The organism is Isoptericola sp. BMS4 (assembly GCF_011634835.1).
Classification (GTDB): Bacteria; Actinomycetota; Actinomycetes; order Actinomycetales; family Cellulomonadaceae; genus Isoptericola.
In genome coordinates this window covers 3,096,970-3,154,640 of sequence record NZ_SIRP01000001.1, presented here as the reverse complement: position 1 = coordinate 3,154,640, position 57,671 = coordinate 3,096,970, and the positions used below count along the sequence as shown (strand labels likewise).

The 57,671-nt window shown below is 72.3% G+C and carries 54 protein-coding genes, 1 tRNA gene and 1 pseudogene (1 of these 56 running past the window's edge); 37 read left to right on the top strand and 19 right to left on the bottom strand.

Going from position 1 to position 57,671, the window contains the following annotated elements:
• Together EYB28_RS14310 and EYB28_RS14305 are read right to left on the bottom strand one after the other, a co-directional pair.
• Positions 1–347 carry the 5' portion of a hemolysin family protein gene (locus EYB28_RS14310; RefSeq protein WP_166849155.1) on the bottom strand. It extends 667 nt beyond the left edge of the window, so the window shows 347 of its 1,014 coding nt (coding positions 1–347); it begins with the start codon at positions 345–347; its stop codon lies off the left edge, out of view.
• Positions 344–1,726 carry a hemolysin family protein gene (locus tag EYB28_RS14305; RefSeq protein ID WP_166849153.1) on the bottom strand — a complete coding sequence of 461 codons (1,383 nt, stop codon included), beginning with the start codon at positions 1,724–1,726 and terminating at the stop codon, positions 344–346. Before EYB28_RS14305 ends, EYB28_RS14310 begins: the two co-directional genes overlap by 4 nt.
• 240 nt (positions 1,727–1,966) lie before the next feature.
• On the opposite strand from EYB28_RS14305, the gene EYB28_RS14300 reads away from it, so the two are divergent.
• Together EYB28_RS14300 and EYB28_RS14295 are read left to right on the top strand one after the other, a co-directional pair.
• Positions 1,967–3,556 carry an AMP-binding protein gene (locus tag EYB28_RS14300; RefSeq protein WP_166849151.1) on the top strand — a complete coding sequence of 530 codons (1,590 nt, stop codon included), beginning with the start codon at positions 1,967–1,969 and terminating at the stop codon, positions 3,554–3,556.
• Between the two features lie 11 nt (positions 3,557–3,567).
• Positions 3,568–4,749, top strand: coding sequence for a D-alanine--D-alanine ligase family protein (locus EYB28_RS14295; protein ID WP_166849149.1), 1,182 nt, complete (start codon positions 3,568–3,570; stop codon positions 4,747–4,749).
• A 36-nt stretch (positions 4,750–4,785) separates the two neighbouring features.
• On the opposite strand, the gene EYB28_RS14290 is transcribed toward EYB28_RS14295, so the two are convergent.
• Positions 4,786–5,205: a VOC family protein gene (locus EYB28_RS14290; protein WP_166849147.1), complete on the bottom strand. Its 420-nt coding sequence runs from the start codon at positions 5,203–5,205 to the stop codon at positions 4,786–4,788.
• A gap of 55 nt (positions 5,206–5,260) precedes the next feature.
• Positions 5,261–5,743, bottom strand: coding sequence for a DUF3515 family protein (locus EYB28_RS14285; protein WP_240930569.1), 483 nt, complete (start codon positions 5,741–5,743; stop codon positions 5,261–5,263).
• A 52-nt stretch (positions 5,744–5,795) separates the two neighbouring features.
• Between EYB28_RS14285 and EYB28_RS14280 the strand changes: the two genes are divergently transcribed.
• Complete coding sequence (locus tag EYB28_RS14280; RefSeq protein ID WP_166849145.1) at positions 5,796–6,848, top strand: thiamine-phosphate kinase; 1,053 nt, start codon at positions 5,796–5,798, stop codon at positions 6,846–6,848.
• 21 nt (positions 6,849–6,869) lie between these two features.
• Here the strand turns inward: EYB28_RS14280 and EYB28_RS14275 are convergent, their stop codons facing one another.
• Both EYB28_RS14275 and rpmB read right to left on the bottom strand, forming a co-directional pair.
• A complete protein-coding gene (locus EYB28_RS14275) occupies positions 6,870–7,388 on the bottom strand; it encodes a GNAT family N-acetyltransferase (protein ID WP_166849143.1) in 519 nt (172 codons plus the stop codon).
• A gap of 268 nt (positions 7,389–7,656) precedes the next feature.
• Positions 7,657–7,848, bottom strand: a complete 192-nt coding sequence (gene rpmB / locus EYB28_RS14270) for a 50S ribosomal protein L28 (RefSeq protein ID WP_069984843.1) — start codon at positions 7,846–7,848, stop codon at positions 7,657–7,659.
• Between the two features lie 165 nt (positions 7,849–8,013).
• On the opposite strand from rpmB, the gene EYB28_RS14265 reads away from it, so the two are divergent.
• From EYB28_RS14265 to EYB28_RS14175, 18 genes are all read left to right on the top strand, one after another.
• Positions 8,014–9,801, top strand: a complete 1,788-nt coding sequence (locus tag EYB28_RS14265) for a DAK2 domain-containing protein (protein ID WP_240930568.1) — start codon at positions 8,014–8,016, stop codon at positions 9,799–9,801.
• Complete coding sequence (locus tag EYB28_RS14260; protein ID WP_240930567.1) at positions 9,798–12,053, top strand: ATP-dependent DNA helicase RecG; 2,256 nt, start codon at positions 9,798–9,800, stop codon at positions 12,051–12,053. The genes EYB28_RS14265 and EYB28_RS14260 overlap by 4 nt, the downstream gene beginning before the upstream one ends.
• A gap of 37 nt (positions 12,054–12,090) precedes the next feature.
• Positions 12,091–12,681 (top strand): 16S rRNA (guanine(966)-N(2))-methyltransferase RsmD, encoded by a 591-nt coding sequence (rsmD, locus tag EYB28_RS14255; RefSeq protein ID WP_166849139.1) that lies wholly within the window; start codon positions 12,091–12,093, stop codon positions 12,679–12,681.
• A gap of 74 nt (positions 12,682–12,755) precedes the next feature.
• Positions 12,756–13,253, top strand: coding sequence for a pantetheine-phosphate adenylyltransferase (gene coaD / locus EYB28_RS14250; RefSeq protein ID WP_166849136.1), 498 nt, complete (start codon positions 12,756–12,758; stop codon positions 13,251–13,253).
• Positions 13,254–13,264: 11 nt separating this feature from the next.
• Positions 13,265–13,846 (top strand): ATP synthase F0 subunit B, encoded by a 582-nt coding sequence (locus EYB28_RS14245; protein WP_166849134.1) that lies wholly within the window; start codon positions 13,265–13,267, stop codon positions 13,844–13,846.
• 184 nt (positions 13,847–14,030) lie between these two features.
• Positions 14,031–14,582, top strand: coding sequence for a DUF177 domain-containing protein (locus EYB28_RS14240; RefSeq protein ID WP_205710926.1), 552 nt, complete (start codon positions 14,031–14,033; stop codon positions 14,580–14,582).
• Between the two features lie 2 nt (positions 14,583–14,584).
• Positions 14,585–14,779, top strand: a complete 195-nt coding sequence (rpmF, locus tag EYB28_RS14235) for a 50S ribosomal protein L32 (RefSeq protein ID WP_166849132.1) — start codon at positions 14,585–14,587, stop codon at positions 14,777–14,779.
• Position 14,780: 1 nt separating this feature from the next.
• Positions 14,781–15,518, top strand: coding sequence for a ribonuclease III (gene rnc, locus EYB28_RS14230; protein WP_166849129.1), 738 nt, complete (start codon positions 14,781–14,783; stop codon positions 15,516–15,518).
• The gene (gene mutM, locus EYB28_RS14225; protein WP_166849126.1) at positions 15,511–16,410 is read left to right on the top strand and encodes a bifunctional DNA-formamidopyrimidine glycosylase/DNA-(apurinic or apyrimidinic site) lyase; all 900 of its coding nucleotides are present in this window, start codon (positions 15,511–15,513) and stop codon (positions 16,408–16,410) included. Before rnc ends, mutM begins: the two co-directional genes overlap by 8 nt.
• 212 nt (positions 16,411–16,622) lie before the next feature.
• Complete coding sequence (locus EYB28_RS20545) at positions 16,623–16,757, top strand: ATP-binding protein (RefSeq protein WP_304599262.1); 135 nt, start codon at positions 16,623–16,625, stop codon at positions 16,755–16,757.
• A 215-nt stretch (positions 16,758–16,972) separates the two neighbouring features.
• Positions 16,973–17,344, top strand: a complete 372-nt coding sequence (locus EYB28_RS14215) for a TIR domain-containing protein (protein WP_166849123.1) — start codon at positions 16,973–16,975, stop codon at positions 17,342–17,344.
• Between the two features lie 11 nt (positions 17,345–17,355).
• Positions 17,356–18,336: a caspase family protein gene (locus tag EYB28_RS14210; RefSeq protein ID WP_166849120.1), complete on the top strand. Its 981-nt coding sequence runs from the start codon at positions 17,356–17,358 to the stop codon at positions 18,334–18,336.
• A gap of 456 nt (positions 18,337–18,792) precedes the next feature.
• Positions 18,793–20,742, top strand: coding sequence for a class I SAM-dependent DNA methyltransferase (locus EYB28_RS14200; protein ID WP_166849114.1), 1,950 nt, complete (start codon positions 18,793–18,795; stop codon positions 20,740–20,742).
• Complete coding sequence (locus EYB28_RS14195) at positions 20,735–21,943, top strand: hypothetical protein (RefSeq protein ID WP_166849109.1); 1,209 nt, start codon at positions 20,735–20,737, stop codon at positions 21,941–21,943. The genes EYB28_RS14200 and EYB28_RS14195 overlap by 8 nt, the downstream gene beginning before the upstream one ends.
• A complete protein-coding gene (locus tag EYB28_RS14190; protein WP_166849106.1) occupies positions 21,940–25,056 on the top strand; it encodes a type I restriction endonuclease subunit R in 3,117 nt (1,038 codons plus the stop codon). Before EYB28_RS14195 ends, EYB28_RS14190 begins: the two co-directional genes overlap by 4 nt.
• On the top strand, positions 25,053–25,274 hold the full coding sequence (locus EYB28_RS14185) for a helix-turn-helix domain-containing protein (protein WP_166849103.1): 222 nt from the start codon (positions 25,053–25,055) through the stop codon (positions 25,272–25,274). The genes EYB28_RS14190 and EYB28_RS14185 overlap by 4 nt, the downstream gene beginning before the upstream one ends.
• Positions 25,271–29,005 (top strand): hypothetical protein, encoded by a 3,735-nt coding sequence (locus EYB28_RS14180; RefSeq protein ID WP_166849100.1) that lies wholly within the window; start codon positions 25,271–25,273, stop codon positions 29,003–29,005. Before EYB28_RS14185 ends, EYB28_RS14180 begins: the two co-directional genes overlap by 4 nt.
• 60 nt (positions 29,006–29,065) lie before the next feature.
• Positions 29,066–29,749: a hypothetical protein gene (locus tag EYB28_RS14175; protein WP_166849097.1), complete on the top strand. Its 684-nt coding sequence runs from the start codon at positions 29,066–29,068 to the stop codon at positions 29,747–29,749.
• 262 nt (positions 29,750–30,011) lie between these two features.
• On the opposite strand, the gene EYB28_RS14170 is transcribed toward EYB28_RS14175, so the two are convergent.
• Both EYB28_RS14170 and EYB28_RS14165 read right to left on the bottom strand, forming a co-directional pair.
• Positions 30,012–30,233: a helix-turn-helix domain-containing protein gene (locus tag EYB28_RS14170; RefSeq protein ID WP_166849094.1), complete on the bottom strand. Its 222-nt coding sequence runs from the start codon at positions 30,231–30,233 to the stop codon at positions 30,012–30,014.
• 46 nt (positions 30,234–30,279) lie between these two features.
• A complete protein-coding gene (locus tag EYB28_RS14165) occupies positions 30,280–30,561 on the bottom strand; it encodes a hypothetical protein (protein WP_166849091.1) in 282 nt (93 codons plus the stop codon).
• A gap of 326 nt (positions 30,562–30,887) precedes the next feature.
• On the opposite strand from EYB28_RS14165, the pseudogene EYB28_RS14160 reads away from it, so the two are divergent.
• Positions 30,888–31,046, top strand: a pseudogene (locus EYB28_RS14160) (zinc finger domain-containing protein); the annotation flags it as partial.
• A gap of 102 nt (positions 31,047–31,148) precedes the next feature.
• Here EYB28_RS14160 and EYB28_RS14155 read toward each other — a convergent pair.
• The 7 genes from EYB28_RS14155 to EYB28_RS14125 all read right to left on the bottom strand — a co-directional run bounded on the left by EYB28_RS14155 (position 31,149) and on the right by EYB28_RS14125 (position 40,023).
• On the bottom strand, positions 31,149–32,087 hold the full coding sequence (locus EYB28_RS14155; protein WP_166849088.1) for a phosphoglycerate dehydrogenase: 939 nt from the start codon (positions 32,085–32,087) through the stop codon (positions 31,149–31,151).
• Between the two features lie 47 nt (positions 32,088–32,134).
• The gene (locus tag EYB28_RS14150; protein WP_166849085.1) at positions 32,135–32,974 is read right to left on the bottom strand and encodes an ABC transporter permease subunit; all 840 of its coding nucleotides are present in this window, start codon (positions 32,972–32,974) and stop codon (positions 32,135–32,137) included.
• Entirely contained in the window at positions 32,971–33,894 is a 924-nt protein-coding gene (locus tag EYB28_RS14145; protein WP_166849082.1) for an ABC transporter ATP-binding protein, read from the bottom strand. The genes EYB28_RS14150 and EYB28_RS14145 overlap by 4 nt, the downstream gene beginning before the upstream one ends.
• Before the next feature lie 91 nt (positions 33,895–33,985).
• Complete coding sequence (gene cydC / locus EYB28_RS14140) at positions 33,986–35,740, bottom strand: thiol reductant ABC exporter subunit CydC (protein WP_166849079.1); 1,755 nt, start codon at positions 35,738–35,740, stop codon at positions 33,986–33,988.
• Positions 35,733–37,442 (bottom strand): thiol reductant ABC exporter subunit CydD, encoded by a 1,710-nt coding sequence (gene cydD, locus EYB28_RS14135; RefSeq protein ID WP_166849077.1) that lies wholly within the window; start codon positions 37,440–37,442, stop codon positions 35,733–35,735. Before cydD ends, cydC begins: the two co-directional genes overlap by 8 nt.
• A gap of 1 nt (position 37,443) precedes the next feature.
• Positions 37,444–38,493 (bottom strand): cytochrome d ubiquinol oxidase subunit II, encoded by a 1,050-nt coding sequence (gene cydB / locus EYB28_RS14130; RefSeq protein WP_166849074.1) that lies wholly within the window; start codon positions 38,491–38,493, stop codon positions 37,444–37,446.
• Positions 38,494–38,523: 30 nt separating this feature from the next.
• Positions 38,524–40,023, bottom strand: a complete 1,500-nt coding sequence (locus tag EYB28_RS14125; RefSeq protein WP_166849072.1) for a cytochrome ubiquinol oxidase subunit I — start codon at positions 40,021–40,023, stop codon at positions 38,524–38,526.
• Positions 40,024–40,605: 582 nt separating this feature from the next.
• On the opposite strand from EYB28_RS14125, the gene EYB28_RS14120 reads away from it, so the two are divergent.
• Complete coding sequence (locus EYB28_RS14120) at positions 40,606–43,998, top strand: Rne/Rng family ribonuclease (protein ID WP_240930566.1); 3,393 nt, start codon at positions 40,606–40,608, stop codon at positions 43,996–43,998.
• Between the two features lie 51 nt (positions 43,999–44,049).
• Here EYB28_RS14120 and EYB28_RS14115 read toward each other — a convergent pair whose 3' ends face one another.
• The gene (locus EYB28_RS14115; RefSeq protein ID WP_205710925.1) at positions 44,050–44,721 is read right to left on the bottom strand and encodes an alpha/beta fold hydrolase; all 672 of its coding nucleotides are present in this window, start codon (positions 44,719–44,721) and stop codon (positions 44,050–44,052) included.
• 32 nt (positions 44,722–44,753) lie between these two features.
• On the opposite strand from EYB28_RS14115, the gene EYB28_RS14110 reads away from it, so the two are divergent.
• Positions 44,754–45,371, top strand: a complete 618-nt coding sequence (locus EYB28_RS14110; RefSeq protein ID WP_166849070.1) for a thymidine kinase — start codon at positions 44,754–44,756, stop codon at positions 45,369–45,371.
• Here the strand turns inward: EYB28_RS14110 and EYB28_RS14105 are convergent.
• Positions 45,365–46,474, bottom strand: coding sequence for an acyl-CoA desaturase (locus EYB28_RS14105; RefSeq protein ID WP_166849067.1), 1,110 nt, complete (start codon positions 46,472–46,474; stop codon positions 45,365–45,367). The genes EYB28_RS14110 and EYB28_RS14105 overlap by 7 nt on opposite strands.
• 184 nt (positions 46,475–46,658) lie before the next feature.
• Positions 46,659–47,285 carry a protein-L-isoaspartate O-methyltransferase gene (locus tag EYB28_RS14100; RefSeq protein ID WP_166849064.1) on the bottom strand — a complete coding sequence of 209 codons (627 nt, stop codon included), beginning with the start codon at positions 47,283–47,285 and terminating at the stop codon, positions 46,659–46,661.
• Between the two features lie 97 nt (positions 47,286–47,382).
• Between EYB28_RS14100 and EYB28_RS14095 the strand changes: the two genes are divergently transcribed.
• From EYB28_RS14095 to nadD, 8 genes are all read left to right on the top strand, one after another.
• Positions 47,383–47,592, top strand: coding sequence for a dodecin family protein (locus tag EYB28_RS14095; protein WP_166849062.1), 210 nt, complete (start codon positions 47,383–47,385; stop codon positions 47,590–47,592).
• A gap of 204 nt (positions 47,593–47,796) precedes the next feature.
• Positions 47,797–48,105: a 50S ribosomal protein L21 gene (gene rplU, locus EYB28_RS14090; protein WP_205711039.1), complete on the top strand. Its 309-nt coding sequence runs from the start codon at positions 47,797–47,799 to the stop codon at positions 48,103–48,105.
• 71 nt (positions 48,106–48,176) lie between these two features.
• Positions 48,177–48,434, top strand: coding sequence for a 50S ribosomal protein L27 (gene rpmA / locus EYB28_RS14085; RefSeq protein WP_166849057.1), 258 nt, complete (start codon positions 48,177–48,179; stop codon positions 48,432–48,434).
• Positions 48,435–48,547: 113 nt separating this feature from the next.
• On the top strand, positions 48,548–50,065 hold the full coding sequence (gene obgE, locus EYB28_RS14080; protein WP_166849054.1) for a GTPase ObgE: 1,518 nt from the start codon (positions 48,548–48,550) through the stop codon (positions 50,063–50,065).
• Between the two features lie 21 nt (positions 50,066–50,086).
• The gene (proB, locus tag EYB28_RS14075) at positions 50,087–51,208 is read left to right on the top strand and encodes a glutamate 5-kinase (RefSeq protein ID WP_166849052.1); all 1,122 of its coding nucleotides are present in this window, start codon (positions 50,087–50,089) and stop codon (positions 51,206–51,208) included.
• 85 nt (positions 51,209–51,293) lie between these two features.
• Positions 51,294–52,649 carry a glutamate-5-semialdehyde dehydrogenase gene (locus EYB28_RS14070; protein ID WP_166849049.1) on the top strand — a complete coding sequence of 452 codons (1,356 nt, stop codon included), beginning with the start codon at positions 51,294–51,296 and terminating at the stop codon, positions 52,647–52,649.
• A 66-nt stretch (positions 52,650–52,715) separates the two neighbouring features.
• Positions 52,716–52,871 carry a hypothetical protein gene (locus tag EYB28_RS14065; RefSeq protein ID WP_166849047.1) on the top strand — a complete coding sequence of 52 codons (156 nt, stop codon included), beginning with the start codon at positions 52,716–52,718 and terminating at the stop codon, positions 52,869–52,871.
• Between the two features lie 19 nt (positions 52,872–52,890).
• Positions 52,891–53,508, top strand: coding sequence for a nicotinate-nucleotide adenylyltransferase (nadD, locus tag EYB28_RS14060; RefSeq protein ID WP_255461527.1), 618 nt, complete (start codon positions 52,891–52,893; stop codon positions 53,506–53,508).
• A gap of 111 nt (positions 53,509–53,619) precedes the next feature.
• Here the strand turns inward: nadD and EYB28_RS20135 are convergent, their stop codons facing one another.
• Positions 53,620–54,129 carry a hypothetical protein gene (locus EYB28_RS20135; RefSeq protein ID WP_205710924.1) on the bottom strand — a complete coding sequence of 170 codons (510 nt, stop codon included), beginning with the start codon at positions 54,127–54,129 and terminating at the stop codon, positions 53,620–53,622.
• Here EYB28_RS20135 and EYB28_RS14050 point away from each other — a divergent pair.
• From EYB28_RS14050 to EYB28_RS14030, 5 genes are all read left to right on the top strand, one after another.
• Positions 54,116–54,721, top strand: coding sequence for a hypothetical protein (locus tag EYB28_RS14050; protein ID WP_166843768.1), 606 nt, complete (start codon positions 54,116–54,118; stop codon positions 54,719–54,721). The genes EYB28_RS20135 and EYB28_RS14050 overlap by 14 nt on opposite strands.
• Positions 54,718–55,164: a ribosome silencing factor gene (rsfS, locus tag EYB28_RS14045; RefSeq protein WP_166849042.1), complete on the top strand. Its 447-nt coding sequence runs from the start codon at positions 54,718–54,720 to the stop codon at positions 55,162–55,164. The genes EYB28_RS14050 and rsfS overlap by 4 nt, the downstream gene beginning before the upstream one ends.
• A complete protein-coding gene (locus EYB28_RS14040) occupies positions 55,161–55,853 on the top strand; it encodes a histidine phosphatase family protein (protein ID WP_166849039.1) in 693 nt (230 codons plus the stop codon). The genes rsfS and EYB28_RS14040 overlap by 4 nt, the downstream gene beginning before the upstream one ends.
• An 82-nt stretch (positions 55,854–55,935) precedes the next feature.
• Positions 55,936–56,008, top strand: a tRNA-Ala gene (locus tag EYB28_RS14035).
• Between the two features lie 319 nt (positions 56,009–56,327).
• On the top strand, positions 56,328–57,647 hold the full coding sequence (locus EYB28_RS14030) for an ISL3 family transposase (RefSeq protein WP_166849037.1): 1,320 nt from the start codon (positions 56,328–56,330) through the stop codon (positions 57,645–57,647).
• Positions 57,648–57,671 lie beyond the last annotated feature (24 nt).

Below are 57,671 nucleotides of genomic sequence, written 5' to 3'. Positions count from 1 at the left end.
TGCAGGAACGTCACGAGGACCAGGGCGAGCACGAAGCCGGCGACGTCGGCCACCCAGTGGGGCATGCCCCAGCCGGCGAGCAGCGGCGTCAGCCAGTGGTGCACCGCGGGCTTGGTGACGGCGCCCAGCGCCAGCGTGCAGGCGGTGATGCCGAGCTGCGACCCGGCCAGCAGCAGCGTCAGCTCGGACGAGCTGCGCAGCGCCGCCCGCGCCGACCGGCTGGTGGAAGCGGCGTCCTCCAGACGGTGGCGGCGCGCGCCCAGCAGGGCGAACTCCACCGCCACGAAGAACGCGCTGAGCGCGATGATGACGACGGTCGCGGCGAGGACCACCCACGGGTCGCTCATCGGGCCTCCTCCTCGACGTCGTCGCCGGCGTCCGTCGACTCGTGCAGCGTCACCCGGACCAGGTGCGGCACGTGCCGCTCGACGGCGAGCACCTCCGCCTCGAGGTGCCGGGTCACGGGGGTGTCGTGCGCGAGGTCGGCCGGGTCGGGCGGCAGCTCGACGGTCACCCGGTCGCCCGCGCGCGGCAGGGCGCCGAGCTGGGCGATGAGCAGCCCGGCGACGGTCTCGTGGTCGCCGCGCGGCAGGTCGTGCCCGAGCGCCCGCTCCGCCTCGTCCAGGTGGACGTCGCCGCCCATCACCCAGGTGTCCTCGCCCTCCGGCGTGACGGTGGCGGGCTCCGCCTGGTCGTGCTCGTCGGTGATCTCGCCGACGAGCTCCTCCGCGAGGTCCTCGAGGGTGAGCACGCCCGCGAATCCGCCGTACTCGTCGACGACGACGGCGAGCTGGTTGCGGGTGCGGGTGAGCTCGGCGAGCGCGTCCGGCAGCGCCATCAGGGTCGGCAGCACCGTGACCGGCCGCATGAGGTCGGTCACCGGTGCGTCGTCGGCGAGGCCCGTGCGCAGGAGGTCGGTGAGCTGGACGACGCCGAGCGCCTGGTCCTCGCCGTCGACCACGGGATAGCGGGAGTGGCCCCCGGCCATGAGACGACGCAGCTCTCCCACCGTGAGGCCCGGCTCCACCGTGCCGACGCGCGAGCGCGGGATCATCGCGTGCTCCGCGTCGCGGTCGGGGAAGTCGAGGATCCGGTCCAGGAGCACCGACAGCTCGTCGGGCAGGTCGCCGCTCTCCCGGGAGTCGGCCACGATGTGCTCGAGGTCGCGCGCCGTCGCGGAGTGCTCGACGTCGTGCACCGGCTCGATGCGCAGCAGCCGCAGCAGGGCGTTCGACGCCTTGTCGAAGACGGTGATGAGCCAGCCGAGCGCGGCGAGGTACACGCGGGTCGACGCGGCCAGCCGCAGCGCCGTCGGCTCCGGCCGGGCGATCGCGAGGTTCTTCGGGAACAGCTCGCCGAAGAGCATCTGCACCAGCGTCGAGACGACGAGCGCCGTGACGGTGCCGACGGCCACGCCGACGCCGGTGGGCACACCCACGCCGCCGAGCATGGTCCCGAGCGCGTCGCCGACCAGCGGCTCGGCCACGTAGCCGACCAGCAGGCCGGTCACCGTGATGCCGAGCTGGGCGCCGGAGAGCATGAAGGAGGTGCGGCGCGTGACGGCGAGGGCGCGCGTCGCGGACGCGTCGCCGGCTTCGGCGCGGGCGGCCAGCCGGGAGCGGTCCACGGTCATGTAGGCGAACTCCTGAGCGACGAAGTACGCCGTCGCCGCGGTGATCGCGAGGATCACGAGGAGCCCGAGGAGGAGTGAGAGCAGCGCGGTCACCGGAGGCGCACCGCCGCTCGTCGGGGGTCCGGGGTCGCCGCGGCTCGTCGGGAGCGGGCGGTCCCCGGGCCGGGACTATGACTGGGGTCGTCGGGCGCCGGGGACTCGTCCGCCGCGGCGACCGGGATGTCGGTCGTGGTTTCCACGGCTCCATCAACGCACGGGTGTCGCCGGGGGTTCCCGGCGCTACGCTCCCCGCACCGGTCGACGAGGACCGGGCCCCGGACGAAGGGACCGACGATGGTCATCCGCAGCCCCCACCCCGACGTGGAGATTCCCGACGCCAGCCTGTACGACGTCCTGTTCGCCTCCCTCGACGACGCCGACCTGGACCGGGTCGCCGTGGCCGACGGGCCCACCGGGGCCGAGACCACCTACCGCGCGCTGCGCGGCCAGGTCGACGCCGTCGCGGGGGCGGTCGCGGCGCGCGGTCTCGGCGTCGGCGACGTCGTCGCGCTGCACAGCCCGAACGTCCCGGTGTTCGTCGCCGTCTTCCACGGTCTGCTGCGCGCGGGCGCCACGGTGACGACGGTCAACGCCCTCGCCACGGGCGCCGAGGTGGGCAAGCAGCTCGTCGCGTCCGGCGCCAGGGCGCTCTTCACGGTCTCCCCGCTGCTCGAGGCCGCGGAGGCCGGCGCGCGGGCCGCGGGGCTCGGGGCCGACGACGTCGTCGTGCTCGACGGCGCCGAGGGACACCCGGCGCTGGCCGACCTGCTCGCCGCCGGGCACCCGGCACCCGACGTGTCGTTCGACCCGGCGACGCACCTGGCCGTGCTGCCGTACTCGTCCGGCACGACCGGGCTGCCCAAGGGCGTCATGCTCACCCACCGCAACCTCGTGGCGAACGTGCTGCAGACGGAGGCGTACATCCCGCTCACGCGCGACGACGTGATCCCCGCCGTGCTGCCGTTCTTCCACATCTACGGCATGACGGTGCTGATGAACGGGGCCGTGTACCAGCGCTCGACCCTCGTCACGCTGCCGCGGTTCGACCTGGCCGAGTACCTCAGGGTCGTGGAGGAGCACCGTGCCACGGTGCTGTTCGTCGCTCCGCCGATCGCGCTGGCGCTGGCCAAGCACCCGGCCGCGGCCGGCCGCGACCTCTCGGCGGTGCGCGTGCTCATGTCGGGCGCGGCGCCGTTCGACGAGCAGCTCGCCGCGGCGGTGGCGGCACGCCTCCCGGGCGCCCGCGTGATGCAGGGCTACGGCATGTCGGAGATGTCGCCGGTGTCGCACGTCATCCCCGTCGATCGCCCCGACGTCTCAGCCGGCTCGGTGGGCCTGCTGGTGCCGAACATGTCCGCGCGGGTCGTGGACCCCGCCACCGGGGCCGAGATCGAGCAGCCGGACAGCGGCACCAGCGCGCCGGGGGAGCTGCTGTGCGCGGGCCCCAACGTCATGGTCGGCTACCTGGGGGACGAGGCGTCCACCCGGGACACGCTGGAGCCCGACGGGTTCCTGCACACGGGCGACGTCGTCACGGTGGACTCGCAGGGCGTGTTCCACGTCGTCGACCGGCTCAAGGAGCTCATCAAGCACAAGGGGTACCAGGTGGCGCCCGCCGAGCTGGAGGCGCTGCTGCTGACCCACCCGGGGATCGCCGACGCGGCGGTCGTCGGCGTCCCGGACACCGAGTCGGGCGAGGTCCCGAAGGCGTTCGTCGTCCGCGGCGAGGGCAGCGGGCTGACGGAGGACGCCGTACGGTCGTTCGTCGCCGAGCAGGTCGCGCCGTACAAGAAGGTGCGGGCGGTCGAGTTCGTCGACGCCGTCCCGAAGTCGGCGTCGGGGAAGATCCTGCGCAAGGAGCTGCGCGCCCGCCGACTCCGGTAGGTTGGGGCGCGATGTCCGCCGACGCCACCCCCGAGTCCACCACCAGCCCGGTCCCCGCCGTCCCCGAGGGCGGTGGCGCGCCGCGCAGGACGCGCGTCGCCGTGCTGTTCGGGGGCCGGTCGGGCGAGCACGCCGTCTCCGCCGCGACCGCGGCCGGGGTGCTGCGCGCGATCGACCGCGACCGCTACGACGTGATCCCCGTCGGCATCACCCGCGAGGGCCGGTGGGTGCTCGCGGCGGACGACCCGGAGCGCTGGCAGATCACCGACGGGCACCTGCCCGAGGTCACGGCCGAGTCGGGCGCCGAGGTGGTCCTCTCCCTGGCCCGGGGCGAGCGGTCGCTGCGGGTGCTCGAGCCCGGGCAGGTGCCGGCCGTCCTCGGTGACGTCGACGTCGTCTTCCCCGTGCTGCACGGGCCCTTCGGCGAGGACGGGACCGTGCAGGGTCTGCTCGAGCTCGCCGACGTCCACTACGTGGGCGCGGGCGTGCTGGCCTCGGCGGTCGGCATGGACAAGCACTTCATGAAGCTGGTGCTCGCGGGGGAGGGCCTGGCCGTCGGGCCGTACACCGTGATCCGCCCCGGAGCCTGGGAGCGGGACCGCGAGGCCGTGCTGGCCGCCGTCAAGCCCCTCGGCCTGCCGCTGTTCGTCAAGCCCGCGCGGGCCGGGTCGTCGCTCGGCATCACCCGGGTCGACGACCTCGTCGACCTGCCGGCCGCGGTCGCGGCCGCCCAGCGGCACGACCCCAAGGTGATCGTGGAGGCCGGGATCGAGGGCCGCGAGATCGAGTGCGCCGTGCTCGGCGGACGCGACGGCGGCGCCCCCCGGGCGTCCCTGCCGGGCGAGATCGTCGTCGACCACGACAGCCACACGTTCTACGACTTCGAGGCCAAGTACCTCGACGAGGAGCACGTGGACCTGCGCTGCCCGGCCGACCTGCCCGAGCACGTCGTCGCGGAGGTCCGGGCGGCGGCGGTGCGCACCTTCGAGGCGGTCGAGGCCGAGGGGCTGTCCCGGGTGGACGTCTTCGTCACGCCCGACGAGCGCGTGATCGTCAACGAGATCAACACGATGCCCGGGTTCACCCCGTTCTCGATGTACCCGCGCATGTGGGAGGCCTCGGGCATGACGTACCCCGAGCTGGTGGACGAGCTCGTGCAGCTCGCCCTGCGACGCCCGACCGGCCTGCGCTGAGCGGCCTGCGCCGAGCGTGGGCCGGTCGGGCGCCGGTCAGGCCCGCGGCACGACGAGGTCGCCCACCGGGCCGGGCGCGTAGGCCACCTCCCACATGAACCCGTCCGGGTCGGTGAAGTACCCGGAGTAGCCGCCCCACTCGCGCTGCGTCGCGTCGGACACCGTGGGGGCGCCCGCCCGGCGGGCGTCCGCGAGCACGGCATCGACCTGCTCCGGGGCCCCGACGTTGTGGGCGAGCGTCACCGGGGGAGTGCCGCCGCGGGTCACCGGGCCGATCTCCTCGAGCGCCGCCGCCTCGTCCCACAGGGACAGCAGCAGGTGCTCTCCGACCCGCAGCATCAGCACCTCCTCGGCCACGTCCATGAAGGGCTCCCAGCCCAGCCCGTCGCGGTAGAAGCGCCGCGTGGCGGCGAGGTCGGCGACGACGAGGGTGACGAGGCTCAGGCGCTGATCCATGCCGGGAGCCTGCCACGGGCTACTGACACGGGGCCGAGGGCACCGTGTCGGCGGGTCAGGAGCAGGTGGCGGTGGGTTCGACGGTGCCGACGGCCTGTCCCAGGTCCGCGATGAAAGACGTGGAGTGGTCGGCCGTCACGGCGGGCGGCACGACGACCTCGACCGCCGGGTCGCGCCCGTACGACGCGAACCGCCACGTGCCGTCCTCCGAGGCCTGGACGATCCAGTCCACCGAGCCCTTCGGGCCCTCCACGGACTGGCAGTCCGCCGACGGGCCGGGAGGGGTGACGCCGCAGCGCAGCGTGACCGCGGCGCCGGGCTCGCCCCACGCGGCGGTCGCCTGCGCGTTGGTCTTCGCCCGGTCCAGGTCGCCCGCGAGCGTGTCGGGCAGCGCGAGCATCACCGGGGCGCAGTCGGGGTTCGCCGCGTCCGGAGCCGGCGAGGCGCCGATCATCGGGGTGCACGCGGCCAGCGGCACGACGGCGAGCGCGCCGAGCGCGGCGGCCGCGGCACGGCGGGAGAGGGGGCGTCCGAGCACGTGACCACGGTACCCGCCGGGCGGGCGAGGAAGACCGCTTAGGGTCGTGCCCGTGACCGACGCCACCGACGCGCCCGGCGCGAGCGCGCCGCTCGTGCGCGACCTGTCCGAGACCGCCCTCCTTGCCCGGGTGTTCCCGCTGCTGCCTGCGGGATCGGCGACCCTGCTGGGTCCCGGCGACGACGCGGCCGTCGTGGCGGCCCCGGACGGCCGGTTCGTGGTGACGACCGACGTGCTCGTCGAGGACAGGCACTTCCGCCGCCGCTGGTCGACCGGGTACGACGTCGGGGCGCGCGCGGCCGTGCAGAACCTCGCCGACGTGGCCGCGATGGGGGCGGTGCCGACCTCGCTCGTGGTCTCCCTGGTCGTGCCGGGGGACCTGCCCGTCGACTGGGTCACCGGCCTGGCGCGCGGCCTGGCCGACGCGTGCGCCCCCGTCGGCGCGGCGGTCGTCGGGGGCGACCTGTCCGGCGGGGACGCGGTGGTCGTCGCGGTGACGGCGCACGGCGACCTGTCCGGCCGGGACCCGGTCCTGCGCTCGGGTGCGCGGCCGGGCGACGTCGTCGCCCACGCGGGGGTGCTCGGGCGGTCGGCGGCGGGGCTGGCGCTCCTGCAGGGCGGCGTCGGGGGCGGTGCCGCAGAGGGCGCCGGGCCCGAGGGCGCGGGCGGACCCGGCGGCGCGGCCGAGCGGTGCGTCGCCGGCTACCTGCGTCCCCGGGCGCCGCTCGCCGCCGGGCCCGCGGCGGCCGACGCCGGGGCGACCGCGATGCTCGACGTCTCCGACGGGCTGCTGCGGGACGCGGGCCGTGTGGCGGCCGCGAGCGGTGTCGTGGTGGACCTGGAGGCCGGAGCACTGGCCGCGGCGGCCGCGGACGTCGCGCCCGCCGCCCGCCTGCTGGGGCTCGGCGACGACGCCGCGCTCGCGTGGGTGCTGAGCGGCGGGGAGGACCACGGGCTGCTCGCCACGTTCCCCGCGGGGACGGAGCTGCCGGCCGGGTTCCGGCGTCTCGGGCGGGTACGCGAGTCGGCGGCCGACGGGCCGCGGGCCACCGTCGACGGCGCCGTGCCTTCTCTCCGGCCCGGCTGGGACCACTTCGAGAGGTAGCGGGCCGTCGGCCGGGCGGCGTCAGCCGCGGCGGAAGCGCACCTCGGTGACCGGGACGTCGGCGATGTCGTCGATGCGCTCGATGCCGTCGGGGTGGAAGCCGTGCCGGCGGTAGAAGTGGTGGGCGCGGTCGTTCTGCGCGAGCACCCACAGCGACATCGGGACGTCGTCGGGGACGTCGGCCAGGACCGTCCGCATCAGCTCGCGGGCGACGCCGCGGCCCCAGGCCTCCGGGTCGAGGTAGATGGCGTACAGCTCCAGGTCGCCGTCCTCGGCGTCCTCGTCCCGGCAGGGTCCGTAGCTGGCGAATCCGAGCAGCCGGCCGTCGCCCTCGGCGACCAGCGTCGTGGCGCTGCCCTCGGCCAGGATCCGCTGCCACTCCGCGACCCGGTCGGCGGCGTCGAGGCTGTCGAGGTACTCGGCCGGCAGCACGGACGCGTACGCGCCCTTCCAGGAGATCAGGTGCACCCGCGCGATGCTCGCCGCGTCGTCGGCGGCGGCGGGCCGGATCACCACTTCACTGTCGGTCTGCACGCTCATCTGACCAGCCTGCCACGCGGGTACCCCGTCGGCCAACATGTATTGGTGAACGCTTCAAGAATTCTTTGCGCTGGTCGTCGTCGGGCCGCCGGACGACCCGCCCGTGCGCAGCACGACGCCCGCCGGGCGGGCCCGGCGGGCGTCGTGCGAACGTCGAGACGGCGGTGCGGCCCAGGCTCACGCCTGTGCTGTCGAGGCGTGAGCCTGCCGGTTCTGCTGCGGGCGGATGCCTCGTTCCTCGGCCCCCACCCGTCGCGTCACCTCGGGCTCACGCCTGGCGCGTGACCTTGCCCGCCTTGAGGCACGAGGTGCAGACGTTGACCCGCTTGGGGGTGCCTGCGACCACGGCGCGCACGCGCTGGATGTTGGGGTTCCAACGGCGCTTCGTGCGGATGTGGGAGTGCGAGATGCTGTGCCCGAAGCCCGGGCCCTTGCCGCAGACGTCGCAGTTGGCAGCCACGGTGTCTCCTGAATCGTCGTGCACGTCCCGCGCCAGGGCAGCAGGACGTGAGGTCGGTGGTCTGGGGGAGCCCGGACCGGCCGGGCAACCACACGAGGATAGCCGATGCGAGCGGTGCCCCTCAACGTGGGTCCGGTCACCGCCCCCCGCCGCTACCGTGGGGGCGTGGATCAGCCCGAGCTTCTCGCCGCGCCCGTCGTGCGTTCGTGGCTCCGCACCGCCGCCGACGCCCTCGCCGCGGCGCGCGGCGAGCTGGACGGGGTCAACGTCTTCCCCGTGGCCGACGGGGACACCGGCACCAACATGTACCTCACCACCCGGGAGGCGGCGTCCGCGGTCCGCGACGCCCCCGCCGACGCCGGCGGGGCGCGGCTGCTGCGGCTGGCGGCGCGGTCCGCGCTGCTCGGCGCCCGGGGCAACTCGGGGGTGATCCTCAGCGAGTGGCTCCGCGGCCTGACCGTGGCCGCGACGCGGGGGGACTCGCTCGGGCTCGCCCTGGACGTCGCCGCCCGCTCCGCGCGCCAGGCCGTCGCCCACCCGGTTCCCGGCACGATCCTCACCGCCGCGGACTCCGCCGCCGCGTCCGCGCGGCATGTCGAGGCCGGGGGGATGGTGGGGCCGCTGGGCGCACCCGCCCGCCTGTCGGTGCTCGACGCCGCGCGCCGCGGGGCGCGCGAGGCCGCGCTCCGCAGCGTCGGGACGCTCGCCGCCCTGCGCGCCGCCGGCGTCCTCGACGCCGGGGCCTGCGGGCTCGTGCTCGTCCTCGGCTCGCTCGCCGCGGCGCAGCGGGAGGTGGACGCCGGGCACGACGAGCGGCCGGACGCCGTGTCGGAGGCGGGCGGCAGCATGGCGCCCGTGCTGCTGGACATGGACCTGCGGGGGTACGCCGAGCCCGCGGACGCCGCCCCCGCCGACGCGGGCACGGACGCGGACGCCCGGCCCGAGGAGGCGGCGGCCGACGACGTCGAGCTGATGTTCGTGCTGGAGCGGTCGGCCACCGCGGTCGGCTTCCGCCCGGGCGCGGTGGCCGACGCCCTGCGCGCCGACCTCGACGACGTCGGCAGCTCCGTGGTGGTCGTCGGCGGCGGCGAGACCGCGGACACCACGGACACCACGGGACACGAGGAGACGGACGAGGGCACCGGCGGGTCGGGCACGGAGCCCGGGGCGGCGCGGCCCGCCACCCAGGAGTCCCTCTGGCAGGCGCATGTGCACACCGCGGACCTCGACGCGGCGCTGGGCGTGGCCCGGCGGTGGGTCTCGCGCGGGGCCGTGTCCCGGGTGTCGGTGCGCCACCTGGCCGTCCCGCCCGAGCGGTGGACGGTCGTGGTGACGACGGGCGCGCCGGCGCTCGCCGCCGAGCTCGCCCGCGCCGGGGCCGTCGTGGTGCTCGACCTGGACGTGCCCCCGACCGCCGACGACCTCGCCGCGGCGGCGCTCGGCGCCGGCACGCCGCACGTGCTCGTGCTCGCGCCCGACCGGCTCCTCGCGGGGATGCCCGCCCTCGTCGCCGCGGCCGCCGACCCCGGCGGCTCCCCGCCGCCGGAGATCGTCACGGTCCCGGCGCCGAGCGACGCCCACATCGTGTCCGGGATGTCCGCGCTGGCGGCGGCGCTGGACGACGCCCGCGCGGACGACGGCACCGTCGACGTGCCGGCGGCCGTGCGCGAGGTCGTGACCGGGCTGCGTGTCGGCGCGGGGCCCGCGGTCGCGGTGGGCGCCATCGTCAAGCGGCTCGTGGCGGGCTCGCCCACCGCCATCGTGACCCTCCTGCCCGACGAGGCCGTGCCCGAGGCCACGGTGCAGATGCTGGCGGCGCGTGCCGAGGCCGTCTCGGGCGGCGCGGACGTCGTCGTGATGCGCACCGGGAGGCCGGGGGACCGCGTCGGGATCGGCGTCGAGCCGCTCGTCGAGGGCGAGGCCCCCGGCACCCCGGAGGGGGTGGTCCCGTGACCGCGCGCCTCACCGAGCCGCTGACGACCACCCTCGGCAAGCGCGCCGCCGGCCCGCTGGCCGCGATGGGGATCGTCACGGTGGACGACCTGCTGCGGCACTACCCGCGGCGGTACTCCGAGCCCGGCCGGCTCACCGACATGGAGCAGCTGCAGCTCGGCGAGCACGTGACCGTGATGGCGCGCGTGCAGAGCGCGACCGTGCGGCAGATGCGCTCGCGCGGCGGCGCGCTGCTGCAGGCCACGGTCACCGACGGGCACGGCCAGCTCGCCCTGACCTTCTTCGCCAAGCGCGCCGGCGCGCTGCGCCCGCACGAGGACCGGCTGCGGCCGGGCCGGTCGGGGCTCTTCACCGGCGTGGTCTCCGAGTACCGGGGCCGGCGCCAGCTGACCCACCCGGACTACGTCCTGGTGGGCGTGCACGCGGACGACGACGAGGAGGCCATGATCGAGGCCTCCCGGCCCATCCCGATCTACCCGGCGACGGCGTCCGTGCCGACCTGGCGGATCCAGCGCGCCGTGCGCACCGTGCTCGACCCGCTCACCGCGGCCGACGTCCCCGACCCCGTCCCCGAGGAGGTCCGTGCGCGCCTCGGGCTGGGCTCCCGCCTGGACGCCCTGCGGGCCGTGCACGTGCCGGGCACGGACACGGACTGGCAGGAGGGCAGGCGCCGCCTGCGCTTCGAGGAGGCGTTCGTACTCCAGTCGGTGCTCGCGCAGCGCCGTGCCCGCGTCAGCACCGAGGCGGCGACCGCCCGGCCCCCGCGGGGCGACGACGAGGCGAGCCTGCTCGCCGACTTCGACGCGGCGCTGCCGTTCACCCTCACGCAGGGGCAGCGCTCCGTCGGCGAGGAGATCGCCGCCGAGCTGGCGCGGCCGCGGCCCATGCAGCGGCTGCTGCAGGGCGAGGTCGGCTCCGGCAAGACCGTGGTCGCGCTGCGGGCCATGCTCCAGGTCGTCGACGCCGGCGGGCAGGCCGCGCTGCTCGCCCCGACCGAGGTGCTGGCCGCGCAGCACGCCCGCTCCCTGCGCCGGATGCTGGGCCCGCTCGCCGAGGGCGGGCTCCTCGGCGGCGCGGCGAACGGCACCCGTGTGGCCCTGCTGACGGGCTCGCAGCCCGCGGCCGCGCGCAAGGAGTCCCTGCTGGCCGCGGCGAGCGGCGAGGCCGGGATCGTCGTGGGCACCCACGCCCTGCTCGGCGACCAGGTGCAGTTCGCCGACCTCGGTCTCGTCGTCGTGGACGAGCAGCACCGGTTCGGCGTCGAGCAGCGCGACGCGCTGCGGGCCAAGGCGCGCAGCGCCCCGCACCTGCTCGTCATGACCGCCACCCCGATCCCGCGCACGGTCGCGATGACCGTCTTCGGCGACCTCGAGACCTCGACGCTGTCCGAGGTGCCGGCGGGCCGGTCCGGCATCACCTCCCACGTGGTCCCCGCCGACAACCCCCGCTGGATCGAGCGGGTCTGGGACCGCGTGCGCGAGGAGGTGGACGCCGGCCGGCGCGCCTACGTGGTCTGCCCTCGCATCCACCCGGACGACGAGGGCGGGGCCGGGGCGAAGGGCACGGGCGACGGCGACTTCGACGAGGTGCCCGAGTTCCTCGACGTCGCCGGGCCCGACGCCGGCGACGAGCGGGCGCCCCTGCGGGCCGTGCTCGAGGTCGCCGAGTCGCTGCGGGAGCTGCCCCGGCTCGACGGCGTGGAGATCGGCGTGCTGCACGGGCAGATGGCGCCCGCCGACAAGGACGAGGCGATGGCGCGCTTCGCCTCGGGTGCCGCGCCCGTGCTGGTGTCCACGACCGTGGTCGAGGTGGGCGTCGACGTGCCGCAGGCCACCGTGATGGTGATCTTCGACGCCGACAGGTTCGGCGTCTCCCAGCTGCACCAGCTCCGCGGCCGGGTCGGCCGTGGAGCCGACCCGGGCCTGTGCCTCCTGGTGTCGACCGCGCGCCCGGGGACGCCGGCCGCGGCGCGCGTCGAGGCGCTCGCACGCACCACCGACGGCTTCGAGCTCGCGGCCCTCGACCTGGAGCTGCGCTCCGAGGGCGACGTGCTCGGTGCCGCGCAGTCGGGCAGGTCGAGCTCGCTGCGGCTGCTGCGGGTCGTCGCCGACGCCGACCTCATCGCCGACGCGCGCACCGAGGCGACCGCCGTCGTGGCGGCCGACCCCGACCTCACGGACCACCCGGAGCTCGCAGGGGCGATCGCGGAGCAGCTCGACGAGGAGCAGGAGGAGTTCCTCGAGCGCGCGTGACGGGTGACCTATCCTCGACGGTCGTGAGGGCTGAGCCATGACCAGGATCGTCGCCGGGTCGGTCGGCGGCCGCGGCATCGCCGTGCCGCCGTCGGGCACCCGGCCCACGAGCGAGCGGGTGCGCGAGGCGGTGTTCTCCCGCCTCGAACACTACGGCGTCGTGGACGGCGCGCGCGTGCTGGACCTGTTCGCCGGGTCCGGGGCGCTGGGCATCGAGGCCGCCAGCCGCGGCGCGGCCGAGGTCGTGCTCGTCGACGCCGCCCGCCGGGCCGCCGACGTGGCGCGCCGCAACGTGGCGGACCTGGGGCTCGGGCGGACCGTACGGGTGCTGGCGGAGCCCGCGGAGCGGTGCACCGGGCGGCTCGCGGCCGAGGCGGAGGCCGGCACGCTCGCCGGACCCTTCGACCTGGTGCTGCTCGACCCGCCCTACGACCTGCCCGGCGCCACCCTGGACCGGATCCTGGCCGACCTCGCGACCCCGGGCGTCCTCGCGCGCGACGCCGTGATCGCCGTCGAGCGGGCGACCCGCAGCGGCGAGCCCGCCTGGCCCACGGGGCTCGCTCCCATCGCGACCAAGACGTACGGCGGCACGGCGGTGCACTTCGCGGAGCCCGCGGGCCGGCCCTGAGCGCGGCGGCGCGGTTGCGGCCGTCCCCGGGGCGCCTCGGACGTATCGCCGCCGGGCCGGGTACCGTCGGCGACGTGAGCACCGCCGTCTGCCCCGGGTCCTTCGACCCGATCACCCTCGGTCACCTCGACGTCGTGCGCCGCGCGCGCCGCATGTTCGACGACGTGGTGGTCGGGGTCGCCCGCAACGCCGCCAAGAACGCCTTGCTGCCGCCGGAACGCCGCGTGGACCTCGTCCGCGCCGCCCTGGACGCCGACCCGGAGACGGCCGACGTCCGCGTGGCCGAGGTCCCCGGGCTGCTCGTGGACTTCTGCCGCGACGTCGGCGCCGTCGCGGTCGTGAAGGGGCTGCGGGGCGGGGCGGACTTCGACGCCGAGCTGCCGATGGCACTGATGAACCGGCACCTGACAGGAGGGGCGACGGGGGTCGAGACCGTCTTCGTCCCCGGCGACCCGGGGTACGCCCACGTCGCGTCGTCGCTGGTCAAGGACGTGGCACGGTTCGGCGGGCCGATCGACGACCTGGTCCCGGCCGGCGTCGCGGACGCGGTGCACGCAGCACTGGCACGGTGAAGGAGCAGAGCATGGACGACACGACCGCGACGACAGGGGACGGGCAGGGCACGCCGGCGGGGGAGAACCCGACCGCCGGGCTGCTGGAGATCCTCGACGACCTGGCGGCACTCGTCGAGAACGCGAGGTCGGGTCCGCTGTCGACCAATGTCAAGATCGACCGGGAGCAGGCGCTCGGCCTGGTGGACGAGCTGCGCGACGCCCTGCCCACGCAGGTGGCGCGCGCGGACGAGGTGCTCGCCGCCGCGGAGAGCACCCTCGCCACGGCGCACCGCAAGGCGGAGGAGATCGTCGCCACCGCCCGGGCGCGGGCCATCGAGCTGGTGCAGACCGAGCAGGTGGTGGTGCAGGCGGAGTCCCGGGCCGCGGAGATCGTGGCCGACGCCGAGCGCCGGGCTGCCGCGCTGCGCACCGACGCGGACGAGTACTGCGACCGGCGGCTGGCGGACTTCCAGCACGACCTGGACGCGCTCGGCGCGCAGGTGGCCGCGGGTCGGGAGAAGCTCGCGGGACGGCTGGAGCAGGGCGCCGCGCCGCGCGTCCGCTGGGACGCGGTGCGCGACCCGGACTGGCCGCAGGAGAGCCCGGCCTGACCACTGCCCGGCGCCGACGGCGTCCCTGCCTGAGAGGTGGGTCACGCCAGGGCCCGGTGCACGGCGCCCGGGTGATGTCGTAGACTGAGCCGCTGGTCCGCTTCGGGCCGTCCACCTGATCTCCCACCCCTGAACGCGCCCGTCATTGGAGTCTGCCATCAGTACCGAGAAGCGCTCGCCGCTCGTGCTCGACACGCACGAGCTCTCGCGGCGTCCCGGCACGATGTCCGAGGTCTCGCGCGTCGTGCCGGCCCCGGCGGACCTCGGCACGGCGGTCATCGGCATCCCCGAGGGCGGCGACCTCACGCTGGGCCTGCGCCTGGAGGCGGTCATGGAGGGCGTGCTCGTGACGGGCGTCGTGCGCGGCACGGCGGTCGGCGAGTGCGTCCGGTGCCTCGACGAGGTGACCGAGCAGGTGACCGTCCGGGTGCAGGAGCTGTTCGCCTACCCCGAGCGGGTCGAGGCGGCCGAGGAGTCGGGCGACGAGGACGCGGAGGAGGAGTCGGTGCTGGTCGACGACCAGGCCGACATCGAGCCCGCGGTTCGGGATTCGCTCGTCACTGCACTACCATTTCAACCGCTGTGCCGCGAGGACTGCCCCGGCCTGTGCTCCGAGTGCGGTGCACGGCTCGAGGACGACCCCGAGCACCATCACGACGTCGTCGACCCCCGTTGGTCGGCGCTGCAGACCATGCTCGAGCAGTCGAGCGTGTCCGACGAGACGAAAGAGAGCTGACCGTGGCTGTTCCCAAGCGCAAGATGTCGCGCAGCAACACCCGTGCGCGTCGCTCGCAGTGGAAGACCACCGCGGCGACCCTCACCACGTGCCCCAGCTGCAAGGGGCAGAAGCTGTCCCACGCGGCGTGCCCCACCTGCGGCACCTACAAGGGCCGCCAGTACGCCGAGGCGCTGCGCACCGAGCACGCGGGCTGACATGCCTGCGAACGGCACCCGGGAACGTCCGGAGCCGGCCGCTCTTCTCGAGAAGCTCGGGGTCCATCTGGACCCCGAGCTTCTCGTCCTCGCGCTGACGCACCGGTCGTTCGCGCACGAGGCCGGGGGCATCCCCACCAACGAGCGGCTCGAGTTCCTCGGGGACACCGTGCTCGGCCTGGTCGTGACGGAGGCGCTCTACCGGCGCCACCCCGACCTGCCCGAGGGCGAGCTGGCGAAGATGCGCGCCGCGACCGTGTCGCAGCGTGCGTTGGCCGCCGTCGCGCGGCGCCTCGACCTGGGCGGCTACGTGCTGCTCGGCAAGGGCGAGATGCGCACCCGCGGCTTCGACAAGGACTCGATCCTGTCGGACACCGTGGAGGCGCTCATCGGGGCCACGTACCTGTCGCACGGCCTGGAGCCGGCGCGCGAGCTGGTGCACCGCCTCGTGGACACGACGCTGGAGCACGCGGCCGACCTCGGCGCGGGCCTCGACTGGAAGACGTCCCTGCAGGAGGTCGTCGCCGAGCGCGGGTTCGCCGCACCCGTCTACGAGGTGACGGGCGAGGGCCCGGAGCACGCCCGGGTCTTCCATGCGCAGGTCTCGGCGGGCCCGGTGCTCGGCCTGGGCTCCGGCACGGCGAAGAAGCACGCCGAGCAGGCCGCGGCCGAGCAGGCCTACCGCGCGCTGAAGGACCTCCCGGCGGTGCCGGCGCGGGCCGAGGGCGCGGGTGCCTGAGCTCCCCGAGGTCGAGACCGTCCGTGACGGGCTGGACCGCCTCGTGGTGGGCGCCGTCGTGCGCGACGTCGAGGTGTTCCGCGACTACTCGGTACGGCGGCACGAGGGCGGCCCGGCGGGCTTCGCCGACCAGCTGCGCGGCCGGCGGCTGACCGCCGCCGCCCGCCGCGGCAAGTACCTGTGGCTGCCCGTGGGCGAGGACGCCGCCCTGCTCGCGCACCTCGGGATGTCGGGCCAGCTCCTGGTGCGCGACCCGGCCGTGGCGGGGGAGTGGGCGCACCCGCACCTGCGGGCCCGGCTGCACCTCGACGACAGCCCGTCCGGCGCGCGCTTCCTCGACTTCGTCGACCAGCGCACGTTCGGCCACCTGTCCGTCGTGGACCTGGTCCCCACGCCCGACGGCGCTCCGGGAGGCCGCGGCAGCGATCTCGCCGCCGTGCCCGAGCCGGTGGCGCACGTCGGCCGCGACCCGCTCGACCCCGCCTTCGACGCCGACGCGGCGGTCGCGACCGTCCGGCGGCGCCGCACCGGGATCAAGCGGGCGCTGCTCGACCAGACGATCGCCTCCGGCATCGGGAACATCTACGCCGACGAGGCGCTGTGGCGCGCCCGTGTGCACTACGCCCGCGCGACGGACACCATGACGCGTCCGGTCGTGCGCCGCGTGCTCGATGCCGCCTCCGAGGTCATGTCCGAGGCGCTCACACAGGGCGGCACGAGCTTCGACGCCCTGTACGTCAACGTCAACGGCGAGTCCGGATTTTTTGCCCGGAGCCTTGTCTCATATGGGCGGGATGGCCGTCCTTGCAAACGTTGCGGCACGTCCATCGTACGCGAACGGTTCATGAACCGCTCGAGCTACTTTTGCCCGGTCTGCCAGCGAAAACGCTAGGTCGACTCGGTCGTTGCGGCTGTCGAGCGTGCGACGCTCCGTTGGCGGGGAGAAGGTCGCGTTCGAGACCTCGGCGGAGTCCTGTTCGACTCCTCGTCCCGTTGACGTTGACATGTTGAACGATGGAGGGGTCGGGATGCGCGACGGCGAAGCGAGGTGGATAGTGCCCGACGCGATGGAGATCATGTCGAACCCCATCGCGTTGTCCGCGGATCGCGGCAGGGTCGCGGGAATCGTCGGTTGCCCCGACCGTCGTCGGCCAGCGCGAGGCCGTCGACGCGCTCCTCGTCGCGGCGGCCGGCGGGCACCACATGCTGATATCGGGGCCGCCGGACATACACCCTTAAACGAAGTCATGTGTGAGCGTCCGAGCCGAAGGCTGCCGGCGGGAGGCGACAGCGCGAGGCCCAAGGTCCTCGGTCACATCTGTGGCGTGGTCATGGGTCTGATCCGTGCCGCGCCGTACCATCGGCGTCGAATGTCAGTGGTGCTCGATAGCGTGATGACGAGCACAGATGCGACCCCCCGGCGTCGCAGCTCGAGCCGATGAGGAGAGCCAGGCATGGCTGAGAACAAGGTTGTATTCGTCGCGTTCGCGATGGAGGACGAGCGACAGAGGGATTTCCTGAAGGGGCAGTCGCTCGGCCCTCGCGCGCCGTACGAGTTCATCGACATGTCAGTAAAGGAGCCGTACGACTCCGGCTGGAAGGACAGGGTCCGCACGCGCATCCGGCGCTCCCACGGAGTGATCGCCCTCGTCAGCAGCAGCTCGCTGGACTCCGAGGGCCAGAAGTGGGAGATCCAGTGTGCGAAGGACGAGGGAAAGCCGCTCCTCGGGATCTGGGCGTACTCCGATGACCGCACCTTTCTCGCGGGGGTCCGGACCGTGCCGTGGAGCGATGCCAACATCTCCGGCTTCATCGACTCCCTCTGAAGGGCACCGCGATGCGCAAGGCCCTCGTCGTCGGTATCGACCACTACGACAGGATCGGCTCCCTCAGCGGTGCTGTGAGCGACGCGTACAGCGTCAAGAACGTGCTCGACCGCCATGCTGACGGCACTCTCAACTTCGCGCAGCCGCGGGTGCTGGTCGGTACCGGTCCGCACGCCACTGTGACCCGCGCGGATCTGCGCGGGGCTGTCGAAGAGCTGTTCAAGGACGACGCGGATGTCTCGCTGTTCTACTTCGCGGGGCACGGTTACATCGACGGGGTCGGTGGGTACTTGTGCGCGAGCGATAGCGCCGACGGGCACGACGGGCTGTCGCTGTCGGAGGTCATGGCGTTCGCCAATCGTTCTCCTGCGAAGAACAAGGTGATCATCCTCGACAGCTGCCACGGTGGCGTGGCAGGGGACAACCCGGCAGGGAAGAACATCGCTGAGATCAAGGAGGGCGTCACGCTCCTCACGGCGTCCACGGCGGATCAGTACGCCATGGAGAGCGGTGGATCGGGCGTCTTCACCCGCTTGCTCGTGGACGCACTGAATGGCGCGGCCAGCAACCTTGTCGGCGAGGTGACGCCCGGCAGCGTCTATGCGCACATCGACCAGTCGCTCGGACCGTGGGCACAGCGGCCTGTCTTCAAGACGAACGTGAAGAAGTTCGTCTCGCTCCGGACGGCGGACGCTCCGATTGAGTTGGAGGATCTGCGGAAGCTCACGACGTTGTTCGAGCAGCCCACGACGGAGCTCCAGCTTGATCCCGCCTACGAGCCTGAGCGCTCCGGTCGCGAGCCGGACTCGACTCCGGTTCCAGATCCCGCGAAGAATGCCGACTTTGCCGTGCTGCAGGCGCTGGTGAAGGTGAACCTCGTCCGCCCGGTCGACGCCCCGCACATGTGGCACGCGGCGATGGAATCGAAGTCTTGCGAACTGACAGCGCTCGGCCAGCACTACTGGTCTCTTGTGAAGCAGGACCTGATCTGATGCGTTCCCACGACGAGATCCGTGAGGTGCTAGAGAGTGCGCGGGCAGTCGACCGGCTCGCTGCGATCGAGCATGAACGATGGGCGCATTGGCAGCGGTACGTCCACGACCAGTGCGAGCGGAGGGAGGACGGGGCTCTTGTGGTGCCCGCTGAGCTCGCCCAGCGTTGGGAGACCCAGATGTCGACGCCGTACGACGAGCTGTCCGACGAGGAGCAGGAGAGCGACCGGGAGCAGGTGCGCAAGTACTTGCCCACCATCCTCGATCTGCTGAGGTGACGCGGCCTCACTCCTGATCTGCGCGGTCCGGTGATGGAGTCGGCGCTGTCCCGCCCCGCACAACGACCGCGGGATGAACTTTCTCACCCTAGACGCCTCAATCTGCTCCGTGGTCCACCACCCGATGTAACGTTCGTGATACATTGAACGGGCATCGATCGACCAGGGACGGGTGAGCATGGCAGAGCAGACCGGCGCACGTAGCACGACGACCGCGAGGATCGTCTGGGACACGGCAGACAAGTACCTCCGCAACGTCGTCGACGAGGAGGACTACGGCGACTACATCCTGCCGTTCACCGTTCTTCGTCGGCTGGAGTGCATGCTCGCGGACACCAAGGCCGAGGTCACCGCGTTCGTCGACTCGCTCGGCGGCATGCCGGACCACCTGATCGACATCGCCGTCAAGGACAAATTCGGGCTCAGCTTCTACAACGTCTCGAAGCTCGACTTGGCCACGATCGCCTCCGTCGACGACAACGTGGACAAGTCCCTCAAGAGCTACGTCGACGGCTTCTCGAACAACATCGCCGACATCTGGGTGTCCTTCGACTTCGCCCGGCGCGCGAAGGTGCTCGCCGACGCCAATCGCCTGCACGCCGTCGTCAAGCACTTCTCCACGCTTGACCTGAGCCCCGGCAGCCTCAGCGACACCAGCATGGGCGACGTCTTCGAGGACGTCATGTACCGGGCGTTCAACAAGAAGGGCAAGGCCGCCGGCAACTTCTACACACCGCGCGATGCGATCAAGCTCATGGTCGACGTCCTCATCGCGGACGACGACGACACACTGGCCGGCGACAGCACGGCCCGCTCGATCTACGACCCGACGGCCGGCTCGGGCGGCATGCTGCTGATCGCGCAGGAGGCGCTGCGACGCACGAACGAGAAGATCGACGTCACGCTCTACGGCCAGGAGCTCATGTCCTCAGCGTTCGCGCTCGGCAAAGCCGACCTGCTGATCCAGGGCGGCCGCCCCGACGCCATCAAGCACGGCGACACGCTGCTGCACGACGAGTACGCGGACCAGACCTTCGACTATGTGCTGTCCAACCCGCCGTTCGGCATGGACTGGGAGGTCCAGTACTCGTCGGTCAAGGAGCAGGCGAAGACCCAGGGTTCCCGCTTCAGCCACGGCCTGCCGTCCAAGAGCGACGGCCAGATGCTCTTCCTCGCGCACTGCGCCTCGAAGCTCAGCCCGGCCGGCAAGAACAGCCAGGGCGGCCGCGCCGCCGTCGTCTCGAACGCCTCGCCGCTGTTCAGCAGCGACAAGGGCCCCAACGCCATCCGCCAGTGGCTGTTCGACGAGGACCTCATCGACGCCATCATCGCCCTGCCGACGCAGATGTTCTACGGCACCGGCATCGCGACCTACGTCTGGATCCTCGACGCCGACAAGGATCCCGAGCGCGTCGGGAGGATCCAGCTCATCGATGCCACCAACCAGTGGGAGCCCATGCGCAAGGGCATGGGCGACAAGCGCCGCGAGATGAGCCCCACGAATCGCGACACGGTGCTGAAGGCGTATCAGGCGTTCGAGTACGCCGACTCGGCGATCTCGCGCGTCATGGTGAAGGAGGACTTCATGTTCCGCGACGTGCCTGTCTACAAGCAGGCGCGCCTCGCCGCGGTGTTCTCCGAAGACGCGGTCGACGCCGTGCGCGAGCACAAAGCGTTCGTCGAGGACCATGCGGAGATCATGCGCGGCCTCGACGGCTTTGTGTGGAACAGCCTGCCTGCCGCCTTCCAGCAGCGCTGCAAGACGAAGGGGCTGAAGGCACCGATCGGGCTTGTCGACGCGGTCGCCTCGGCCATGGGTGTCCAGGACGACGACGCGCCGCTCGCCGTCGACCGCAAGGGCAATCCGGTGCTCCTCGACGGCTGGAAGATCACCGAGCGCGTGCCGAGGAGTGAACACCTCGACGAGCACATGGAGCGTGAGGTGCTGCCCTTCGCCGAGGGGGCCACCTGGGACGTCTCGAAGGCCAAGGAGGGCAACGAGATCCCGTTCACCAGGCTCTTCTACGTACCCGAGGAGCCGCGGCCACTCGAGGAGATCGACGCCGACGTCGCCAGGCTGATGAGCGAGCTCGGCGAGATGTTCGAGGCGGTGCATCGGGATGCGTGAGACTGCGCCGCTGTGGAAGCACGGTGAGGTCAATCCGGCGACGCCTGAGCTCCAGACCCTCAACGAGGGGGCGAAGCTGACGTTCATGCCGCTGGAAGCTGTGTGGCCCGGTGGGCGGGCAGACTTTTCCCGCACGATCGCGTGGTCCAAGAAGCTGAGCTACACCCCGTTCAGGCGCGGTGACGTTCTCATCCCGAAGATCACTCCGACGTTCGAAGCCGGTCGGTCGATTGTTGCGGACATCCCCACGACGATCGGGCTCGCAACAACTGAGGTACATGTCGTTCGACCACGCCCGGGAGTCGACGCACGCTACCTCTGCTACGTCGCTCAGAGCCTGCCGTTCCTCGACGAAGGCGCACATTCTCTTCAAGGTGTGGGCAACCTTCGCCGCATCGCGCCGCGTTTCGTACAGGAGCATCGACTCTTTAATGCGGAGCCCAGGAAGCAGGTCACCATCGCCGACTACCTCGACCGCGAAACCGGCGAGATCGACGCGATGCTGGGCAAGATGGACGAGCTTGCAGGGGAACTCAATGCTCGGCGCGAGTCGGTCGTGATGGAGGCAGTCGACAAGCATTTCAACGGTTCGACAGTTCCGCTTGCGTTTGCATCAAACTCCGAGAACTTCTTCGACGGAGACTGGGTCGAGAGCAAGGATCAGGATCCGAACGGCGATATTCGGCTACTTCAGCTTGCGGACATTGGCGTTGGGAAGTTCCTTGATAAATCCGACCGTCGCGTGAACCAGGAAGCATTCGACCGCCTTGCATGCAGAGAGGTCGTCCCTGGTGACGTGCTCATCGCTCGTATGCCGGACCCAATTGGCCGAGCGTGTGTTCTGCCAACCGGACTCGGTCGCACGATCACGGTAGTCGATGTTGCTGTGGTGCGCGCCGATCGGGAAAAGATGATCCCAGCCTACCTCGAATATGTTCTCAACAGCGGTCGATTCCGAACTCTAATCGAGAGTCTTCAAGGCGGTTCGACTCGCCAGCGCATTTCTCGATCAAAATTGGGACAACAGCGCATTCCAGTAGTCAGTCTCGATATCCAACGCGCAACTGTTGATCACCTCGACGAGGTCACCGGCAGGATCGACGCCATGCTGGCGAAGGTCGCTGATCTCAAGTCCCTGCTCCTCGAGCGTCGCGCGGCGCTTATCACCGATGTCGTCACCGGCAAGAAGGAAGTCGCATGAGCAACGCCCAGCTGATGGAGCGCGAGTTCGAGGAGAACCTCTGCGCGGAGCTGGCCGGGCGCGGCTGGCTGTACGAGGATGAGGGCAAGCCGATCGGCTGGGACGTGGGCCTCGCGATGGTGCCCGGCGATGCGCTGTACTGGCTGGCGTCTCAGTACCCCGAGGAGTACGAGAAGGCCGTCCCCGGGGACCTCGTCGGCGACGAGCGGGTCGACGCGGAGCGCAAGCTGCTCCAGCACATCACGAAGGAGCTCGCGAAGGCCACGAGGATGGACCCGACCACGGGGCACCCGGTGGGCGGGCTGCTCGGGGCGCTGCGCAAGGGCTTCACCTACGCGCAGATCGGCCGTCCGGCGGCGAGGTTCGGGGCGATGATGGAGTTCCCGCCGGCGAATCCGAACCTGGCAGAGGTCCTGGAGGCGGCGGACGCGGTCCGTCTGCGCGTCCTGCGGCAGGTGCGCTTCGACACGAGGACGAACGAGTCGATCGATGTCGTGCTGACGGCCAACGGTCTCCCGGTGGCCACGCTCGAGCTGAAGACCGACAACACGCAGTCGATCAACGACGCCATCCGGCAGTACAAGGAGGACCGCAAGCCCGGCCGTTCGAGGCCGCTGCTCGCGCCGGGCCGTGCTCTGGTCCACTTCGCCGTGTCCAACGACCTCGTGTACATGGCGACGAAGCTGCAGGGCGAGGATACGGTGTTCCTGCCGTTCAACCGGGGCGACGACGGCCACGAGGGCAACCCGCCCTCGTCCACCGGTTCGTCGACCGACTACCTGTGGCGTGAGATCCTCGCGCGGCCGACGTTCATGCGCATCCTCAAGGACTTCGCGCTGTTCGAGCCGGGGAAGTCGGGCAAGAAGGACGACGGCCGACTGATCTTCCCGCGCTTCCACCAGCTGCGCGCCGTGGAGCGTGTCGTGGCCGACATCGAGGCCCGTGGCCCGGGTCAGCGCTACCTGATCTGGCACTCGGCAGGTTCGGGCAAGACGAAGACGATCGCGTGGCTCAGCCATCGTCTGATCCGCCACATGGACCAGGACTCGAAGTCGACCTTCGACTCCGTCATCGTCGTCACCGACCGCACGGTGCTCGACGAGAACATCCGCGACGACATGAACCTCGTCCAGTCGAGCAAGGGGCTCGTCGTCGCGGTGGGCGAGAAGTCCGGGGCGAAGTCGCCGCAGCTGAAGAAGGCGCTGCTCGAGGGCGATCACATCATCACCTGCACCCTGCAGACCTTCCCCGAGGTCATGAAGCTCATCGAGGACAGCCAGGAGCTGCACGGCCGGCGCTGGGCCGTGGTCGCCGACGAGGCACACTCCTCGCAGTCCGGGACCGCGTCCAAGAAGCTCAAGGAGCTCCTCGTCGACGTCGAGGTGGATCCGGACGAGGACATCAGCGCCGAGGACCTTCTGGCCGCCAAGGACTCCGCCATCGCCGCGTCGAGCAACATCACCTTCGTCGCGCTCACGGCGACGCCGAAGGCGAAGACGCTGCGTCTGTTCGGCACCGAGCGCGACGGCCGCTGGGAGGCCTTCGACACGTACACGATGGCGCAGGCGATCGAGGAGGGCTTCATCCTCGATGTGCTGTCGAACTACTCGACCTACGACATGTTCCTCCGGGTGAAGAACTCGCTCAAGGACGCCGACGCCGAGATCCAGGTCAACACCGGCGAGGCCGTCACCGCCATCGTCCGCTATGCCCAGCTGCACTCGACCGCGATCGCGCAGAAGGTGCGGGTCGTCGTCGAGCACTTCCGGCGCAACGTCATGGACATGCTCGACGGCGAGGCACGCGCCATGGTCGTCACGTCCACGCGACAGGAGGCGCTCGGCTGGTCGCGGAAGATGAACGCCTACATCGAGGCGCAGGGCTACACGGACATGAGCACGCTGGTGGCGTTCTCCGGCGCGCTCACCGACGAGGCCGGTCGGTCTGTCACCGAGGTCTCGGAGAACGACAGGAGTGATGCCGCCAGGGCCTTCCGTGAGGAGGGCATCTTCCGGGTCCTCATCGTCGCGAACAAGTTCCAGACCGGCTTTGACGAGCCGCGCCTGATGGCGATGTACGTCGACAAGAAGCTCTCGGGGATCGCGACGGTCCAGACCCTGTCCAGGCTGAACCGCATCTACCCGGGCAAGAGCGCCCCGATGGTCGTCGACTTCAAGAACACGCCGGCGAGTATCCAGGAGGACTTCAAGCTCTACTACTCCGACGCCCACGTCACCGGCGACGTCGATCCCAACGCGCTGTACACGATCGGCGAGCGGCTGGACTCCGCCGATCTCTACACCCAGAGCGACATGGATGCCATCGCTGATGCCTACCTCACCGAGGCAGGCGGTGAGACGATCGCCAGGGCTCTGTCGCCGATCAAGAACCGCTGGACGGGGCAGCGCCGTCGAGCGGTCCTCGCCAAGGACAAGGACCGACTCGAGGCGCTGAAGAGCTTCCGCGCGGACGTCCACGCCTACCGCAGCGCCTGGCAGTTCCTCAGCCAGATCGTCGACTACCAGGATCCCGAGCTGCACCGCCGCGCGATCCTCACGACGCTGCTGGACCGCAACCTCCATCTCGACGACGGCGGCTACGACCTCAGCTACCTCGAGGGCGTGCAGCTCACCGGCGTCCAGCTGGTGCCGTCGGCCATCGAGGAGGACCACTCGCTCAGCGCCGGCAGCGACGACGGCCTCGAGCTCCCGGGGTTCGACGGCGAGCACGGCTCATCCACGACCCCGCCGCGCGGCCCGCTGGACGAGGCCATCGACAAGGTCAACGAGATGTTCCAGGCCAAGGGCGTCGACGTGCGCCCGGAGAGCGTCTCGGGCTTCATCACGACGCTCTGGGGCTTCCTCGACGAGAACGAGGAGGCCGTGGCGATGGCGAAGAGCAATACCGTCGCGCAGCTGAAGGCCTCCGACGGCTTCAGCAACGCCGTCGGCCTCGCCGTGTTCAAGACCGTGCAGGAGTCGAAGGAGATCCAGTCGTACATGACCGATCCCGCGTTCGTCGATCAGATCGCCGACATCGCAGCAGATGCTCTTCATGCTCAGGTCCATGGGGAGCAGGATCCGCCGAGCGACGCGGGAGCGCTGGAGCGATGAACGAGGCAGAGCAGGCTGGTTTCGGCGACGTCATCCGCGACGCACGCAAGAAGAAGGGGTGGTCTCAGACGGAGCTCGGCGAGAAGGCCGGGGTGTCCCGCCCCACGATCGCGCGCGTCGAGGCGAACAACGACGTGACGACGTCGACCATCGCCAGCATCGCTAAGGCGCTCGGCCTGAGGCTCGAGCTGAAGGACCAGCAGACGGACGCAGAATGACGAAGCAGAGTGATGAGGAACCTGACGAGGGGGCGGAGACCGGGGTGAAGGACTCGGACGCCTCGAAGAAGATCGAACTCCGAACTCTTGCCCCTGATTTCAAGGGGGATCACCACGACCTCTACGTGCGGCACCTCGAGGAGGCCGTCCAGGAGAAGAGGAACCGGAACATCGCGCTGACCGGCAGGTACGGCGTCGGCAAGTCCAGCGTTCTTGACCAGTTCGAAGAGAATCACAAGTCGAAGACGGTTCGGATCAGCATCAGTACGCTCGGGCCCGACGATGACGACGAGGACCTCACCAATCGGATCCAGAAAGAGCTCGTCAAGCAACTCGTCTACCGGCTGAAGCCTGGACGGCTCCGCGGTTCCAGAGTTGCACGCCGAAACCCGCTCACCAAGTGGCGCGCGCTGTGGCAGGCGCTCGGTGTCTCGAGTGCGACGCTTGTTCTCCTGTGGTTGCTCGGCGTGCAGCCTCCCGCTGACTGGCCAGGAGCCCAGGCGAGCGTGCCCACGCAGGTCGGTCTCATCCTCGTGTTCTTCGTGCTCATGGTGGGAGTTGTGTGGTCGCTCCGATGGCTGGTCGGGGATCGGATTGTCTCCGAGGTAGCGACTGCTGGAACCAAGATCGCACTGGACGAGAGCCCAAGCACCTACTTCGACAGCTTCCTCGACGAGATCGTCGCATTCTTTGACAAGGCCAATCCTGAGTTCGTGATCTTCGAAGACCTGGATCGCTTCGACGACCCGCAAATCTTCGACTCCCTCCGTGAGCTCAACACCCTCGTGAACGCCTCGGCCCAGTGGGCGAACAAGGATCGGCCTCTGCGGTTCATCTACGCCATCAAAGACAGCCTGTTCGAGCAGCTCGGCGCGAAGGAAGCGCCCAAAGTTGACGGGACGCCGACCGGAGAAGCGGACGACGAGAAGAGGGCCGACGCCACCGCGAGGGCCGTCGAGTCGAAGCCTGACCTCGCGGCCGAGGCCGTGCGGCGGGCCAACCGCACCAAGTTCTTTGAACTGGTCATCCCGATCGTTCCCTTCCTCTCGCACCGGAACGCGCGTGACCATCTTGCCGAAGCGCTGAAGGAATTGGGTTTTCCCGACGACTTCGTTTCGCGTCCACTGGTGGACCTCGTCGCAAAGCACACGACGGACATGCGCTTGATGATCAACATCTGCAACGAGTTCGCAGTGTTCGTCGAGCGCCTGCTTTGGACCAAGACTCCCGCACCGGCAATGACTGCCGATCACTTGTTCGCGTTGGTGGTGTACAAGAACTTCCACATGGCGGACTTCGAGAAGATCGCCCAGCGAACCAGCACTCTCGACGAACTCGAACGGCTCCACCGAGACGAGGTCCGCGCGCTGATCGAATACCTGCAGTCGCGACGTCGGGCCAGAAACCGGGTCGAGGAGACACGCAATCTCCGGCACAAGACTGCGGCAGTGCTTGGTGAGCGGTTGAAGGACATGAAGAACATGTTCGTGAGTGTGTACAACGACAACCAGGTTGTCATCTTGGTCGGCGACCAAACATTCACGCTCGGCGAGACTAAAGACGTGGAGTTCTGGGCGCTGGTCGCTGAAACCTGCGCATTCAGTCTCCGGTACCCAAACAATCAGAGGACGTCAGTTGATGCGGCCCGAATTGACAGGCTCTTCCCAGAATTGAGGCACGCAGAACACTGGGTAGATCCGACGCCTGAGGAATTCGCTGGTGTCATGGCTCAATATGATGACGACGTCTCGATGCTTCGTGGTGCTGATTTCGCCGACCTTGCTCGATACGAACGCGTTCCGAGCGACAGGATTCCGTTCGATCAGTTGATCGAAGGAAATATTTGCTCTGAGCTCGCACGTGATCTGGTTCGGAAGGGATTCATCACCCGAAACTTCGCGGAGTACTCAGCGATTTTCTACGGCAAGTTCACCGGTGTTGACGTCGCTCACTTCTACAACCACAGCGTCCAGCCTAGCGAGATGTATCTCGACTATCACTTCACGTCGAAGAACGCTCTGAACAACCTGATGGCACAGGTCCCGGACGACTTCACGAACACAGTGAGCGCATTGAATATCGAGGTGGCTGACTTCCTTCTCCGCGAGCGGCGTGCTGACGCCGAGAGGCTGATCGCGTTCATCGTCGCCCACCAGAAGAGCGACCAGGTACGGGAGTTCCTCAGTGCTTTCCTGAACACGCCCGGTGTGGCCGCAGAGCGTCTCGTTGAGATGCTGGCGCGACACCCATGGGCGAACGTCTTCGAGTACCTGGCCGCTCATACAGAGCTGCCCGACGAAGAGACTCGTATCGGCCTGTTCGATGCCGCGCTGCTCGGCGCGCAGCACGCAGACTCCTACGACTTCGGAGAGCACGCGTCCGAGCTGATCAGGTCATCCCATGCGCACTTGACCGCCGTGAAGCGGCCCCAGGCCGATGACACGACGGAGCGATTGTTCGAGGTGCTTAAGGTTGTTGATCTGGTCGTTCCCAACCTGGCTGCTCTGAGCGAACCGCTCCGAGACCGCATCGTCGGGGCTCGGATGTACGACATCAGCGTGTCGAATCTGAAGCTGGCGCTCGGGATCGACGAAGTACCGACGCTCGACGAGGTCCGGAAGAACCCGAAGGTGTGGGAGCACTGCAAGGCGCGGATTGCGGACTACCTGGTAGCCATGCAGGCGGACGATGCAAGCAGCTGTCTTGTCCAGTCCGAGCAGGTGCTCGTCGATGTACTGAACGAGCAGGGGGAGGCCTGGACGGAAGAGCAGCTGCACAGTGTGATCGACGGCGGCGCAGAGACGCTGAAGGTCTCGTCGCTCAACGACGTGCCTAAGACGATGTGGCCGTTCCTCGTCGACGCAAACCATGTGAGGTGCTCGACAGCCAACGTTGCGTCGTACGAGGCTGTGCACGACATCGACCAACCGCTCTCGTCGTTCCTCACCTCGGCGGACGACTCCGGACCGGTCGAGCTGTTGGAGGTCGAGGAGGTCGGCGACGACGAGCGTGCGAAGCTCGCGATCAAGGTTCTGAACGCCTCGGCCCATCTGCCTGCACGTACCCGTGTGGCTCTGGCCAGCCAGGTTGTCCCTGAGGAAGGCTTCGATCTCACACCGGTTGAGCCCAGCAAGGATCAGCTTCTCGCCCATGGACTCGAAGCAGGGCTCTTCGACGACGACTTCGAGACCTTCGCCCACTTCGCGCCTGGTGGGTGGAACGCCATGTCCGAGGCGTTCAAGGTATCGAAGGGCGTCGATAGGTTCATCGAGCCTGAGATCGTCGAGGGCTTCGTTGCCGAGTTCCTTGAGGGCGATTCGATCGACGACGGCCTGAAGAAGACCGTCGTGGGCAAGCTCTCGGAGTACGTTCCCGATGACGATGAACATTCGCTACGTGCGGCCTGTTGTTTCGCCAACAAGAACCGGATCAAACTGCCCTCGGATGAGATCCGGAGAATCGCACGCGTCACGAAGTCAGCGGAATCCGTCATGCGCCAGCTGGTGCTGGCCAAGGGCCTCTCCGACGACGATGTCGTGAGCATCCTCGCTTCCCTGGGGGAACCGTACAACCAGCTCACGGCTGGGCCTGATGCAACGTTTGACTATGCCGCCGCTGTCAACAGTGCGTCGTCCGCCGAGACGGTGTTCAAGCACCTCGAGAAGGCTGAGCGCATTGAGATCGTCAAGAATGGCGTCAAGCGCCGTAAGACCGTGAGGGTTCTTGTTTAGCCTGACTGCTCTCAGGTCGTTTACTGTTGATACGCTCAGCCAGATCGAGGAGTGCTCATCATGAAGCTGACGGACCTGAAGAACCACGACGAGTTCGTCCGCGAGCGCCGGGAGACCGACCCCGCGTACGCGACAGAAGTTGAGCGGTTGAAAGCCGTGCGTGGCGCAGGCGATGTCAGGACGACCAATTCACCCGACGACGCTGGCATCGAGGACGAGCTGGCCCTGATCCGCGCCGGTCACCGGCTCGAATGTGAGGAGCCGCGCGGGGAGGCCATGGACCGTTCCCGCCGCGTCCTGACCGGCGAGACGTCGCCGGAGGATGCACGGGAGGAGCTGCACCGGAAGTGGGGCGGCGGCCAGAGCGACCCGGACATGCCGATCCGCAGAGAGCTCGAGACCCGCGACCGGCTCGACGTCGACGAGGGTGGCTCCTGGGTGCTCTCGACCGAATCAGGTGACCACTATCAGCTGCTGTTGGACGGCGACGAGCGGGTGGTCATCCCGTTGTCGGTGGACACGGGGCACTCGTATCCGGACGGGACGCACCCGCTCCGTCGCAACGGCGAGACGCGCCCTCTCTTGGGGCTCGTCAACGCTCCAATCCGTGTGGGCCGCCCCGCGCGCTTCATCTTCGGCGACCCCGCGGACCCTCGCCGTGCGTCGACGGTTGGGACCACGCCCCCTGTCGTCGAGATCCGACGATCGCGCTCTCGGGTCTCTCGCTCGTCGTCCGTGACGTAGCTGCCCTGGCCGACCAGGGCCGTGTACAGCGTCTGCCGCGTCCTGGCCGGCGAGGCCACACCGGACGAAGCCCGCGAGGAGCTGCGGCGCAAGTGGAGCGATAGTCACAGCCGAGTGCGATCGACGTGAGCGCGCACGACGCGCTCCTTGTGGGGTCTGGCGCAGTCGAGGAGCTGCTGCAATTCATCCTGACCAAAGCCCGCACCGCGCGATTCCGTAGACACATCACCGCAGGTCACGGTCGCGATCTACGGCTGTAGTACTACAGGGTGGCGAGGAGTTCAGAGGGCGTCACGTCGAGCCCGTGTGCGAGCTTCACGATGACGTCCAGGGTTGGGTTGCGGCGTCCGCGTTCCAGCCCGCTGATGTAGGTGCGGTCGAGCTCGACGTGATGCGCGAAGGCCTCCTGAGAGGCCCAGCCGCGCTCCTGCCGCAGATCGCGAAGGCGCTCGCCGAACGCGATGCGATGCGCCAGAACACTCATACGTCAACGTTTTCGATACGATGACGATGAGTCCACGGACTATCAGTCACACCTGCGTGCCCGAGGGCGCGACCGTGATCGAGTCCTGCTCCGGGCACCTGAGAGAACTGGAGCAGACATGAGGCCCGAAGACGAACTGATCGATGTCGCCGCCGCGGCGGCGCGTCACCGCTGCAGCGTTCAGGCGATCCGGCGGCGCATGTGGCAGGGGGACCTTCCTTCGCGCACCGAGAAGGTGGTCGGCAGCGACGGACGTCGCGTGTTCAAGACGCTGATCCGCGTCGGCGACCTGAATGATGCCTTCGGTTGGACCGCCCACGAGGAGCACGTTCGGAGGATCCGGGAAGCCGCCGTGCCGCTGTCAGACGAACAGAATGCTGACATCCGCAAGGTGTTCCTGGATCACATACGTGACCGGGGGCCCGTCGAAGGCGATCCAGGGGCAGTGGATCGACAGCGTAGGCAACGAGTGTGCAACCGGAGTCGATACACCGGTGCGCCCCTCGACGGGCCCTGCATACAGTCAAGTCCGAGACTCGATGCGCTCGGCCCGATCTGGGCCCCGGTCGCTGGCTAAGGATACTGTTGGAAACAGCTTCTGACCTGGGAAGATGTTCCCTCGATCGGCTCTCGAAGGGTCAATGCGTCAATCTTGGGAAGGGAGGCTACTTCGCCCGTGGCCTCGCCGTCTACGGCCGCGCGGGCGAGCCGTGCCCGCGGTGCGGCACCCCCGTGCGCCGCGACGAGTTCATGAACCGCTCCTCCTTCAGCTGCCCGCGCTGCCAGCCGCGCCCGCGCCACGGGCGCTGGTAGCTGCGGCGTCCCCGCCGTCAGGTCGGCACTCCGTCCCCGGGTCGGCACACATGTCTGCCGACCCGGGGACGACGTGCCGACCCGGGGAGGTCGCGGGCGGCCTCAGCGCGCGACGACGTTGCGCAGCCCGGACGGCCCGTCGGCCAGCCAGGCACGCAGCTGCTCCGTGACGAACGCCGCCGCGTCCTGCGGGCGCCCGCCGGCGACGTGCGGGGTGAGGATCAGGTGCGGGGCGTCCCACAGCGGGGAGTCTGTGGGCAGCGGCTCGGTCTCGGTGACGTCGAGCGCGGCGCCGGCGAGGGTGCCGTCGCGCAGCGCCGCGACGAGCGCGTCCTCGTCGACCGTCGCGCCGCGCCCGGCGTTGACGAACCGGGCGTGGTCGGGCAGGAGGCCCAGCACGCGGGCGCCCGCCGCGTGGTACGTGGCGTCGGTGGCGGGCAGCAGGGAGATCAGCAGGTCGGTGGTGGGCAGCACCTCGTCGACCGACGCGACCACGGGGAACCCGTACCGCTCGCCCGCCGACGACGCCACCCCGGTCACCCGCGCGCCGAGCGCCGCCAGCATCGGCGCCAGGACCGCCGCGATCGACCCGAAGCCCCACACCGTGACGCGCGCGCCGTGCAGGGTGAACCGCGCCTCGTCGCGGGCCTGCTCGCGCCCGAGGTCGCGGTCCCAGACGTGGTCCCGCTGGGCGGCGAGGGTGCGGTCGAGGCGTCGCACGGTGGCGAGCACGAGCGCCAGCGTGTGCTCGGCGACGGTCGCGTCGTGCAGGGACCGGCCGGACGAGATCACGACGTCCGGCGCGAACCCGGCTGCGAGCGCCTGGTCGGGGCCCGCGTTGAGCGTCTGCACCCAGCGCAGCCGCGTCATCCGGCGGGCGGCGTCCTCCAGGACCCGCTGCGGGCTCGACCACGTCACGAGCATCTCGGCGTCGGCGTGCTCCTCCGGGACGGGGTCGCGCATCACGTAGTGCGCCACCTCCACCCCGGGGACGTCGACCGTCATGTCGAAGGGCACGTTGCCGGGCACGAGAATCTTCACGCCCGGCGACGTTACCCGACGGCGCCCGCGACGCGCCCGGTTGCCCGTCAGCGGATCTCGACGCGCAGCAGCCGGCGTACGCCCAGGGTCAGGGGCAGCACGATCCACAGCAGGACCGTGGTGCCGAGCTGGGCCCACTGCTCGCCGGTCGGTGCGTCGGGCCCGAGGAGGTTGTACTGCGCGGAGGTGATCTCCACCCAGGGCGCCGCGTCGCGGTACCAGTCCTGGACGGAGGCCAGCAGGCTGGACAGGTTGGGCAGCACCAGCGCGATGAGCAGGTAGCCGACCATCGCGGCGGCGGTGTGGCGCAGCACGACGGCGAGCGTGAACCCGACCGCCATGGCGACCGCCATGAAGAGCACGAGGCGCAGCTGCTGGCCGACCGGCACGTCCCACAGGACCGAGGCCGCGTCGTCGCCCGCCGCGGCGCCTGCGACGAGCGTGCACAGCGCGGCCAGCCCGAACGCGAGCGCCATCGTCACGACGACGTACCCGGCGGCGACCGCGGCCTTGGCAGCGACGACCCGGCCGCGCCGGGGGACCAGCGTGAACGTCGTCAGGGCGCTGCGCTGGCCCCACTCGCCGGCCACCGACAGGACGGCGAGCATGGGGATCCCGAGCGCCAGCGGATAGCTGATCTGGTCGAGGAAGGTGCCGTAGGTCCACGTCTCGGAGGGCATGAAGCCGAGGACGACGGCGCACGCGCCCGCCGCGAGCAGGCCGAGGGCGAGCAGGATCCAGCGGCTGGAGCGGGTGTCGCCCGTCTTGCGCACCTCGACGCCGACGAGGCGGCCGAACGGCACAGGGCCGGGGACCCGGCGCCGGGCCACATCAGACGTGCCGGATGTGGGGGACGCCGTCGCCGGCGAGGTCGTCGTGGAGGTCATGCTGCTGCTCCCGTCGGGGCGGGCGCGGCGCCGGTGGCGTCACGCTGGGTCGTGGCGGTGAGCTCGAGGAACATCTCCTCCAGGCCGGCGCCGTCGGCGGCGCGGAGCTCGGTCACGGGGATCCCGGCGCGGAAGGCGACGTGCCCCGCGTCGGTGAGGGCGGCGTCGGTGAGCACGACGTCGTCGGTGCGGGTGGCCTGGTGCCCGGCGTCGGTGAGCGCGGCGGCGAGCACCGCGGCGTCGTCGGCCCGCACGAGGGTGCCCGTGCCGGAGAGCAGCTCCTCGCTGGCGCCGGAGGCGACGATGCGCCCGCCTCCGATCACGACGATGTCGTCCGCGATCGCTTCGATCTCGGCGAGCAGGTGGCTGGAGAGCAGGACGGTGCCGCCGTCGTCGGCGAAGGTGCGCAGGAGGTCGCGCATCCAGCGGATGCCGGCGGGGTCGAGCCCGTTGGCCGGCTCGTCGAGGACGAGGACCTGCGGGTCGCCGAGCAGGGCGGTCGCGATGCCGAGCCGCTGGCGCATGCCGAGGGAGTAGTCGCGGACCCGGCGGGCCGCCTCGGCCCGGGTGAGGCCGACCAGGTCGAGCATGTCGTCGACGCGGGTCGGGGGCAGCCCCATGGTGCGCTGGGCGAGGACGAGGGTCTCGCGGCCGGTGCGACCGCCGTGCTGGGCGGACGCGTCGAGGAGGACGCCGACCTCGTGGCCGGGGTCGGGCAGGTCGGCGAAGCGGTGGCCGAGCACCGTGGCGGTGCCGGACGTCGGGGTGGCGAGCCCGGTCAGGACCCGCAGGGTGGTGGACTTGCCGGCCCCGTTGGGGCCGAGGAAGCCGGTGACGCGCCCGGGACGGGCGGTGAACGAGACGTCGTCGACGGCTGCGAAGTCGCCGTAGCGCTTGGTGAGTGCGTCGATCGTGATCATGCTCGTGACGCTAGGCGGCGCGGGCGCGCCCCGGCCTCGGGCATCCCCCCGGTTCGGACCCTGAGCTCGCCTGGAGCGCGGCCGCGGAGGGTCAGGGTCGTGGTCGGGGTGGGACGGCCGCGGGGCTCGGGCCGCTGCGTTCCTGCTCGGCGGCCCACGCGTAGCCGGCGTCGGCGCGGAGCAGCGCGGTGTGCGGGCCGCGGGCCACGACGCGCGCGGCGCCGTCGGGGCCGGCGTCGAGCAGCAGCACCTCGTCGGCGAGGCCGAGGGGGCCGAGCCGGTGGGAGGCGACGACGACGGCGCGGCCGGTCGCGCGGGCGTGCGCGGCCAGGGCGGCCACGAGGGCGTCGGCGGTGGCGGCGTCGAGGTGCTCGGCGGGCTCGTCGACGAGCAGCACCCGGTGCGGCGCCAGGAGGGCCCGCGCGACGAGCAGGCGCCGTCGCTCGCCGCCGGAGACGTCGGTGCCGCCGGTGCCGAGGGGGGTGTCGAGCCCGGCGGGCAGCGCCGCCAGCCACGCCGCGAGGCCCACGGCGTCCAGGGCGTCGCGGGCGTCGTCCTCGGTCACGTCGGGCCGGGCCACGCGCAGGTTCTCCAGCACCGTGGTGCCGAAGACGTGGCCGTCCTCGGCGACGAACAGCCCGCCGCCCCGCACCCGGCCGTGCGTCGGCGGCAGGAGGCCGGCGGCGGCGAGCAGCAGCGTCGTCTTGCCCACCCCGGAGGGGCCGGCGAGCGCCACGACCGCGCCGGGCCGGACCGTGAGGTCCACCCCACGGACGACCGGCGCCCCGGGCGCCCAGCCTGCGGCCACGTCGTCGAGCGCGAGCAGCGTGCCGGCCGGAGCGGGCTCGGGGACAGGCGCAGGGGCCGCGGCCTGGGGCAGCAGCGCGAGGAGCCTGCGGGCGGCCTCTCGCGAGCGGCGCAGCTGCACCGCGGCCGCGGGCAGGGCGGTCGTCACCTCGAACACGGCGAGGGGCGTGAGGACGACCACGGCGAGCTCGGTCGCGGCCAGGTCGCCGGCCAGCGCGGCCGGGATCCCGACGAGCAGGCAGCCGAGGACCGCGAGCGTCTGGGCGCCGGCCTCGATCGCCGCGGAGACGCCGGAGACCCGTGCGCCGTCGTCCGTGGCCGCGGCGAGCCTGCGGTCGGCGGCGCGCAGCGCCGCCGTGCGGTCGGCGAGCCGCCCGGCCACCCGGAGCTGCTGGCCGTCCTCGAGCAGCTCCAGCGTGCGGGCGGAGACCTCGCCACGGGCCGCCGCGCCCCGCACCTCGACGGACCGCGAGGCCCGCGACGCGAGCCACGGCGAGAGCACGCCGGTGAGCAGCAGGCAGGCGAGCAGCACGAGCCCGGCCAGGGGCAGGAACGCGCCGACGAGGACGACCGACCCGACGCCGGCCACCGCGGCGACGGACGCCGGGACGACGGCGCGCACGACGACGTCGCCGACGTCGTCGACGTCCCCGCCCACGCGGGCGAGCAGGTCGCCGCGCCGCAGCGCGACGACGTCGGCCCCGCCGCGGGCGAGGCGGTCGTAGAGGTTCGCGCGCAGCGCCGCCATGCCGCGCAGCGCCACGTCGTGCGAGGCGAGGCGCTCCAGGTAGCGGAAGAACGCGCGCCCGGTCCCGAAGGCCCGCACGCCGACCGTGGCGACGGACAGCACCAGCACGGGCGGCATCTGCGACGCCCGCGCCACGAGCCAGGCCGCGGCCGCGGCGAGCCCGATCGCGCACACGAGCGTGAGGGTGCCGAGCGCGACGGCGCGGGCCACGCGGGCCCACCGGATCTCCAGCAGCGGCAGCACGCGCAGCAGAGGGTCGCGCTCCGCGAGGCCGCGGAGGGTCTCAGGCACGGGCCACCTCCCGCGCCTCGACGTCGACGACCTGGTCGGCCAGTGCCAGCAGGGAGGCCCGGTGGGCCACGACGACCACGGTCCGCCCGGCGTCCCGCCACGCCCGCACGGTGTCCAGCACGGTCCGCTCGCCGCGGGCGTCGAGGTGCGCGGTGGGCTCGTCCAGGATCACGACGGGCCGGTCGGCGGCGCCCGCGAGCGCCCGCGTGAGGGCGACGCGCTGGCGCTGCCCGACGCTCAGGCCGGCGCCGCCGAGGCCGACGGGGGTGTCCCACCCGTCCGGCAGGCCGGCGAGGACGGCGTCGAGCCCGGTGGTGCGGGCGGCGTCGTCGAGCGCGGCGTCCGGGACCCGCCGCCCGTCCGTGACGACGTCGCGTACCGTGCCGGGCCCGACGGCGGGCCGCTGGGGCACCCAGGCGACCTGGTCCCACCAGGGGGCGTCGGCGAGGTCGACCGTCGTGCCGTCGGCCGCGTGGAGCCGGATCCGGCCGGCGTCCGGGCGCAGCAGGCCGAGCAGGAGCAGCACCAGGGTGGACTTGCCCGCCCCGCTCGGTCCGCGCAGCGCGACGACGCGTCCGCCGCCGGGCTCGCCGGTGCCGAGCGGGATCCGTGCCGACAGCCCGGCGGGGGCGTCCACGTGCCGGTCGGGAGCGTGGACGGTGACCTCGTCGAGGACGAGCGTCCCCCCGACGGCGGCGGGCGCGGTCCCGGGGCCGGCGGGGGTCGCGGGGAGGTCGAGGACGGCGAAGGCGCGACGGGTGGCGGCGAGCCCGTCGGTCGACGCGTGGAACTCCGCGCCGACGCGCCGCAGGGGCAGGAAGATCTCGGGCGCGAGCACGAGCACGGCGATCGACGGGACGAGGTCGACATCGCCGTGCACGAGCCGCAGCCCGATCCCGACGGCGATGATGGCGACGCACAGCGTGGTGAGCAGCTCGAGCACCGCCCCGGAGAGGAACGCGACGCGCAGGGTGCCGGTGGTGGCGCGCCGGGCGGACTCGCCGAGGGCGCGTACGCGCGCGCCCGGCCCGACCTCGCGCCCGAAGGCCCGCAGGGTCGGCAGCCCGGCGACCAGGTCGAGCACCTGCGACCCGAGCCGCTCGACCGTGGTGAGCCGCCGCTCCGACGTCCCGGCCGTCATGGTGCCGACGAGCCACATGAAGAACGGCACCAGCGGCAGGGTCACGGCGGCGATGAGCGCGGAGACCCAGTCGAGCCCCAGGACCACGAGCACGGTGGCGGGCGTGACGATCGCGGTGAGGAGCAGCTGGGGCAGGAAGCGCACGAGGTACGGCTCGAGGTCGGCCAGGCCGCGGGTGGCCAGGGTGGCGACGTCCGACGGCGCGGCGCCCGCGGGCGGGCGCGGTCCGAGCTCGACGGCGTGGGCGACGACCTGGGCGCGCAGGTCCGCGACGACGGCGGTGGCCGCGCGGCGGCCGTACCGTTCCTGCGCCCACGCGACGACGGCACGTCCGGCGGCGGCCCCGGCGAGCGTCGCGAGCCACCGGGTGGTCGCGGCCTGGTCGACCGTGCCGTCGCCGCCGGGGCTCACCGCGAGCACGACGGGTCCGAGCACGTGCGCGATCGCGAGGGCCTGGACGACGACGAGGCCGGCGGCGGCCACGCCGAGCGCGGCGGTGAGGACGACGTAGGCGCGGGCGGCGCGGACCTGGCGGAGCAGCCGGGGGTCGAGCGGTCTCACGTCAGAACGCCGCGTCCTTGATCTTCTGCCAGCTCAGCCCGGCCGGCGCGGGGATGTCGCGGGTGGACAGGCGGCGCCGGAACACCCAGTACGTCCACCCCTGGTAGAGGATGACGACGGGGGTCAGCACGACGGCCACCCAGGACATCACCGTGAGCGTGTACGGGGTGGAGGACGCCTCGGCGACGGTGAGCGCCTCGCCGCCGCCCGTCGCCGGGACGACGTCGGGGTACATGGAGCCGAAGATCAGCACCACGGCCGAGGCGATGGTCACCGCCGACAGGGTGAACGCCGCCCCCTCGCGCCGGGCGCGCGTGGTGACCACGACGCCCACGAGGGCGAGGGCGGCCACGGCGACCGGGACCCACGTCCACGCGACCGAGTACGCCAGCTGCGCCCACACGGCCCAGCCGCCGGCGACCACGAGCGCGACGACGGCGAGCGTCGCGGCCAGGCGCTGCGCCCGGGTGCGGATGTCCCCGTCCGTCTTGAGCGAGACGAAGATCGCGCCGTGCAGGGCGAAGAGGACCAGCGTGGTGAGGCCGCCCAGGAGCGCGAATGGGTTGAGCAGGGCCCAGAACCCGCCGACGTACTGGTGGTCGGCGTCGAGCAGCAGGCCGCGCACGAGGTTGCCGAAGGCGACGCCCCACATGACGGCGGGGATCCAGGACCCGGCCTGGATGGCGAGGTCGCAGCGCCGCGCCCACGTCGCGTCGGCGATCTTGCCCCGGTACTCGAACGCGACGCCGCGGGCGATGAGCCCGACGAGGATGATGAGCAGCGGCAGGTAGAAGCCGGAGAACATGGTGGCGTACCACTCCGGGAAGGCCGCGAAGGTGGCGCCGCCGGCGGTGAGCAGCCACACCTCGTTGCCGTCCCAGACGGGGCCGATGGTGTTGACGAGGACGCGGCGCTCGGTCTCCTTCTGCTCGCGGCCGCCGCGCGGCAGCACGGACAGCAGCATCCCGACGCCGAAGTCGAAGCCCTCGAGCACGAGGTAGCCGGTCCACAGGACGGCGATGATGACGAACCACAGGATCGCGAGGTCCACGGTGGGTCTCCCAGACTCGTTCTCGGGCGCTCAGTACGCGAAGGACAGGGGGCGGTCGGTGTCGTCGGGGCTCTGGGCCTCCGGCGACTCGTCCCGCACGGAGTCGGGGACGCCCTCGACGGTGTAGCGGTGCATGAGGCGGTACCAGACCACCGCGAGCACCGCGTAGATGACGGTGAGGACGATCATCGACGTGAGGATCACGCCCGGCGGGACCGCGGTGGAGACGCCGCGGTCGGTGAGCAGGCGCACCTGGTCGATGCCCGTCGGGTTCGGTGCCACGACCCACGGCTGGCGGCCGACCTCCGTGAAGATCCAGCCGAAGGAGCAGGCGAGGAACGGCATGGGGATGGCGAGGATGCCGAGGCGGGACAGCCAGACGTTGTCGCTCACCCGACCCTTGCGGGTGAACCACAGGGCCGCCAGCGCGAGCGCCACCGAGAACGCCGCCAGGCCGATCATGAGCCGGAACGACCAGTACGCGACCGCGAGGGGCGGGGTGTAGGTGACCGGCTCGCCGGTCACGGTCGTGTCGCCGTAGCGCTCCGTGTACTGCTCCTGGACGTCGTAGACGCCGGGCAGGTAGGAGTCCTCGCCGGTGAAGTGTCCGGTGCCGAGGTAGCTCGTGACGCCCGGGACGGAGATGAGGTGGTCCACGTCCTCGCAGCCCGCGTACAGGGGGCCGACGGCGAGGATGGAGAACTCGGCCGACTCGGTGCCCTCGCACAGGGCCTCGGCCGACGACATCTTGCCCGGCTGCTGCTCGTACATGAGCTTGCCCTGCACGTCGCCGGACCAGATGACGCCGAGCCCGGCGACGATCATGACCACGACGCCGAGGCGCACGGCCGGCCGGTACACGGTGCGCGCCGTCTCGACGTCACCGGGCCTCCTGCGCCGGGCCAGCCGCACCATCCACCAGGTGGCGATCCCGCACACGAAGGTGCCCGCGGTGAGGAACGCGGCGGTGATGGTGTGCGGGAAGGCGGCCCAGAGCGTGTTGTTGGTCAGCACCGCGCTGATGGACTCCATCTCCGCCCGGCCGGTCTCCTCGTTGTAGACGGTGCCGACGGGGTGCTGCATCCAGGAGTTGGCGGCGAGGATGAAGAACGCGGAGAGGTTGGTGGCCAGGGCGAAGAGCCAGATGGCGGCCAGGTGGACCTTCTTGGACACGCGGTCCCAGCCGAAGATCCACACCCCGAGGAAGACGGACTCGACGAAGAACGCGGCGAGCGCCTCCATCGCGAGCGGGGCGCCGAACACGTCGCCCACGAAACGGGAGTACTCGCTCCACGCCATGCCGAACTGGAACTCCTGCCAGATGCCGGTCACGACGCCGAGGGCGAAGTTGATGAGCAGCAGCTTGCCGAAGAACTTCGTGAGTCGCAGCCACCGCTCCTTCTTGGTGACCACCCACGCGGTCTGCATCCCGGCCACGAGAGGCGCGAGCCCGATCGTCAGGGGCACGAAGATGAAGTGGTAGACGGTCGTGATGGCGAACTGCCAGCGGGCCAGTGCGAGGGCGTCCACGGGTTCTCCTGGGGTCTCGGGCGCTGTCGGCGCCTCGGCGATGCTGATCGCCGCGTGTCGTCAGTCCGACGGTATGGCGGCAGCCGTACGGGCGCACGACGAGGGAGGTACGGCCTCGCAGGTCACGCGGCCGACCCGGCGCCGAGACGCTCGTGAAAGTGTTCACGATCTTGCTCGTGAACATCTTCACAAGTCAAGCGCAGAAGCGCCTCGGGTGGTGTGCCATATCTCGCACCCGTCTCGCCCCCGGCGTCCGGCCCTGGTTCGGCGGTCGGGCCCGGATCGGGTGCCGGTCGCACGTCGGTCCGCCGCCACGGCCCCGGTGATGCGATACTGGGACGGAGCTGCCGGGGCCCACATCCCCTGGGCAGCCACGAGCTCGCAGCACGCGCGGTCCGCACGCGGTGCCGCGGCAGAGGGTGAGAGCACCTGCCGCCGGCGTCCGCGAAGACCGTCCCCGTGCCGCGTGGCCGTGACCGAGACTTCCGTCCGGCCGGTGCGCTGAGCAGCGCCGCCGTCCGGACGGCGACCACCCGGTGGCCCGCAGGTGTGGGCGGGGCCGCCGGAGCAGGAGCACCTTTCGTGACGTCCGACATCCCGACCGAGGCCGACACCCGTGCCACGGAGAGCCCCGGCGACCCCGCGACCCGCCGCAAGCCCGGCCGCCGCCGCGCGACCCGCCCGACCGCCGCGCCGGTGACGCCCGGCGAGGCCGCTCCCGCGGGTGCCGGCCTCGGTGACATCGTCCTTCCCGAGCGTGCGAGCGGTCCCACGACGTCCCCGGCCTCGGCCGTCGACGCGCCCCGATCCCTGGACGACATCGTCCTGCCCGCCGGGCCGGCCGAGGCCGCGCCCGAGAAGCCCGCCGAGGCGGAGAAGCCCGCCCGGGCGGCGCGCTCGCGGTCCAGGGCCGGCACGAGGTCGGCAGCCGGGAAGACCACCGAGACGTCGGACGAGACGTCGGACGAGACGTCCACGGAGAAGTCGACGGAGAAGTCCGCGGCGAAGACCACGGGGAAGACCACCGGGAAGACCACCGCGAAGTCGGCCACGAGGTCCACCGGGAAGACGACGAAGAGGGCCGCCGGGTCCTCGGCCGCGCAGGACGGCGCGGCCGCCGAGCCCGCGGCGACGTCCGACGAGCCCGGCGCCGCGGCCGAGGCGCCCGCCAAGAAGACCAGGGCACGCCGCTCCACCAAGGCCGCGTCCGGGGCGGAGGAGGCTCCGGCCGCCTCGTCGGGCACGTCCTCGGGCTCGGCGCGCACGAAGGCGGCCACGACCGGCAGGAAGACGACGGCGAAGCGGGGGTCGAAGGCCGCGACCCAGGACGTCTCGACGACGCCCGACGCCACGGCGTCCGACGACACGACGGCTGATGCCACGGCGCCCGAGACGACGTCCGGTGCCGCGACCGCCGGCACGGTGGCCGACGCCCCGGGCCAGGGCCAGGCCGGCACCTCGGCGAGCAAGAGCGGCTCGGCGGCCGGGGGTGCGCGGGGCGCGGGGAGCGCGTCGTCGCAGACCGGCGGCCGCGGCACCTCCACCCCGCGCCTGGCGACGACCGCGATGCTGTTCCAGGCCCCCGACCTGTCGACCGCGCGCCGCCCGCGGCGCGCGCAGGCCCCGGCCGGGCCGCCGCACCCGCACGCCGTCCCCGAGACGACGGCGGCCGCCCCCGAGAGCACGCCGAGCACCGAGGCCACGCCGAGCACCGAGGGCACCCAGGCACCCGCCTCCGGGCCGGCCTCCACCCCGGAGCCGGCGGCCGAGGGGACGCGCAGGAACGCCCGCTCGGGGCGCAAGCGCGCCACCCGGGGCACGGGGGCGCCGGCCGACCAGGCCCCGGCGGCGCAGCCCGCCGCGGCGCAGGACGCTGCCGACGAGCCGCGGGCGCAGGCCCCGCAGGGCGCGGCGCCGTCGACCGAGCAGGCGGCGCCGGCCGAGCCGGCCGTGGATCTCAGCGAGGACGACGTCGCCGCCGTGCAGGAGGTCGGCGTCATCGAGTCCGAGCTGCTCGCCGAGGGCGTCGCGCTCGTGGACCTCGGCCCCGAGGACCTTCTCGAGGACGACGGGGACGAGCAGGACATCCGCCCGCGCCGTCGTCGCCGCCGGGGCGGTCGCGGCCGTCGGGGCGGCCGCCGCGACGACGAGACCACGGCCGAGGGCGAGGAGCAGGTCGGCGAGGCCGACTCCGAGCAGCCCGCCGAGGGTGCGGACCGGCCCGCCGACGCGCCGTCGGAGGACGGCGAGGCCGCGGAGGAGGGCGAGCAGTCCTCCGGCCGTCGCCGTCGTCGCCGCCGCCGCGGCACCCGGGCGGACCGCGCCGAGCGCGCGGAGGCGCGGGGCCGTGACCGGGACGAGGTCACCGCGCTCAAGGGCTCGACCCGTCTCGAGGCCAAGAAGCAGCGGCGCCGGGAGGGTCGCGACGCCGGGCGGCGCCGGCAGATCATCACCGAGGCGGAGTTCCTCGCGCGCCGCGAGTCGGTCGAGCGGTCGATGGTCGTGCGCGAGGAGGACGGCCGCACCCAGATCGCCGTGCTCGAGGACGACGTGCTCACCGAGCACTACGTCTCCCAGCAGTCGCAGGCGTCCATGGTCGGCAACGTCTACCTGGGCCGCGTCCAGAACGTGCTGCCGAGCATGGAGGCCGCGTTCGTCGACGTCGGCAAGGGCCGCAACGCCGTGCTGTACGCCGGCGAGGTCAACTGGGACGCCGCCGGGATCGAGGGGCAGCCGCGCCGTATCGAGGAGGCCCTCAAGTCGGGCGACTCGGTGCTGGTGCAGGTCACCAAGGACCCCATCGGCCACAAGGGCGCCCGCCTGACCTCGCAGGTCACGCTGGCCGGCCGCTACCTCGTCTTCGTGCCGGGCGGCGGGATGACCGGCATCAGCCGCAAGCTCCCCGACACGGAGCGCAGCCGGCTCAAGAAGATCCTGCGCGAGGTCGTGCCGGACGGCGCGGGCGTCATCGTGCGCACCGCCGCCGAGGGCGCCAGCGAGGCCGAGCTCAAGGCCGACGTCGAGCGGCTGCAGGGCCAGTGGGAGGCCATCACCGCCAAGGCGGAGAAGTCCTCCACGAGCGCGCCCGCGCTGCTGCAGGGCGAGCCCGACATGGCCATCCGCGTCGTCCGTGACATCTTCAACGACGACTTCTCGTCGCTGGTGGTCCAGGGTGACGGGGCGTGGGACGAGATCTCGACCTACGTCTCGGAGCTCGCCCCCGACCTGCGCGAGCGGGTCTCGAAGTGGACCGAGTCCACCGACGTCTTCGCCGTGCACCGGGTGGACGAGCAGCTGGCCAAGGGCATGGACCGCAAGGTCTGGCTGCCCTCGGGCGGGTCGCTCGTCATCGACCGGACCGAGGCGATGACGGTCATCGACGTCAACACCGGCAAGTTCACCGGTGCGGGCGGCACGCTCGAGGAGACCGTCACCCGCAACAACCTCGAGGCGGCCGAGGAGATCGTCCGCCAGCTCCGGCTGCGGGACATCGGCGGCATCATCGTCATCGACTTCATCGACATGGTGCTCGAGTCGAACCGCGACCTGGTGCTGCGCCGCCTGGTCGAGTGCCTCGGCCGGGACCGCACCAAGCACCAGGTGGCGGAGGTGACGTCCCTCGGTCTGGTGCAGATGACGCGCAAGCGTGTCGGGCAGGGCCTGGTGGAGGCGTTCTCCACCACCTGCGAGCACTGCAAGGGACGCGGCTTCATCGTCCACGACCACCCGAACGAGAAGGGTGGGCCGGCCTCGTCCGGCGACGGCGACGGCGGCAAGAAGTCGCGCCGCAAGCGGTCCGGCAAGCAGCAGGCCGCGGAGACGGCCGAGGCGCACGCCGACGTCCCGAAGCTGCCCGACGACAAGTCGGAGGCGCGGGAGGCGGTCAAGGCGACGCTCGCGACGATCGCGGCGGCGGCGGCGCACGCGCACGAGCACGCCGACGAGGACGAGCACCCGGCGCCGTCCGGGGACTGACGGCGAGACCGACGAGGGGCGCCCGGCCACGGCCGGGCGCCCCCCTCGTCGTCATCGTGAGGGCTGCTCGTCCTCCGCGACCCGACGGTAGAAGTCCCCGATCGTCGCCGCGAAGAGCTCGGGGTGCTGCTCGTTCCACGGGTGCCCGACGCCGCGGACGATCCTGAGCTCCGCGCCGGGCACGCCGGCGGCGAGCCGCCGGGCCGCGGGCAGGTTCGCGACGTCCCGCGACCCGCACAGGACGAGCGTGGGGACTGCGATCCCGCCGAGCCGGGGCACGGTGTCGACGTCGGCCAGGACGCGCAGGACGGCGAGCCAGTCGGCCTTCGTCAGGCCCATGCCCGCGGCAACCGACCCCGGCAGCGTGCGCACGACGGCGCGCTGCACGGCCATGAGCGCGGGGTTGGGCCGCACCTGGCTGCCGGAGAGCACGAGCGAGGCGACCCTGTCGGGGTGGCTGAGAGCGAGCTGCGTCGCCGCCATGGCGCCGAGGGAGAGCCCGCACACGTGGGCCCGGTCCACCCCACGGGCGTCGAGGTCCGCCACCAGCGCACGCACCGCCCCATCGATGGTGAACGGACGGCGGGCCGCGCCCTCGATGCCCGCGATCGGGGGAGCGAACCCCGTGTACCCGGCTGGCAACGCACCGAGCTGGTGGTCCCAGGACGACGGGCGGGCTCCGAGCCCGTGCAGGAACATGACGGTCCGTGGGGTGCGAGTCACGTTCTCACGGTATCGGGTGCTTGACTGACGGCATGGGGAACGGGACCACGGGGCGCCTCGAGGTGATCGCGGGCCCGATGTTCGCGGGCAAGACCGAGGAGCTGGTGCGGCGCGTGCACCGGGCGCAGGCCGCGCGCCGCGGCGTCCTCGTGGTCGCGCACGAGCTCGACACCCGCAGCGGCCCCGGGCGCGTCGCGTCCCACTCGGGGCTCGAGGTGGCGTCGCGCGGCGTGGCGTCGGCGGGGGAGATCCCCGGGCTGGTCGGCGAGGGCGTGCGCGTGGTCGCCGTCGACGAGGCGCAGTTCTTCGGCCCCGACCTGGTGCCCGTGGTGACCGGGCTGGCGGACGCCGGCCTGGTGGTCGTCGTCGCGGGGCTGTCGGTGACGTACGACGGGCGCCCGTTCGAGCCGTTGCCCGGGCTCATGGCCGTCGCCGAGTCGGTCACGAAGCTCACGGCCGTGTGCGCGGTCTGCGGCCGGGACGCCGCGTTCCACGTCCGGCGGGCCGGTGGTCCCGGAGGTCCCGGTGGGGTGCCCGACGGCGGAGGCGACGCCCCGACGGACGCGCTGACACCGGAGCCCGGCCACGTCGGCGGGGCGGAGTCGTACGAGGCCCGGTGCCGGGAGCACCGGGCGGCGCGCGGTCAGTAGCCGCGCATCGTCCGGCGCATCGGGCAGTCGAACGGGTCGCGCGCGGCCAGGCCCACCCGGTTCAGGTAGGCGACGACGATCGCGTAGGACCGCACCAGGCTCGTCTCCGTGTACGGCATCCGGTGCGTCGCGCAGTGCTCGCGCACGATGCGGCGGGCGCGGGCCAGGTGCGGGCGGGGCATGCTCGGGAACAGGTGGTGCTCGATCTGGTGGTTGAGCCCGCCCATCGCGACGTTCATGAGCCACCCGCCGCGGATGTTGCGGGAGGTCAGCACCTGCTTCGACAGGAAGTCGAGGCGGCTGCCCTCGGGCACCATCGCCATGCCCTTGTGGTTCGGCGCGAACGACGCGCCCATGTAGACCCCGAAGACGGCGAGCTGGACGCCGAGGAACGAGAGCGCCAGGCCGGGCGGCAGCGCCCAGAACAGCACCCCCACGTACGCCGCGAGCCGCACGCCGATCGTCGCGAGCTCGCGCCGGCGGACCGCGCGGTCGGCCCGCGTGCCGCGCAGCAGCGACCGGATCGACGTCACGTGCAGGTTGAGCCCCTCGAGGGTGAGCAGCGGGAAGAACAGCCATCCCTGGTACCGGGTGATCACGGCGAGGAACCCGGTGTGCTCGCGGCCGCCCTCGGGCGTGAACACGACGACGTCGTTGGCGACGTCAGGGTCCTTGCCCACGTGGTTGGGGTTCGCGTGGTGCCGGGTGTGCTTGGACATCCACCACGAGTAGCTGATGCCGACGGCGGCGTTCGCCAGCAGCCGGCCGACCCGGTCGTTCACCGGTCCGGAGGCGAACACCTGCCGGTGCGAGGCCTCGTGCGCGAGGAACGCGAGCTGGGTGAGGATCACGCCGAGCGCGCCCGCGACGATCAGCTGGAACCAGGAGTCGCCGAGCAGCACGAACGCCGTCACGGCCCCGCCCAGCGCCAGCGCGAGGCCGACGGCGGTGGCCAGGTAGTAGCCGTAGGCGCGGCGCAGCAGTCCCGCCTCACGGATCTCGCGGGACAGCGCGCTGTACGAGCTCGTGTGGGGCGCGTCCGCGAGACGGCGTGCCGATCTCGCGGTCCTGGTGTCGACGTCGTCGGCGGTGGTCACGGTCATGCGCAGGCCTCGCAGAGGTCGGTGCCGGCTTCCCAGCCGCGGGAGGAGCAGGTGCTCGTCGTGCGGATCCCTCGACCCTACGGGAGCGTAGGTAGGCCCCGGCTATGGGGACAGCCCCCGTGCCGTGCGGGCGCCGTCAGCCCTCGTGCGACCTGTTCGGGCCGCGCCTGCGCTGCGCTCCGGCTCAGCCCTCGACGAGGGGCACGAACGAGTACGTGCCGTGCTCCGAGAGCCGGACGGTGCCGTCCTCCGCGCGCTCCACGAGAGTCATCGCGTGGCGCACGGGGACGACCATGCGGCCACCGGGGGCGACCTGGTCCACCAGGGTCTGCGGGAGGCGGTCGGCGGCGGCCGACACGAGCACCCGGTCCCACCCCTCCGGCCGCGGCGCCCCGAGCACCTCGGGCGAGGCGGGGACCAGCCGGGCCCACGGCATCCCCGCGCGGCGGACGTTCGCCGCGCCCCAGGCCGCGACGTCCGGCAGCAGCTCGAGCCCGAGCACCTCACCGGCCGGGCCGACCAGGCGCCCGAGGAGCGCCGTCGTCCACCCCGACCCTGCGCCGACGTCGAGCACCCGGTCCCCGGGGCGGACCCGCAGCAGCCGGAGCATCGCGGCCACGGTCGAGGGCTGGGAGCAGGTCTGGCCGTGCCCGAACTCGAGGGGGCGGTCCTCGTGCGCCCAGGGGCGGCGTGCTCGGGGCAGGAAGTCGGCCCGGTCGACGTCGCGCATCGCCGCGGCCACGGCCTCCGCGCCGCCGTCCGCACGGTCCTCGCCGCCCGGAGGACCGGCGGGCCCCGTCCGTCCGGTCATGGCCCCATCATCGCCCTTCCTGGCGAGCGGCACCGGGCGGGGCGAGGATCGAGGGACCGCCGGCGACCGGCGCCGGCACCCGAGATCGGAGGACGCCATGGCAGGGACGATCGCTCGCGTCACGGAGATCACCGCCCGTTCGGACACGAGCTTCGAAGACGCGGTCCGCGTCGGCCTCGAGCGCGCCGGCCGCACGGTCCGCAACATCTCCGGCGCCTGGGTCAAGGAGCAGAAGGTCGAGGTGTCGGACGGCGCCATCGTGGCCTGGCAGGTGGACCTCCAGGTGACGTTCGTCCTCGACGAGTAGTGGGGCGCGTCACCGGTGCGCGCGCCCGGAGGGTTTGAACCCGGGGCTGTCCTCACGTAGTCTTGGACGTCGGCACGTCTTCGGCGTGCCTGTCCCGTGTGCCCAGGACGCACCGCACTCGACCGCCGCGGCGGAGCGAGTTGCAGACCAAGTCGGTGACGAACGTCGTGCGGCATGCCCAGACCAGGAGAGATGAGCAGCAACGTGGTGTACGCGATCGTCAAGGCCGGTGGCCGTCAGGAGAAGGTGTCCGTCGGGGACATCGTCGTCATGGACCGTGTCGGGGCCGAGCCCGGCGAGACCGTGGAGCTGCCGGCCCTGCTGCTGGTGGACGGGGAGAAGGTGACCACCGACGCCGAGAAGCTCGCGAAGGTGAAGGTCACCGCGGAGGTCGTGCGGGACGCCAAGGGCCCCAAGATCACGATCCACAAGTACAAGAACAAGACCGGCTACCGCAAGCGTCAGGGTCACCGTCAGCAGCTGACCCGCCTGAAGGTCACCGGCATCAAGTGACTTCCCGCCGGGAGCCTTCCGGGCGCCCGCGCGAGACCTTCCTCGTTCGTCGCAGAAAGCAGGACTGACAGATGGCACACAAGAAGGGCGCGAGCTCCTCGCGCAACGGTCGTGACTCCAACGCCAAGTCGCTCGGCGTGAAGCGCTACGGCGGCCAGGCCGTCAAGGCCGGCGAAATCCTCGTCCGCCAGCGCGGCACGCACTTCCACCCCGGCGACAACGTCGGCCGCGGCGGCGACGACACGCTGTTCGCGCTGTCCGCCGGCTCGGTGGCCTTCGCCACCCGTCGCGGCCGCAAGGTCGTCGACGTGGTCGCCGCCGAGGTCTGAGCAGCAGTCCGACGGCACCACCCTTCCGCGAGGGGCGCACCGCTGCGGTGCGCCCCTCGTGCTGTACCCGAGCACCGGCTGCCCGCGCGGTGCGTCTGAGAGAGGATCGCCCCATGGCCAGCTTCGTCGATCGCGTGGTGGTGCACGCCGCGGGCGGTGACGGCGGGCACGGAGTCGCCTCCATCCGCCGCGAGAAGTTCAAGCCGCTCGCCGGCCCCGACGGGGGCAACGGCGGCGACGGCGGCAGCGTGCGGCTCGTCGTCGACGCCCAGACCACGACGCTGCTCGAGTACCACCACTCGCCGCACCGCCGGGCGACCAACGGCACCCAGGGGATGGGTGACGACCGCGACGGCGCCAACGGCGCCGACCTGGTGCTGCGCGTGCCCGACGGCACCGTCGTGAAGGATCCCGACGGCACGGTGCTCGCCGACCTCGTCGGCGACGGCGCCGAGTACGTCGTGGCGCACGGTGGGCGCGGCGGCCTCGGCAACCGCGCGCTCGCGTCCCCGCGCCGCAAGGCCCCCGGCTTCGCCCTGCTGGGGGAGCCCGGCGAGCAGGCCGACGTCGTCCTCGAGCTCAAGACCATCGCGGACGTGGCGCTCGTCGGGTACCCGAGCGCGGGCAAGTCCTCCCTCGTCGCCGCCGTCTCCGCGGCGCGGCCCAAGATCGCCGACTACCCGTTCACGACCCTCGTGCCGAACCTCGGCGTGGTGCAGGCCGGCGAGGCGCGCTTCACCGTCGCCGACGTGCCCGGGCTGATCCCCGGCGCGAGCGAGGGACGCGGGCTCGGCCTGGAGTTCCTGCGGCACATCGAGCGCACCGCCGTCATCGTGCACGTGCTCGACTGCGCCACCCTCGAGCCCGGCCGCGACCCGGTCAGCGACCTCGACGTCATCGAGGGCGAGCTGTCGGCCTACGCGCAGGACCTCGAGATCTCCGGCGGCCGGGTCCCGCTCGCCGAGCGGCCGCGCGTCGTCGTGCTCAACAAGATCGACGTCCCCGAGGCGCGCGACCTCGCCGAGCTCGTGCGGCCCGACCTGGAGGCGCGCGGGCTGCGCGTCCTGGAGATCTCCACCGCCAGCCACGAGGGGCTGCGCGAGCTCACGTTCGCGCTCGCCGAGCTGGTCGAGCGGGCCCGCGCGGCCGCGCCCGCCCCGGAGCCCGCGCGCGTCGTGCTGCGCCCCCGGGCCGTCGACGAGGCCGGGTTCACCGTCACCGCGAAGAAGGACCACGACGGCACCTACTACGAGGTGCGCGGCGCCAAGCCTGAGCGGTGGGTGCGGCAGACCGACTTCAACAACGACGAGGCCGTCGGGTTCCTCGCCGACCGGCTCGCCAAGCTGGGCGTCGAGGAGAAGCTGTTCGCCGCCGGCGCCGTGGCGGGCGACGAGGTGCGCATCGGCGACCCGCGCGACGCCGTCGTCTTCGACTGGGAGCCCACGCTCGTCACCGGCGCGGAGCTGCTCGGCGCGCGCGGCACCGACCTGCGCCTCGACGAGAGCCACCGGCCCACCCGTGCCGACAAGCGACGGGACTTCACCGAGCGGATGGACGCCAAGGCGGAGGCCCGGCGCGAGCTGTGGACCGAACGGGAGTCCGGGCACTGGACCGACCCCGACGACCACTGACCGTCGCGGGATGATGGGCGGGTGAACGCCGCCACCTCCCGCGCCAGCCTCCCCGACGCGCGTCGCGTCGTCGTCAAGATCGGGTCGTCGTCGCTGACCGGACCGGACGGCCACCTCGACCTGGGCGCGCTGGGCGCGCTCGTCGACGTGCTCGCGGACCGGGTGCGCGCGGGCGGCCAGGTCGTCCTCGTGACGTCCGGCGCCGTCGCCGCGGGCATCGGACCGCTGGGCCTCGCCGCGCGGCCGCGCGACCTCGCGACGATGCAGGCGGCGGCGATGCTCGGGCAGAGCCAGCTCGTCGCCCGGTACACGGAGGCCTTCGCGGCACACGGGCTGCGTGTCGGCCAGGTGCTGCTCACCGCCGAGGACACGGTGCGCCGGGCCCGGTACCGCAACGCGCAGCGTTCCCTGGAGCGGCTGCTCGCGCTCGGCGTCGTCCCCGTCGTCAACGAGAACGACGCCGTGACGACGGACGAGCTGAAGTTCGGCGACAACGACCGGCTGGCGGCGCTCGTGTCGCACCTGGTGCGCGCCGACGCCCTCGTGCTCCTCACCGACGTCGACGGCCTGCACGACGCGCCGCCGTCGCGTCCCGGCGCCCGCCGGGTCGCGCACGTCGCGGACCTGGTGGACGTCGCCGGGATCGAGGTGACCGCCCGGGGCAGCGCGGTGGGGACGGGCGGCATGGTCACGAAGCTGGAGTCGGTCCGCATCGCGACCGGGTCGGGTGTCCCGGCGGTGCTCACCAGCGCCCCGCACGCCCGCGCGGCGCTCGCGGGCGAGGACGTCGGCACGTTCTTCGCGGCCACTGGCCGGCGCACGTCGGCGCGGCGGCTCTGGATCGCCCACGCCGCCCGCTCGCAGGGCAGGCTGCACCTGGACGACGGCGCGGCGCGGGCCGTGCTGGGCGGCCGCGCGTCGCTGCTGCCCGCCGGCGTGGTCCGCGTGGAGGGCGTGTTCGAGGCCGGGGACCCGGTCGAGCTCGTGGCCCCGGACGGCGTCGTCGTCGCGCGGGGACTCGTGGCGTTCGACGCGGGCGAGCTGCCGCCGCTGCTGGGCCGCTCGACATCGGACCTGCGCGACGAGCTGGGTCACGGGTACGACCGTGAGGTCGTGCACCGCGACGACCTCGTCCTCACCTGAGCCGCCGGCGCCCGACCCGGCACGGTGGTCCCGCCAGCTGGACGGGGTCTGTCCCGGTCCGCGGGCGACGTCGTAGTCTCGGCTCATGACCACGACGTTCGAGCACCCCACGACCTCCGGCCACGACGAGCCCGCCGGGGCGGCTCCGTCGACGCCGGGCGCCGCGGCGGCGGACCCGGACGTGACGGCGGCGGTCCACGACGTCGCCCGGCGCGCGAAGGTCGCGTCGCGGGCTCTGGCGACGGCGAACCGGGCGACGAAGGACAGCGCGCTGCTCGCGCTCGCCGACGCGCTCGTCGAGGCCACGGCCGAGGTCGTCGAGGCGAACGCGCACGACGTCGAGCGCGGCCGCGTGAACGGGATGTCGCCGGGCCTGCTGGACCGCCTCGCGCTCACGCCGGAGCGAGTGGCCGCCGTCGCCGACGCGCTGCGCGAGCTGGCGGGGCTGCCCGACCCGGTCGGCGAGGTCGTGCGCGGGCAGACGCTGCCCAACGGCCTGCGCCTGCGCCAGCTGCGGGTGCCGATGGGCGTGGTCGGGATGATCTACGAGGCCCGGCCCAACGTCACGGTCGACGCGGCCGGTCTCGCCCTGAAGTCCGGCAACGCGGTGGTCCTGCGCGGCGGCAGCGCGGCCGCGTCGTCGAACGCCGCGATCGTCGCGGTGCTGCGTCGCGCGCTCGAGGCCCGCGGCCTGCCCGCCGACCTCGTGCAGACCATCGACGCGCACGGCCGGCCCGGGGGAGTGGCGCTCATGCAGGCGCGCGGCCTCGTGGACGTGCTGGTGCCGCGCGGCGGCGCCGACCTGATCCGCACCGTCGTCGAGTCCTCCACCGTGCCCGTGATCGAGACCGGCGTCGGGAACGTGCACGTCTACGTGGACGCCACCGCCGACGTCCCCGGCGCCGTCGAGATCGTGATGAACGCGAAGACGCAGCGCGTGGGGGTCTGCAACGCGGCGGAGACGCTGCTCGTGCACGCCGACGCGGCCGAGGCGTTCCTGCCGGCCGCGCTCGCCGCCCTGGGCGGGGCGGGCGTGCTGCTGCACGGCGACGAGCGCACCGTCGCCCTCGCGCCCGAGTCCGTCGAGGTGGTCCCCGCCACCGACGAGGACTGGGCCACCGAGTATCTCGCGGCGGAGCTCGCGGTCCGGGTGGTCGACTCCCTCGACGACGCGATCGAGCACATCCGCACCTGGTCGTCGGGGCACACCGAGGCGATCCTCACCCGGGACCTGACGGCGTCGGAGCGCTTCGTCGCCGAGGTCGACTCGGCCGCGGTGATGGTCAACGCGTCCACGCGGTTCACCGACGGCGGGCAGCTCGGGCTCGGCGCCGAGATCGGGATCTCCACGCAGAAGCTCCATGCCCGGGGGCCCATGGGGCTCGCGGAGCTGACGACCACCAAGTGGGTGGTGACAGGGGACGGGCACGTACGGCCCTGAGCGTCGCGCGTGAGAGACTTGCCCCCGACCGAAACCACCGTCAGGCACGACGCACAGGAGGAACCCGTGCTGCACACCGCCGTCCAGGTCGCCCAGGAGTCCGTGGCCGAGAACGCCGTCGAGGGCATCCCGCCGGTCGTCCTGGGTCTGCTCGCGTTCGGAGGGCTCGTCGCCGCGCTCGTCGTGACGTACGCGTTCCGCAACGTCCACAACCGCCACTGACGGCGCCCGCCCGGCAAGCGTGAGCCACTCGCCGTCCGGTCGTCGACGCCCGCGCCTGGGGGTGATGGGCGGGACGTTCGACCCGATCCACCACGGACACCTCGTCGCCGCCTCGGAGGCCGCGTCGCTGCTCGACCTCGACGAGGTCGTCTTCGTCCCCACGGGGAAGCCGACGTTCAAGCAGCACCAGCAGGTGTCGCCCGCCGAGGACCGCTACCTGATGACGGTCATCGCGACCGCGTCCAACCCGCGCTTCACGGTCAGCAGGGTCGACATCGACCGACCCGGGCTGACGTACACCGTCGACACGCTGCGCGACCTGAGCGACCAGCGGCCCGAGGCGGACCTGTACTTCATCACCGGCGCGGACGCGATCGAGCAGCTCCTCACGTGGAAGGATGCCGCGCGCCTGTGGGAGATGGCACACTTCGTGGCTGTCACGCGGCCGGGACACCGGCTCACGGTGGACGGCCTGCCGCCCGACGGCGTCACGACGCTCGAGGTGCCGGCGCTGGCCATCTCGTCCAGCGACTGCCGCCGACGGGCGCAAGCCGGTCTCCCGGTGTGGTACCTGGTGCCGGACGGCGTGGTCCAGTACATCGCCAAGCACGGTCTGTATCGAGGTCTCGATGAGTGAGAACAACCCGTCCCGCCCGATGACCCGGCGTGAGATCCGCGAGCGCGAGCAGGCGGCCGCTGCCGCGAGGGCCGCCGCTGAGGCGGCGGCCGCGCGCCCCGCCCCGAGCACCTACGCCACGCCGCCCACGTACCCGGGCGCCGGCCACGCCGCCGCACCGGCACCCGCTCCTTCGCCGGCACCGGCGCCCGCGCCCGCCCCGGTGTCCCCGGCGCCGCAGCCGGCGCCCACCCGTCCGCCGTCGCGGCGGTCGATGCGCGAACAGTCGTCGGCGGGCTCGGCGTTCCCGACCTCGGCCCCGGTCGTCCGCCCGCCGTCCGCCTCGGGCGGTATGCGAGGCCTCGACGAGACCGGACGGCTCACGCCGGTGCAGCGCTCGGCCGAGCACACGGCGGTCCGCCCGTCGGCCGGGCCCACACCCGCTCCCGCGCCACCGATCGGGACCGTGCCGGGGCCGGGGAGCCAGGCGCCCTCGCGCCCCGCGCCTGCCGCGCCGACGGGCCCGCCCCGCTCAGCCGCACCCGGCCGGCCCCCGGCCGCGCCGGCCTCCCCGTCGTCCCTCCCGCCCACGGTGTCGCCGTCGGCGGCGCCGGCGGGCGGCGGTGCCGTGGGTGCCCCCACGCGGGTGTCGTCGCGCCACGGCGGCACGGAGGAGGCGACACCGGCGCGGCGCTCGCCCTTCGAGTCGCCGCGGCCCGCGTCGTCCTTCCCCGCCGGCCCGGCCGGCGGCGCGGCGGAGGAGACGACGGTGGCCCCCGCCGTGCCGGCAGGCTCGCGCACCGGCTACGGGCAGGACGCCGCGGCCGCTCCCGCGGCGCCGGCCGCCTCGTCGGCGCCGCCCCTGCCGTGGGCCAGTCCGGCCACCGACCGTCCCGCGTCCGTCGCGCCCGCCACCACGGGCCCCGCGGCCGCCGAGCCGGCGCCCGGCCCCACCCCCTCGCCGTTCGACGCGCTGGTCGGCGCCGACCAGCCGGTGCGAGCCGGCTCCGCGTCGTCGCCGGTGGTGGACGAGGACGACGAGGACTGGGACGACGAGCACGAATCGTCCTACACCTGGCTGCACTACATCGTGCTGGTCGTCGTGGCTTTCGTGCTCGGGCTGCTGCTGTGGAAGCTGCTGCTCGACGGTTCGGACGACGCCGACTTCACGACCGACGCGGCGCCCGCCGCGGCGGCGACCCTCACGATCGACACCCCCGGAGGAGCTGCATGACCGCCAGCGCCCGTGCCGTCGAGCTGGCCGTCCTGGCCGCTCGCGCCGCCTCGGACCGCAAGGCCCAGGAGATCATCGCGCTGGACGTGAGCGAGCAGCTCGTCCTCACGGACGTGTTCCTCATCGCGTCCGGCACGAACGAGCGGCAGGTCGCCGCGATCGTCGACGCGGTCGAGGAGGCGATGCACCGCGCCGGCGTCAAGGCGGTCCGGCGGGAGGGCAAGACGCAGGCGCGGTGGGTGCTGCTCGACTTCGGCGACGTCGTCGTCCATGTCCAGCATGCCGAGGACCGGGTGTACTACGCCCTCGAGCGTCTCTGGAAGGACTGCCCGCCGGTGGAGCTGCCCGCGGACGCCCGCGGGGAGGACTCCGCGGTGGCGGCGGCCGAGTACGGGGACGCGTCCGGCGACGGCGCGATCCGGCTCGACGGCGAGCACCCGTGACCGCCGGGACCGTCGTCCTGGTGCGGCACGCGCGCACCGCCTACAACGCGTCCCTGCGGCTGCAGGGGCAGATCGACATCCCCCTCGACGAGGTCGGCCGGTGGCAGGCGGACGAGGGCGCCGCCGCCCTCGCGTCGTCGCACCGGGCGGCCCGCGTGGTCTCGTCGGACCTCAGCCGGGCTGCCGACACCGCCGCCGCGTACGTGCGCGCCGTCGGGGGGTCGCCGGCCGTACGGACCGACGAGCGGCTCCGCGAGCGCGCCTTCGGCGAGTGGGAGGGCATGACGGGCGAGGAGATCTCCGCCCGCTGGCCCGACGAGTACGCGGCCTGGCGGCAGGGTGCCGAGCCCGCCGGCGCGGGTGCCGAGACGAAGGCCCAGGTGGCGCGCCGCATGCACGCGGCGATCACCGAGCACGCGGGCGAGCTCGACGGTGACGAGTGTCTCGTCGTCGTGTCCCACGGGGCGGCGATCTCCCTCGCGGTGACGGCGCTGCTCGGCCTCGACCCCACGGGCTGGCGGGGCATCGCCGGGATGCACAACGTGCACTGGTCCCACCTGCACCGATCCGCCGACGGCGTCGTGCCCGGGTGGCGGCTCGTCGCCCACAACGTGGGGGCGGGGTACCCGCTCGACCGGTGGCAGGCGGGTCCGGACTGGAATTTGGAACCTGGCCCGAAGTCTGCCTAAGATATCGACGTTCCCACGGGGCACAACCCGGGAGGAACATACCGAATCAGGACGATCGCCTCACGGCGGACGTCAGGTTCTCGGGGCTGTGGCGCAGCTGGTAGCGCACCTGCATGGCATGCAGGGGGTCAGGGGTTCGAGTCCCCTCAGCTCCACCCGTGAGGAAGGTCCCGCCATCGGCGGGGCCTTTCGTCGTATCCGGGCCCGGATCGGCGCACACCGACGGCGACGTGCGGGTTAGCGGCCAGAACGTGTGGATGGCTCGGGCGTGTCGTGGGGTCAGGACGAGCGTCCCCCCCAGCCCTTTCGGGCCCACAGTCCTTCGTCCGCTGTAGCAGTCGTGCCGTAGCCGCCGGGTGGCTCTTCGCCGATCCGGTGGGGAGTAGCCCGGGCGGGGTAGCGGGCTGGAGGTAGGGGTCGAGGTCCCCGATGATCAGAAGCGCCAACCACTGATCGACTTCGAGGACCTCGACGTTGTCCAACGCTACGGGGTGCGCTGGCGCGCCCACCACTACTGACCCGTGTTCGCGGTGTGACGTCCTGCTCGGTCTGCCGCAGGTGCATGTCGAGGCGGTCGAGCGGGCCGAGACGTTGATGACGGTGACGGTCTCGTTGCCGTGGCAGCTGCGGGGCTGCCCGGACTGCGGGGTCGTGGCCCCGAGTCGCGGACGGCGCCGGCGGGTCCTGCACGACGTCCCGCATGGTGATGCCCGGGTCCGGCTGGTGTGGCGGCAACGCGTGTGGCGCTGTCCGGAGGCGGCGTGCCCGCGAGGGACGTTCGTCGAGCAGATCCCGTCCCTCGTGGCGCCGCGAGCCTCGATCACGGCCCGTGCGCTGACCTGGGCGATCGGGCAGTTGCGCCTGGAGCACGCCACGATCGCCGGTCTGGCCCGCCGACTGGGCGTGTCGTGGTGGGCGCTGTGGCGTCTGGTGCGGCCCGAGCTGGAGCGCCTCGCCGCCGACGAGTCCCGCTTCGCGGGCGTGACGAGCCTCGGCGTGGATGAGCACGTCTGGCACCACGCCAACCCGAAGAAACGCGGTCCGAAGGAGCTGACCGGGATGGTCGACCTCACCCGCGACGCCGACGGCCGCGTGCACGCCCGGCTGTTGGACCTGGTGCCGGGCCGCTCGAGGAAGGCCTACGTCGACTGGCTGACCGCGCGCGGCGACGGCTTCCGCAAGAACATCGGCATCGCGGCCCTGGATCCGTTCGGCGGCTACAAGTCCGCCATCGACGACCAGCTCGAAGACGCGACCGCGGTCCTGGACGCGTTCCACGTCGTCAAGCTGGGTACGGCCGTCGTGGACGAGGTGCGTCGCCGGGTCCAGCAGGACACCACCGGGCACCGCGGCCGTAAGGGCGACCCCCTATTCGGGATCCAGACCATCCTGCGCGCCGGCGCCGAGAACCTCACCGACAAGCAGCAGGCCCGCCTGGCCCGGGCGATCAACGCCGACGAAGCCCATGAGGAAGTGTTCGTCGCCTGGCAGTGCGCCCAGCAGCTACGAGCCGCCTACCGGGCCCGAGACCTGGCCGAGGGCCGCCAGATGGCCGAGAAGGTCCTCGCGACGTTCCACACCTGCCCCATCGGCGAAGTCGCTCGCCTCGGACGGACCCTGCGCAAGTGGCGCACCGCGTTCCTGGCCTACTTCACCACCGGCCGCGCGAACAACGGTGGCACCGAGGCCATGAACGGCATCATCGAACTCGCCCGCCGCCTCGCCCGCGGCTACCGCAACCGGGACAACTACCGGCTACGGATGCTGCTCGCCGGCGGAGGACTCACACCCTGATCCCTACCGGATCGGCGAAGAGCC

Coding starts and splice junctions, on each gene's coding strand:
- EYB28_RS14300 (WP_166849151.1), top strand. CDS start 1,967: ATGGTCATCCGCAGCCCCCACCCCGACGTGGAGATTCCCGACGCCAGC.
- EYB28_RS14295 (WP_166849149.1), top strand. CDS start 3,568: ATGTCCGCCGACGCCACCCCCGAGTCCACCACCAGCCCGGTCCCCGCC.
- EYB28_RS14290 (WP_166849147.1), bottom strand. CDS start 5,205: ATGGATCAGCGCCTGAGCCTCGTCACCCTCGTCGTCGCCGACCTCGCC.
- EYB28_RS14275 (WP_166849143.1), bottom strand. CDS start 7,388: ATGAGCGTGCAGACCGACAGTGAAGTGGTGATCCGGCCCGCCGCCGCC.
- rsmD (WP_166849139.1), top strand. CDS start 12,091: ATGACCAGGATCGTCGCCGGGTCGGTCGGCGGCCGCGGCATCGCCGTG.
- EYB28_RS14245 (WP_166849134.1), top strand. CDS start 13,265: ATGGACGACACGACCGCGACGACAGGGGACGGGCAGGGCACGCCGGCG.
- rnc (WP_166849129.1), top strand. CDS start 14,781: ATGCCTGCGAACGGCACCCGGGAACGTCCGGAGCCGGCCGCTCTTCTC.
- EYB28_RS14215 (WP_166849123.1), top strand. CDS start 16,973: ATGGCTGAGAACAAGGTTGTATTCGTCGCGTTCGCGATGGAGGACGAG.
- EYB28_RS14210 (WP_166849120.1), top strand. CDS start 17,356: ATGCGCAAGGCCCTCGTCGTCGGTATCGACCACTACGACAGGATCGGC.
- EYB28_RS14200 (WP_166849114.1), top strand. CDS start 18,793: ATGGCAGAGCAGACCGGCGCACGTAGCACGACGACCGCGAGGATCGTC.
- EYB28_RS14195 (WP_166849109.1), top strand. CDS start 20,735: ATGCGTGAGACTGCGCCGCTGTGGAAGCACGGTGAGGTCAATCCGGCG.
- EYB28_RS14190 (WP_166849106.1), top strand. CDS start 21,940: ATGAGCAACGCCCAGCTGATGGAGCGCGAGTTCGAGGAGAACCTCTGC.
- EYB28_RS14185 (WP_166849103.1), top strand. CDS start 25,053: ATGAACGAGGCAGAGCAGGCTGGTTTCGGCGACGTCATCCGCGACGCA.
- EYB28_RS14180 (WP_166849100.1), top strand. CDS start 25,271: ATGACGAAGCAGAGTGATGAGGAACCTGACGAGGGGGCGGAGACCGGG.
- EYB28_RS14175 (WP_166849097.1), top strand. CDS start 29,066: ATGAAGCTGACGGACCTGAAGAACCACGACGAGTTCGTCCGCGAGCGC.
- EYB28_RS14170 (WP_166849094.1), bottom strand. CDS start 30,233: ATGAGTGTTCTGGCGCATCGCATCGCGTTCGGCGAGCGCCTTCGCGAT.
- EYB28_RS14150 (WP_166849085.1), bottom strand. CDS start 32,974: ATGACCTCCACGACGACCTCGCCGGCGACGGCGTCCCCCACATCCGGC.
- EYB28_RS14145 (WP_166849082.1), bottom strand. CDS start 33,894: ATGATCACGATCGACGCACTCACCAAGCGCTACGGCGACTTCGCAGCC.
- EYB28_RS14110 (WP_166849070.1), top strand. CDS start 44,754: ATGGGGAACGGGACCACGGGGCGCCTCGAGGTGATCGCGGGCCCGATG.
- EYB28_RS14105 (WP_166849067.1), bottom strand. CDS start 46,474: ATGACCGTGACCACCGCCGACGACGTCGACACCAGGACCGCGAGATCG.
- EYB28_RS14100 (WP_166849064.1), bottom strand. CDS start 47,285: ATGACCGGACGGACGGGGCCCGCCGGTCCTCCGGGCGGCGAGGACCGT.
- EYB28_RS14095 (WP_166849062.1), top strand. CDS start 47,383: ATGGCAGGGACGATCGCTCGCGTCACGGAGATCACCGCCCGTTCGGAC.
- rpmA (WP_166849057.1), top strand. CDS start 48,177: ATGGCACACAAGAAGGGCGCGAGCTCCTCGCGCAACGGTCGTGACTCC.
- obgE (WP_166849054.1), top strand. CDS start 48,548: ATGGCCAGCTTCGTCGATCGCGTGGTGGTGCACGCCGCGGGCGGTGAC.
- EYB28_RS14070 (WP_166849049.1), top strand. CDS start 51,294: ATGACCACGACGTTCGAGCACCCCACGACCTCCGGCCACGACGAGCCC.
- rsfS (WP_166849042.1), top strand. CDS start 54,718: ATGACCGCCAGCGCCCGTGCCGTCGAGCTGGCCGTCCTGGCCGCTCGC.